The sequence below is a fragment of the Streptomyces sp. NPDC088147 genome, from assembly GCF_044741565.1.
In the GTDB taxonomy this organism is placed as follows: Bacteria; Actinomycetota; Actinomycetes; order Streptomycetales; family Streptomycetaceae; genus Streptomyces.
In genome coordinates this window covers 170388-227384 of sequence record NZ_JBIUSY010000002.1, presented here as the reverse complement: position 1 = coordinate 227384, position 56997 = coordinate 170388, and the positions used below count along the sequence as shown (strand labels likewise).

The 56997-nt window shown below is 72.1% G+C and carries 50 protein-coding genes and 3 tRNA genes (2 of these 53 running past the window's edge); 34 read left to right on the top strand and 19 right to left on the bottom strand.

Annotation, left to right across the window (positions count from 1 at the left end):
* The 3 genes in view from ACIOGX_RS06390 to ACIOGX_RS06380 are tightly spaced (at most 6 nt apart) and all read left to right on the top strand, a layout consistent with a single transcriptional unit that may run on beyond the window.
* Positions 1–551, top strand: partial view of a biotin carboxylase N-terminal domain-containing protein gene (locus tag ACIOGX_RS06390; protein ID WP_401910821.1) — the final stretch only. Its footprint begins 1423 nt before the window's first position; 551 of the gene's 1974 nt are visible here — the last part of the coding sequence; the start codon falls outside the window, past its left edge; it ends in the stop codon at positions 549–551.
* Positions 548–1495 carry a hydroxymethylglutaryl-CoA lyase gene (locus ACIOGX_RS06385; RefSeq protein ID WP_401910818.1) on the top strand — a complete coding sequence of 316 codons (948 nt, stop codon included), beginning with the start codon at positions 548–550 and terminating at the stop codon, positions 1493–1495. The genes ACIOGX_RS06390 and ACIOGX_RS06385 overlap by 4 nt, the downstream gene beginning before the upstream one ends.
* Positions 1496–1501: 6 nt before the next feature.
* Positions 1502–2677, top strand: coding sequence for an acyl-CoA dehydrogenase family protein (locus ACIOGX_RS06380; RefSeq protein ID WP_356508488.1), 1176 nt, complete (start codon positions 1502–1504; stop codon positions 2675–2677).
* Positions 2678–2816: 139 nt separating this feature from the next.
* Here ACIOGX_RS06380 and ACIOGX_RS06375 read toward each other — a convergent pair whose 3' ends face one another.
* Positions 2817–4496, bottom strand: a complete 1680-nt coding sequence (locus tag ACIOGX_RS06375) for a beta-N-acetylhexosaminidase (protein WP_401910816.1) — start codon at positions 4494–4496, stop codon at positions 2817–2819.
* Between the two features lie 129 nt (positions 4497–4625).
* Here ACIOGX_RS06375 and ACIOGX_RS06370 point away from each other — a divergent pair, with 129 nt between their 5' ends.
* The 3 genes from ACIOGX_RS06370 (at position 4626) to glmS (ending at position 7949) form a co-directional block, all read left to right on the top strand.
* Positions 4626–5570, top strand: a complete 945-nt coding sequence (locus ACIOGX_RS06370; RefSeq protein ID WP_401910813.1) for a DUF4429 domain-containing protein — start codon at positions 4626–4628, stop codon at positions 5568–5570.
* Between the two features lie 176 nt (positions 5571–5746).
* On the top strand, positions 5747–6022 hold the full coding sequence (locus ACIOGX_RS06365) for a hypothetical protein (protein WP_356508494.1): 276 nt from the start codon (positions 5747–5749) through the stop codon (positions 6020–6022).
* A 97-nt stretch (positions 6023–6119) separates the two neighbouring features.
* Positions 6120–7949, top strand: a complete 1830-nt coding sequence (gene glmS / locus ACIOGX_RS06360) for a glutamine--fructose-6-phosphate transaminase (isomerizing) (RefSeq protein WP_129771267.1) — start codon at positions 6120–6122, stop codon at positions 7947–7949.
* Between the two features lie 165 nt (positions 7950–8114).
* Here the strand turns inward: glmS and ACIOGX_RS06355 are convergent, their stop codons facing one another.
* Positions 8115–8693: an acetate uptake transporter gene (locus tag ACIOGX_RS06355; protein ID WP_356508496.1), complete on the bottom strand. Its 579-nt coding sequence runs from the start codon at positions 8691–8693 to the stop codon at positions 8115–8117.
* Positions 8694–8931: 238 nt separating this feature from the next.
* Positions 8932–9453, bottom strand: coding sequence for a universal stress protein (locus tag ACIOGX_RS06350; RefSeq protein WP_030354999.1), 522 nt, complete (start codon positions 9451–9453; stop codon positions 8932–8934).
* A 1122-nt stretch (positions 9454–10575) separates the two neighbouring features.
* Between ACIOGX_RS06350 and ACIOGX_RS06345 the strand changes: the two genes are divergently transcribed.
* The 3 genes from ACIOGX_RS06345 (at position 10576) to ACIOGX_RS06335 (ending at position 12613) form a co-directional block, all read left to right on the top strand.
* Positions 10576–11796 carry a GlxA family transcriptional regulator gene (locus ACIOGX_RS06345; protein WP_401910808.1) on the top strand — a complete coding sequence of 407 codons (1221 nt, stop codon included), beginning with the start codon at positions 10576–10578 and terminating at the stop codon, positions 11794–11796.
* A gap of 10 nt (positions 11797–11806) precedes the next feature.
* Positions 11807–12409: an oligoribonuclease gene (orn, locus tag ACIOGX_RS06340; RefSeq protein ID WP_387013524.1), complete on the top strand. Its 603-nt coding sequence runs from the start codon at positions 11807–11809 to the stop codon at positions 12407–12409.
* A 131-nt stretch (positions 12410–12540) separates the two neighbouring features.
* Positions 12541–12613: transfer RNA gene (locus ACIOGX_RS06335), tRNA-His, on the top strand.
* A gap of 71 nt (positions 12614–12684) precedes the next feature.
* Here ACIOGX_RS06335 and ACIOGX_RS06330 read toward each other — a convergent pair.
* Complete coding sequence (locus ACIOGX_RS06330; RefSeq protein WP_401910804.1) at positions 12685–13809, bottom strand: LacI family DNA-binding transcriptional regulator; 1125 nt, start codon at positions 13807–13809, stop codon at positions 12685–12687.
* A 201-nt stretch (positions 13810–14010) separates the two neighbouring features.
* Here ACIOGX_RS06330 and ACIOGX_RS06325 point away from each other — a divergent pair, with 201 nt between their 5' ends.
* The 4 genes from ACIOGX_RS06325 (at position 14011) to ACIOGX_RS06310 (ending at position 18889) form a co-directional block, all read left to right on the top strand.
* Complete coding sequence (locus tag ACIOGX_RS06325; RefSeq protein WP_401910801.1) at positions 14011–15357, top strand: ABC transporter substrate-binding protein; 1347 nt, start codon at positions 14011–14013, stop codon at positions 15355–15357.
* Between the two features lie 3 nt (positions 15358–15360).
* On the top strand, positions 15361–16449 hold the full coding sequence (locus ACIOGX_RS06320; RefSeq protein ID WP_401910798.1) for a carbohydrate ABC transporter permease: 1089 nt from the start codon (positions 15361–15363) through the stop codon (positions 16447–16449).
* A gap of 9 nt (positions 16450–16458) precedes the next feature.
* On the top strand, positions 16459–17346 hold the full coding sequence (locus ACIOGX_RS06315) for a carbohydrate ABC transporter permease (protein ID WP_401910795.1): 888 nt from the start codon (positions 16459–16461) through the stop codon (positions 17344–17346).
* A 109-nt stretch (positions 17347–17455) separates the two neighbouring features.
* Positions 17456–18889 (top strand): glycoside hydrolase family 1 protein, encoded by a 1434-nt coding sequence (locus ACIOGX_RS06310; RefSeq protein WP_401910792.1) that lies wholly within the window; start codon positions 17456–17458, stop codon positions 18887–18889.
* Between the two features lie 228 nt (positions 18890–19117).
* On the opposite strand, the gene ACIOGX_RS06305 is transcribed toward ACIOGX_RS06310, so the two are convergent.
* Together ACIOGX_RS06305 and ACIOGX_RS06300 are read right to left on the bottom strand one after the other, a co-directional pair.
* Entirely contained in the window at positions 19118–20518 is a 1401-nt protein-coding gene (locus ACIOGX_RS06305; protein WP_356508513.1) for a HAMP domain-containing sensor histidine kinase, read from the bottom strand.
* Positions 20515–21330 carry a response regulator transcription factor gene (locus ACIOGX_RS06300; RefSeq protein ID WP_401910789.1) on the bottom strand — a complete coding sequence of 272 codons (816 nt, stop codon included), beginning with the start codon at positions 21328–21330 and terminating at the stop codon, positions 20515–20517. The genes ACIOGX_RS06305 and ACIOGX_RS06300 overlap by 4 nt, the downstream gene beginning before the upstream one ends.
* A 112-nt stretch (positions 21331–21442) precedes the next feature.
* Here ACIOGX_RS06300 and ACIOGX_RS06295 point away from each other — a divergent pair, with 112 nt between their 5' ends.
* On the top strand, positions 21443–22048 hold the full coding sequence (locus ACIOGX_RS06295) for a hypothetical protein (protein WP_401910786.1): 606 nt from the start codon (positions 21443–21445) through the stop codon (positions 22046–22048).
* Between the two features lie 94 nt (positions 22049–22142).
* On the opposite strand, the gene ACIOGX_RS06290 is transcribed toward ACIOGX_RS06295, so the two are convergent.
* Both ACIOGX_RS06290 and ACIOGX_RS06285 read right to left on the bottom strand, forming a co-directional pair.
* Positions 22143–23003, bottom strand: a complete 861-nt coding sequence (locus tag ACIOGX_RS06290) for a spermidine synthase (RefSeq protein WP_401767689.1) — start codon at positions 23001–23003, stop codon at positions 22143–22145.
* A 77-nt stretch (positions 23004–23080) separates the two neighbouring features.
* Complete coding sequence (locus tag ACIOGX_RS06285) at positions 23081–23512, bottom strand: hypothetical protein (protein WP_193564105.1); 432 nt, start codon at positions 23510–23512, stop codon at positions 23081–23083.
* A gap of 265 nt (positions 23513–23777) precedes the next feature.
* Between ACIOGX_RS06285 and ACIOGX_RS06280 the strand changes: the two genes are divergently transcribed.
* Positions 23778–25220: a tetratricopeptide repeat protein gene (locus ACIOGX_RS06280; RefSeq protein ID WP_401910783.1), complete on the top strand. Its 1443-nt coding sequence runs from the start codon at positions 23778–23780 to the stop codon at positions 25218–25220.
* A gap of 53 nt (positions 25221–25273) precedes the next feature.
* On the opposite strand, the gene ACIOGX_RS06275 is transcribed toward ACIOGX_RS06280, so the two are convergent.
* On the bottom strand, positions 25274–25870 hold the full coding sequence (locus ACIOGX_RS06275) for a histidine phosphatase family protein (protein WP_356508522.1): 597 nt from the start codon (positions 25868–25870) through the stop codon (positions 25274–25276).
* A 228-nt stretch (positions 25871–26098) separates the two neighbouring features.
* Here ACIOGX_RS06275 and ACIOGX_RS06270 point away from each other — a divergent pair, with 228 nt between their 5' ends.
* The 7 genes from ACIOGX_RS06270 (at position 26099) to ACIOGX_RS06240 (ending at position 32928) form a co-directional block, all read left to right on the top strand.
* Positions 26099–27133: a phosphatase PAP2 family protein gene (locus ACIOGX_RS06270; RefSeq protein WP_401911990.1), complete on the top strand. Its 1035-nt coding sequence runs from the start codon at positions 26099–26101 to the stop codon at positions 27131–27133.
* Positions 27051–28316 (top strand): hypothetical protein, encoded by a 1266-nt coding sequence (locus tag ACIOGX_RS06265; RefSeq protein WP_401910780.1) that lies wholly within the window; start codon positions 27051–27053, stop codon positions 28314–28316. Before ACIOGX_RS06270 ends, ACIOGX_RS06265 begins: the two co-directional genes overlap by 83 nt.
* On the top strand, positions 28307–30043 hold the full coding sequence (locus ACIOGX_RS06260) for a hypothetical protein (RefSeq protein ID WP_401910778.1): 1737 nt from the start codon (positions 28307–28309) through the stop codon (positions 30041–30043). The genes ACIOGX_RS06265 and ACIOGX_RS06260 overlap by 10 nt, the downstream gene beginning before the upstream one ends.
* 29 nt (positions 30044–30072) lie before the next feature.
* Positions 30073–31428 carry an AAA domain-containing protein gene (locus ACIOGX_RS06255; protein WP_401911987.1) on the top strand — a complete coding sequence of 452 codons (1356 nt, stop codon included), beginning with the start codon at positions 30073–30075 and terminating at the stop codon, positions 31426–31428.
* 156 nt (positions 31429–31584) lie between these two features.
* Complete coding sequence (locus ACIOGX_RS06250) at positions 31585–31932, top strand: hypothetical protein (protein ID WP_356508528.1); 348 nt, start codon at positions 31585–31587, stop codon at positions 31930–31932.
* 147 nt (positions 31933–32079) lie between these two features.
* A complete protein-coding gene (locus ACIOGX_RS06245; RefSeq protein WP_384762827.1) occupies positions 32080–32769 on the top strand; it encodes a hypothetical protein in 690 nt (229 codons plus the stop codon).
* 85 nt (positions 32770–32854) lie between these two features.
* Positions 32855–32928: transfer RNA gene (locus ACIOGX_RS06240), tRNA-Lys, on the top strand.
* 119 nt (positions 32929–33047) lie between these two features.
* Here the strand turns inward: ACIOGX_RS06240 and ACIOGX_RS06235 are convergent.
* Positions 33048–34328 (bottom strand): M6 family metalloprotease domain-containing protein, encoded by a 1281-nt coding sequence (locus tag ACIOGX_RS06235; RefSeq protein WP_401910774.1) that lies wholly within the window; start codon positions 34326–34328, stop codon positions 33048–33050.
* Positions 34329–34657: 329 nt separating this feature from the next.
* Here ACIOGX_RS06235 and ACIOGX_RS06230 point away from each other — a divergent pair, with 329 nt between their 5' ends.
* Together ACIOGX_RS06230 and ACIOGX_RS06225 are read left to right on the top strand one after the other, a co-directional pair.
* Positions 34658–36601, top strand: coding sequence for an EAL domain-containing protein (locus ACIOGX_RS06230; protein WP_356508532.1), 1944 nt, complete (start codon positions 34658–34660; stop codon positions 36599–36601).
* 353 nt (positions 36602–36954) lie between these two features.
* Complete coding sequence (locus tag ACIOGX_RS06225) at positions 36955–38223, top strand: methyltransferase domain-containing protein (RefSeq protein ID WP_401910772.1); 1269 nt, start codon at positions 36955–36957, stop codon at positions 38221–38223.
* A 24-nt stretch (positions 38224–38247) separates the two neighbouring features.
* Here ACIOGX_RS06225 and ACIOGX_RS06220 read toward each other — a convergent pair whose 3' ends face one another.
* From ACIOGX_RS06220 to ACIOGX_RS06210, 3 genes are all read right to left on the bottom strand, one after another.
* A complete protein-coding gene (locus ACIOGX_RS06220; protein WP_356508536.1) occupies positions 38248–39330 on the bottom strand; it encodes an LLM class flavin-dependent oxidoreductase in 1083 nt (360 codons plus the stop codon).
* Positions 39331–39459: 129 nt separating this feature from the next.
* Positions 39460–40194 carry a decarboxylase gene (locus ACIOGX_RS06215; protein ID WP_401910769.1) on the bottom strand — a complete coding sequence of 245 codons (735 nt, stop codon included), beginning with the start codon at positions 40192–40194 and terminating at the stop codon, positions 39460–39462.
* Entirely contained in the window at positions 40191–41093 is a 903-nt protein-coding gene (locus ACIOGX_RS06210; RefSeq protein WP_401910766.1) for a decarboxylase, read from the bottom strand. Before ACIOGX_RS06210 ends, ACIOGX_RS06215 begins: the two co-directional genes overlap by 4 nt.
* 224 nt (positions 41094–41317) lie before the next feature.
* On the opposite strand from ACIOGX_RS06210, the gene ACIOGX_RS06205 reads away from it, so the two are divergent.
* Positions 41318–42268 carry a D-2-hydroxyacid dehydrogenase gene (locus tag ACIOGX_RS06205; protein WP_383966344.1) on the top strand — a complete coding sequence of 317 codons (951 nt, stop codon included), beginning with the start codon at positions 41318–41320 and terminating at the stop codon, positions 42266–42268.
* Positions 42261–43724 carry an amidase gene (locus ACIOGX_RS06200; protein WP_401910762.1) on the top strand — a complete coding sequence of 488 codons (1464 nt, stop codon included), beginning with the start codon at positions 42261–42263 and terminating at the stop codon, positions 43722–43724. Before ACIOGX_RS06205 ends, ACIOGX_RS06200 begins: the two co-directional genes overlap by 8 nt.
* Here the strand turns inward: ACIOGX_RS06200 and ACIOGX_RS06195 are convergent.
* A complete protein-coding gene (locus tag ACIOGX_RS06195; RefSeq protein WP_129769004.1) occupies positions 43705–44202 on the bottom strand; it encodes a DUF3830 family protein in 498 nt (165 codons plus the stop codon). The genes ACIOGX_RS06200 and ACIOGX_RS06195 overlap by 20 nt on opposite strands.
* Before the next feature lie 119 nt (positions 44203–44321).
* Here ACIOGX_RS06195 and ehuB point away from each other — a divergent pair, with 119 nt between their 5' ends.
* From ehuB to ACIOGX_RS06165, 6 genes are all read left to right on the top strand, one after another.
* Positions 44322–45254: an ectoine/hydroxyectoine ABC transporter substrate-binding protein EhuB gene (gene ehuB / locus ACIOGX_RS06190; protein ID WP_129769005.1), complete on the top strand. Its 933-nt coding sequence runs from the start codon at positions 44322–44324 to the stop codon at positions 45252–45254.
* Entirely contained in the window at positions 45251–45925 is a 675-nt protein-coding gene (ehuC, locus tag ACIOGX_RS06185) for an ectoine/hydroxyectoine ABC transporter permease subunit EhuC (protein ID WP_401767706.1), read from the top strand. Before ehuB ends, ehuC begins: the two co-directional genes overlap by 4 nt.
* The gene (gene ehuD / locus ACIOGX_RS06180; protein WP_356508550.1) at positions 45922–46575 is read left to right on the top strand and encodes an ectoine/hydroxyectoine ABC transporter permease subunit EhuD; all 654 of its coding nucleotides are present in this window, start codon (positions 45922–45924) and stop codon (positions 46573–46575) included. The genes ehuC and ehuD overlap by 4 nt, the downstream gene beginning before the upstream one ends.
* Positions 46565–47356 (top strand): ectoine/hydroxyectoine ABC transporter ATP-binding protein EhuA, encoded by a 792-nt coding sequence (ehuA, locus tag ACIOGX_RS06175; protein WP_356508552.1) that lies wholly within the window; start codon positions 46565–46567, stop codon positions 47354–47356. Before ehuD ends, ehuA begins: the two co-directional genes overlap by 11 nt.
* Positions 47357–47522: 166 nt before the next feature.
* Positions 47523–48281 (top strand): IclR family transcriptional regulator C-terminal domain-containing protein, encoded by a 759-nt coding sequence (locus tag ACIOGX_RS06170; RefSeq protein ID WP_356508554.1) that lies wholly within the window; start codon positions 47523–47525, stop codon positions 48279–48281.
* 136 nt (positions 48282–48417) lie between these two features.
* Positions 48418–48491, top strand: a tRNA-Lys gene (locus ACIOGX_RS06165).
* 54 nt (positions 48492–48545) lie between these two features.
* On the opposite strand, the gene ACIOGX_RS06160 is transcribed toward ACIOGX_RS06165, so the two are convergent.
* Positions 48546–49034, bottom strand: coding sequence for a phospholipase (locus ACIOGX_RS06160; protein WP_356508556.1), 489 nt, complete (start codon positions 49032–49034; stop codon positions 48546–48548).
* Between the two features lie 262 nt (positions 49035–49296).
* Positions 49297–50592, bottom strand: coding sequence for a sensor histidine kinase (locus ACIOGX_RS06155; protein WP_401910757.1), 1296 nt, complete (start codon positions 50590–50592; stop codon positions 49297–49299).
* A gap of 132 nt (positions 50593–50724) precedes the next feature.
* Here ACIOGX_RS06155 and ACIOGX_RS06150 point away from each other — a divergent pair, with 132 nt between their 5' ends.
* Positions 50725–51594: an ABC transporter ATP-binding protein gene (locus ACIOGX_RS06150; RefSeq protein WP_401910754.1), complete on the top strand. Its 870-nt coding sequence runs from the start codon at positions 50725–50727 to the stop codon at positions 51592–51594.
* Complete coding sequence (locus ACIOGX_RS06145; RefSeq protein ID WP_401910751.1) at positions 51588–54137, top strand: FtsX-like permease family protein; 2550 nt, start codon at positions 51588–51590, stop codon at positions 54135–54137. Before ACIOGX_RS06150 ends, ACIOGX_RS06145 begins: the two co-directional genes overlap by 7 nt.
* A gap of 145 nt (positions 54138–54282) precedes the next feature.
* Here the strand turns inward: ACIOGX_RS06145 and ACIOGX_RS06140 are convergent, their stop codons facing one another.
* The 3 genes from ACIOGX_RS06140 to ACIOGX_RS06130 all read right to left on the bottom strand — a co-directional run.
* Entirely contained in the window at positions 54283–54870 is a 588-nt protein-coding gene (locus ACIOGX_RS06140) for a lytic polysaccharide monooxygenase (protein ID WP_129769013.1), read from the bottom strand.
* A gap of 155 nt (positions 54871–55025) precedes the next feature.
* A complete protein-coding gene (locus ACIOGX_RS06135; RefSeq protein ID WP_401910748.1) occupies positions 55026–56819 on the bottom strand; it encodes an SPFH domain-containing protein in 1794 nt (597 codons plus the stop codon).
* An 11-nt stretch (positions 56820–56830) separates the two neighbouring features.
* Positions 56831–56997, bottom strand: the 3' end of a protein-coding gene (locus ACIOGX_RS06130) for a peptidoglycan-binding protein (RefSeq protein ID WP_401910746.1). It continues 1249 nt past the right edge of the window; only the last 167 of its 1416 coding nucleotides appear in the window; its start codon lies off the right edge, out of view; it ends in the stop codon at positions 56831–56833.

Genomic DNA, 56997 nt, shown 5'->3' with positions numbered 1-56997 from the left:
CGGGGCTGCTGCCGCCCGCGACCGCGGGATGGGTGGACCCCTTCTCCGTACCGGACGGCTGGCGCCTCGGTGGCGTGCCCCACCCGGTCGGCCATCCCCTGCGAGTAACGGGACTTGAACCCGTGACGGTCGAGGCGCCGCCCGCGGACCGGTCCCGGGTGGAGCCCGGCCGGGTCACGGTCACCGTGGACGGGGTGACCCACACCTTCCACCGCGCGGGCGACTGGCTCGGCAGGGACGGGGACAGCTGGCACGTCCAGGACTTCGACCCCGTGGAGGCCGCCCTGCGCGGGGCCGCCGGGGCGGGCGGTGTGGACGCGCTGACCGCGCCGATGCCCGGGACGGTCACCGTCGTGAAGGTGGCCGTCGGGGACGAGGTGACGGCCGGGCAGAGTCTGCTGGTCGTCGAGGCGATGAAGATGGAGCACGTCATCTCCGCCCCGCACGACGGCACGGTCACCGAGCTGGACGTCACCCCCGGCTCCACCGTCGCCATGGACCAGGTGCTGGCCGTCGTCGCGCCGGCCGGCCCCGCCGAGGAGGAGTCATGACCGAGGGACTGCCCATGGCGGTGCCCGCGCAGGGCCTGCCGCCCCGGGTCCGTATCCACGAGGTGGGCGCGCGCGACGGGCTCCAGAACGAGAAGAGCGTCGTACCGACCGAGGTCAAGGCGGAGTTCATCCACCGCCTCGCCGACGCGGGACTGACCACCATCGAGGCGACCAGCTTCGTCCGCCCCGAGTGGGTGCCCCAACTGGCCGACGCCGAGCTGCTGTTCCCGATGCTCGCCGACCTCGGCGGGGCCCCCGACATCGAGCTTCCCGTGCTCGTGCCGAACGCGCGCGGGCTGGACCGCGCCATGGCGCTGGGCGCCCGCCGTATCGCCGTGTTCGGCAGCGCCACGGAATCCTTCGCCAAGGCCAATCTCAACCGGACGGTCGACGAGTCGCTCGCCATGTTCGAGCCGGTCGTCGCCAGGGCCCGGGAGGACCGTATGGCGGTCCGCGGCTATCTCTCGATGTGCTTCGGCGATCCCTGGGAGGGGCCCGTCCCGGTCCATCAGGTCGTCAGGGTCGCCAAGGCCCTCAGGGACATGGGATGCGACGAGCTGAGCCTCGGCGACACCATCGGCGTCGCCACGCCCGGACATGTGCAGACGCTCCTGGCCGAGCTGAACGAGGAGGGCGTGCCGACCGACGCCCTCGCGGTGCACTTCCACGACACGTACGGCCAGGCGCTCGCCAACACCCTCGCCGCGCTCCAGCACGGAGTGACCACCGTCGACGCCTCCGCGGGCGGCCTCGGCGGCTGCCCGTACGCGAAGAGCGCGACCGGCAATCTCGCCACCGAAGACCTCGTGTGGATGCTCGACGGCCTCGGTATCGAAACCGGCGTCGATCTCGGCCGGCTCGTCGCCACCAGCGACTGGCTGGCCGAACGGCTGGGCCGCCCCAGCCCCTCCCGTACCGTCCGCGCCCTCTCCCACAAGGAGTGACCATCGATGTCCCTGGACCACCGGCTCTCCGCCGAGCACGAAGAACTGCGGCGCACCGTCGAGGAGTTCGCCCGCGAGGTCGTCGCGCCCAAGATCGGCGACTTCTACGAGCGGCACGAATTCCCCTACGAGATCGTCCGTGAGATGGGGCGGATGGGGCTGTTCGGGCTGCCGTTCCCGGAGGAGTACGGCGGCATGGGGGGCGACTATCTCGCGCTCGGTATCGCCCTGGAGGAGCTGGCCCGCGTCGACTCCTCGGTGGCGATCACCCTGGAGGCGGGCGTCTCGCTCGGCGCGATGCCCATCCACCGTTTCGGTACGGAGGAGCAGAAGCGCGCGTGGCTGCCCCGGCTCTGCTCGGGCGAACTGCTCGGCGCGTTCGGCCTGACGGAACCGGACTGCGGTTCGGACGCGGGCGGCACGCGCACCACCGCCGTGCGCGACGGCGACTCATGGGTGATCAACGGCAGCAAGTGCTTCATCACCAACTCCGGTACGGACATCACGGGCCTGGTCACGGTCACGGCCGTCACCGGCCGCAAGGAGGACGGCCGTCCGGAGATCTCCTCGATCATCGTGCCCTCGGGCACCCCCGGGTTCACGGTCGCGGCCCCGTACTCGAAGGTCGGCTGGAACGCGTCGGACACCCGCGAGCTGTCCTTCGCGGACGTCCGCGTCCCGCTGGCCAATCTGCTCGGCGAGGAGGGCCGTGGGTACGCGCAGTTCCTGCGCATCCTCGACGAGGGCAGGATCGCGATCTCCGCGCTGGCGACCGGGCTCGCCCAGGGGTGTGTGGACGAGTCGGTGGCGTACGCGCGCGAGCGGCACGCGTTCGGCCGGCCGATCGGCGCCAACCAGGCCATCCAGTTCAAGATCGCCGACATGGAGATGCGCGCGCACATGGCGCGGATCGGCTGGCGGGACGCGGCCTCCCGGCTGACGCACGGCGAGCCGTTCAAGAAGGAGGCCGCGCTGGCGAAGCTGTACTCGTCGACGGTCGCGGTCGACAACGCCCGTGAGGCCACCCAGATCCACGGCGGATACGGCTTCATGAACGAGTATCCGGTCGCCAGGATGTGGCGGGATTCCAAGATCCTGGAGATCGGTGAGGGGACGAGCGAGGTCCAGCGGATGCTGATCGCGCGGGAGCTGGGCCTGGCCGATCTGAGTCCCACGGGCTGAGGCTCACCGGGCGCCGGGGATGTGGCCGATCCCCCGGCGCCGGCGCCGTTCCGGCTCGACCGGTCCCGCGCGACCGGTCGAGCGGGACCGATCCGGCTCGACCGGTCCGGCTCGACCGGTCCGGCTCGACTGCCCGGCTCTACTGCCCGGCCGGCCAGTTCACCAGCGGCGAGCGGTAGTAGTCGATCCCGAGCGCCGCCATGCGCGGCCCCTGCGCCGCCAGCCGCGCCTTGTACGTGTCCCAGTCGTGCGTGGCGGCCGGCGACCAGCCCAGTTCGGCGACACCGGGCAGCCGCGGGTAGGCCATGGACTCCAGCTGGTCGTTCGTCGCGAGGGTCTCGGTCCAGAGCGGCGCCTCGACACCGAGCACCGCGTCCTCGGACACGCCCGCGCCGGCGAGATAGGTGGCCGGGTCCCAGTCATACGAACGGTCCACCTCCGTGTAACCGGCCCAGGACTGGCCCAGCACGGTGCTCCTGTCGTACTTCATGTCGAGGTACACCCGGTCCGCAGGCGAGAGGATCAGCCGGGTGCCCTTCTTCGTCGCCGCCGCGACCTGCGCGCGCTCGGCGGCGCCCGTGGCGTCGTACCCCCAGTACTGGGCTACGGCCCCTTCCACCGGGGTGGCGCCGGTCAGCTGGTGCCAGCCGACGACAGTCTTCCCGTACTTCCGGACGACGGCCTGGGTCCGCTCCATGAAGGTCACATAGTCCGCGTGGCTGGTGGAGTGGGCCTCGTCGCCGCCGATGTGGAGATACTTCCCGGGCGTGAGGGCGGCCAGCTCGCGGATCACGTCGTCCACGAAGTCGTACGTCACCTCCTTGGGCGCGCACAGCGAGCTGAAGCCGACCGCCGTGCCGGTGTAGAGCGGGGGCGCGACGCCGTCGCAGTTCAGCTCGGCGTACGAGGCGAGGGCGGCGTTGGTGTGGCCCGGCATGTCGATCTCCGGGATCACCTCCAGGTGCCGGGAGGCCGCGTAGCTCACCAGGTCCCGGTACTGGGCCTTGGTGTAGTAGCCGCCGGGGCCGCCGCCGACCTGCGTGGAGCCGCCGTAGGTGGCCAGGCGCGGCCAGGAGTCGATGGCGATCCGCCAGCCCTGGTCGTCGGAGAGGTGCAGATGCAGTTTGTTGATCTTGTAGAGCGCCAACTGATCGATATAGAGCTTGACCTGATCAGGCGTCAGAAAATGCCGTGAGACATCGAGCATCGCGCCCCGGTAGGCGTAGCGCGGGGTGTCGGTGATGGTGCCGCCCGCGACCGTCCAGGGGCCGCGCTGCGGGGTCCGCTTCTCCACGGAGGCGGGCAGCAGCTGCCGCAGGGTCTGGACGCCGTGGAAGAGCCCGGCCGGCTCCTGGGCGGTGATGGTGACGCCGCCGCGGCCGGACTCCAGGCGGTAGCCCTCCTCGCCCAGCCCCAGGGCGTGTTGCGCGAGTGGCGCCCTCTCACGGTCCCGGCCGTCGGAGCCGACGAGCCGCAGCCGGATGCCGTCCCCACCGCGCCGGTCGGTGACGGGCAGCGCGTAACCGGTCGAGGGCCTCAGCAGCCCGGCCAGGTACGAGCCGATCCGGCGGGCCTCACGGGCGTCTTCGTGCGACCGGCCCGCCACCTGGATCCGGCTGCGCGCGGTGAGGGTGTACGCCGTCCCACCCGCTCTGACCTGGGCGGGAGCGGGCACGATCTGATCGAGCGGACGTGCGGCGGGCGCCTGGGCGGGACTCGGAGCACCGCGCTCCGGCGCGGCTCCGATGCTGGAGATACCGGCCGCCACGACGAGCAGCAGCGAACCGAACAGACGGGGAAACGTGCTGTGCTGTCTCACAAGATTGTCCCTTCGACGGGGCGACGGGGTACTCACCTGCGGTGCCGAGCACTCACCATGGGACCCGCACGTCCCACCGGCGGTCAAGGTGTAGACCAATTTCCGCCCACCTGATGGAAGAATCCCCGCATGGCGGAAATCATCCAGAAGGACGGCACATGGACCTTCGACGGGGACACGGTCCGTATCGTGCCCGGCAAGGACAAGGGCGTGAGCCCGCTCCGCAAGGCTCTCGGTGAAGTCACCCTGCCGCTGGGCGCGTTGGCGGGAATCTCCTTCGAGGCCGGGCGCAAGTCGGGGCGGCTGCGGCTGCGCCTGCGGGAGGGCGCGGACCCGCTGCTCCAGATCACCGGCGGCCGGCTGGGCGACAGCTCCGACCCCTATCTGCTGACTGTCGACAAGGACCGCGTGGGGGTCGCCGAGTACTTCGTGGACGAGGTGCGGAACGCCCTGCTGCTCGACCAGGTGGAGCCCGGTCCCGTCGACCGCTATCTGATGCCGGGACCGGCTCTGCCGATCACCGTGAGCGCGGGCGACGCGAGCGTCACCTTCGACGGGGAGCGGATCCGGCTGGAGTGGAACTGGAAGACGGAGGAGTCCAAGTCCTCCGGCGGCCCCCGCACCCTCGCGCTCAGCGAGGTGGAGGCGGTGGAGTGGCTGCCGAGCGCCGGTCTGGAGAACGGCTATCTGCGCTTCCTCACCAGCAGGGCGCCCGTGTCCACCCCGCCGAAGTACGACCCGCAGGCGGTGGATCTGTACGGGTTCAGGAAGGACCCGCTGATGGCCCTGGTCGGTGCGGCGGTGGTGGCCCGGCTGCCGCATCCGCGCGCCGCGTCCGCCGCGCTCACCGCCGCCCCGGCTCCGGCGCCGGGCCTCGTCAAGGCCGCGACGAGCACCACGGACGCGGCGGACACGACGGACGCCGCGGATTCCACGGGCCCGGCGGCGGGGAGCGGTGACGATCATGACGTCCTGCTGCGCCGGCTGCGGGAGCTGGGCGAGCTGCACCAGGCGGGGATCCTCACCGCCGAGGAGTTCAGCACGGCGAAGCAGGCCGTCCTCAAGCGGCTCTGATCCTCACAGCCCCTCGCCTCGGCCTCAAGCCTCTCAGGCCCTTCAGGCCCCTCAGCGCCTAGCCCCTCAGCCTCCGTAACGTCGCCTTCCCTCTTTCGGCCCATGTTTCCCGAGCATCCTGCCCGATTCCGGGCAGGATTCTTGCAAACCCCCTTGATCACCCGCACTATCAACACGTGCTCGAACGCCGCTCGTCGTACGACGACCTCATCGACCATCTGGTCCGCAGCACCGCGCTCCAGCGCGGTGAGGCCGCCCGGGTGGTGCTCGACGTGCTGGCGTACTTCGACGAGACGACCGAGGAGTTCGTCCGCCGCCGCCACCGGGAGATGCAGTCCGGTGGGTCCACGAACGCGGAGATCTTCGAGCGGATCGCGGCCGAGCTGCCGCACCGCGCGGTGGCGCCCCCGGCGCTCTCGCTGCGGCAGCTGCGCCGCATCGTCTACGGCTGACCGTGCGACCCACCGTGACCAGGACAGCGTGACTCGGGGACAGCGGACTCACGACAGCGGACTCACGACAACGTGACCCAGGAGGGACAGAGACTGTATGTGCGGAATCGTCGGATACATCGGAAAGCGTGATGTGGCACCACTGCTGCTGGAGGGCTTGCAGCGGCTGGAGTACCGGGGGTACGACTCGGCCGGGCTGGTCATCACCGGCAAGCCGGGCGCGGGCAAGCCGGCCGCGCTGAAGATGGTCAAGGCCAAGGGGCGGGTCCGCGAGCTGGAAGCCCGCGTACCCAAGCGCTTCTCCGGCACCACCGGCATCGCGCACACCCGCTGGGCCACCCATGGCGCCCCGAGCGACGAGAACGCGCACCCGCACATGGACCTGGAGGGCAAGGTCGCCCTCGTCCACAACGGCATCATCGACAACGCCTCGGAGCTGCGGGTCAAGCTGGAGGCCGACGGCGTCGTGTTCCAGTCCGAGACGGACACCGAGGTGGTGACCCATCTCGTCGCCCGCTCCCAGGCCCCGACTCTGGAGGAGAAGGTCCGCCAGGCGCTCCAGCTCATCGAGGGCACATACGGCATCGCCGTCCTGCACGCCGATTTCCCGGACCGTATCGTCGTCGCCCGCAATGGCTCGCCGGTCGTCCTGGGCATCGGCGAGAAGGAGATGTTCGTCGCCTCCGACGTGGCCGCGCTGGTCTCCCACACCCGCCAGGTCGTGACGCTGGACGACGGCGAGATGGCCACCCTCAAGGCCGACGACTTCCGTACGTACACCACCGAGGGCTCGCGCACCTCGGCGACGCCGACCACCGTGGAGTGGGAGGCCGAGTCGTACGACATGGGCGGCCACGACACCTATATGCACAAGGAGATCTCGGAGCAGGTCGACTCCGTGGACCGGGTGCTGCGCGGCCGGATCGACGACCGGTTCTCCACCGTGCATCTGGGCGGTCTCAATCTGGACGCCCGGGAGGCGCGCGGGGTGCGCCGGATCAAGATCCTCGGCTGTGGCACCTCGTACCACGCCGGCCTCATCGGCGCGCAGCTGATCGAGGAGCTGGCCCGGATCCCGGCGGACGCCGAGCCCGCCTCCGAGTTCCGCTACCGCAATCCGGTCGTGGACCCCGACACGCTCTATGTCGCGGTGTCCCAGTCGGGCGAGACGTACGACGTGCTGGCCGCGGTGCAGGAGCTGAAGCGCAAGGGCGCGCGCGTTCTGGGCGTCGTGAATGTCGTGGGCTCGGCGATCGCCCGGGAGACCGACGGCGGGGTGTATGTGCACGCGGGCCCGGAGGTCTGTGTCGTCTCCACCAAGTGCTTCACCAACACCGTGGTGTCGTTCGCGCTGCTCGCGCTGCATCTGGGCCGGATCCGCGATCTGTCGGTCGCGGACGGCAAGCGGATCATCGACGGGCTGCGCAGGCTGCCCGCCCAGATCGCCGAGATCCTGGCGACGGAGGACGACATCGCCAAGCTGGCGGCGCAGTACGCGCAGGTCAGTTCCATGATGTTCATCGGCAGGGTGCGGGGCTATCCGGTGGCGCTGGAGGCCTCGCTGAAGCTGAAGGAGATCTCCTACATCCACGCCGAGGCGTACCCGGCCTCGGAGCTGAAGCACGGCCCGCTCGCCCTCATCGAGCCCGCGCTGCCGACCGTCGCGATCGTCCCCGACGACGATCTGCTGGAGAAGAACCGGGCGGCGCTGGAGGAGATCAAGGCGCGCAGCGGACCGATCCTGGCGGTGGCGCACCAGCCGCAGGAGAAGGCCGACCACACCATCGTCGTACCGAAGAACGAGACGGAACTGGACGCGATCCTGCTAGGCATCCCGCTCCAACTGCTCGCGTATCACACGGCTCTGGCGCTGGGCCGGGACATCGACAAGCCCCGCAACCTCGCGAAGTCGGTGACGGTCGAGTAGCGGCCCGCCCTCTCCCACAGGGCGCCGTACGGCGAGAGCGTCCCCGGCGCGTGCCACCCATCGCGCCGGGGACGCTCCCCGAAGGGACCGGCGCCAGGACCTGTCGGCGGATCTTCACGGATCAGCCGTACAGGCCCTTGCCCTTGGCGCCGGCCCGCGGCTGCCTCAGCCGGTGGCCGTCACTCCTCGGCCGGCAGCACGACGGCGCGGCAGGGCGGTCGGCCACTTGGCGAGCGCGGCCGTCGCCGCGTACCAGGAGGCGAGGCCCGCCACGACGGCGAACCAGCCGCCGACCTTGACGAGGCCCGTACTGTCGGCGAACTGGCCCACGGCGAGCAACAGCAGCCCGGCGCAGAACAGTCCGTACGCGCTCTGCACCAGCGGCCCCGCGCCCGCGCCGCCGACGGCGAGGCTGAACGCCAGCAGCGCCCAGAGGACGAGGAAGAGGCCCGCGGCGTCCGCGGAGACCTGATGGCCGACTCCCATGCCCCAGGTGAACCAGAATGCGCCGAGGCCCGCGAAGGCCGTGCCGGTGAACGAGTCGCCCGCCCGGAATTCGAGCAGTCCGGCGAGGAAGAGGGCGATGCCGCCGACATAGAGCGCGAGCGGGACGGCGGCGACCGCCGTCACTCCGTCGACGACGCCGGTGTGGCCGATTCCGAAGGCGAGCAGGGTGAGGCCCAGGGCGAGATGGCCCAGAACCCAGGTCGAAGTAGCGCTTCCCGCAGAGACGGCGTTGTCCACGGCGGGCTCCCTTCACGATGTGCGTGGTGCTGTGTCCCAGCGGCCGATATGTACCCTTCACCGGCGCGCAATCCACCTCTACCTGTGAGTAGATTCACACTGCGGGCAAGGGAGTTGACACAACGTCAGCGCGGAGTTGACGTCAACACGGCTGACGTACAAGGCGGGTTGCGCGCCGGAAAGTTTGCGAGTGGAGACGGTCGCGCGCGGGGACAGCCACGCGAGGGGGCACGAGGGGTTACGGGATCACCACGACGGGCCGCTGCGCTCGCCGCGCCAGCCGTCCCGCCACCGAACCGAAGATCCGCCCGACGATGCCGTGCGTGGACCCGACGACGATCGCGTCGGCGGAGTACTCCTGGCCGACCTCTTCGAGTTCATGGCAGATGTCGCCGCCGCGCTCGACCAGGATCCACGGCACCTCGGCGAGATAGTCCGCGCAGGCCAGTTCGAGGCCGAGCACTTCGGTGCGGTGGTCCGGCACGTCCACGAACACAGGGGGCTCACAGCCCGCCCAGACCGTGGTGGGCAGCCGGTTGGCGACATGGACGATGATCAGGCCCGAGCCCAGCCGTCTGGCCATGCCGATGGCATACGCGAGGGCCCGCTCACTCGACATCGAGCCGTCGAAGCCGACGACGACTCCGTGCCGGAAGGCGGGATCGCAGGAAGCGCGCGTCTGTTCCGCCGCTTGCAGGTCCGACAGTGGGTCGGCTACCTGCTCGCGGTCTGCGGGTTCGGGGATTTCGTGACCGGCCATGAGTGTCTCGGCGAAAGAGGTCCTCTTGAGAAGGATCAACAAGTGGCGTGTCGGGGGGAGCTGTGTCCGGGAATCATCTTCCCAACCCCATACCCCAAAGGGTACGGCGGCACTCCTCTCCTGCCCAGAGACCGGCGCCCCACACGCGGCGTTCCAGGGAGCATGCACGAGGGCGTCCCGGATGGCAATGCCGGATGGTCTCTACAGCTGTCCCGGCGCGGCCCCGCGGTGACCGGACGACTCCGCTCCTCGTTGGCCGTCGGCCATGTCCCCGGCCCCCGTGGAGCCCCGTACCCGCCTCATCCACCGCTCGGGCCCCCGCCGCCACCGCGGGGCCCGCACGCCACGGAGCGCGCTCCGGGGCGCATCATGGGGCGCACCGCGCGGTGCCGCGCCGGGCGGCGGCGGTCCCCGCCGTGTCCGCCCGACGGTCGGCCGCGGTGCCGGTGGACGACGGGCCCGCCGGGCGGCGCTCGGCCGCGGGCCGGTCCCGGTGGTCCGCGCGGCGTACGGCGCCTTCTCCGGCGGTACGGCGGCGGCCGTGCCCGGTCCCGTCGCGGTGACCGCGGTACGCCGGCCACCGCCGCGGCGGTCCGGACGCGCCGCCGCGCCGCGGCACGCGGAGGACGCCAGGACGTACGTTACGTACGCAACGTCCGGAAGCCGTCGCTCCCGAGGCTCCCGAGGGGCGCATCGGGGCTCGCGCGTACGCGAAGGGTGTGCGCCGGGATACTGAGTGCATCACACCGACGCACCCATCACTTTTCAGCCAACTTCGCATGTGAGTAGAACCCTTGGTGAAATGGCCTGCCAACCCCCTTGCCACCAGGGAAGAAAGGACCGCAGCGGTCCTTGGCACCCTACGGGGATGGGCCATGCACGCGAGGCCCACTTCCACTCTCGGCTTCCGAGTGGAACGCTTCGTGATCGAATGCTTCGCGCCAAGTTGCCTTGTCGACATAGCGCCGGTTGGAGAACTTGTCACGCCGGCACCACGGGACACAGTAGATTCGATCATGAGTATCGAAGGCTGGGGACCCGTGCAAAACCGAGGGGAATCGTGCAGGAGCGAAAGGCCCGACAAGAACGGGGAGACGCGAACACCGAGGGGGGCTTAGCACCATGAGCCAGGACTCCACTACCGCACCGGAGTCAGCACGTAAACTTTCCGGAAGACGTCGCCGGGAAGTCGTCGCTGTGCTGCTCTTCAGCGGTGGCCCCATCTTCGAGAGCTCCATCCCGCTCTCCGTGTTCGGAATCGACCGCCAGGACGCCGGGGTTCCCCGCTATCGCCTGCTCGTCTGCGGCGGGGAGGACGGGCCGCTGCGCACCACCGGCGGCCTCGAACTCACCGCGCCGTACGGGCTGGAGGCGATCAGCAGGGCGGGCACGGTGGTCGTACCGGCCTGGCGGTCGATCACGTCACCGCCACCGCCGGAGGCACTGGACGCGTTGCGCCGTGCCCATGAAGAGGGCGCGCGGATCGTCGGTCTGTGCACCGGCGCGTTCGTGCTCGCCGCGGCCGGTCTGCTGGACGGCCGGCCGGCCACCACGCACTGGATGTACGCACCGACGCTCGCCAAGCGTTATCCGTCCGTCCATGTGGATCCGAGAGAGCTGTTCGTCGATGACGGCGATGTGCTCACCTCCGCGGGGACAGCGGCCGGAATCGACCTGTGCCTGCACATAGTCCGGACGGATCACGGCGCGGAGGCGGCGGGCGCGCTCGCCCGCAGACTGGTCGTGCCACCACGGCGCAGCGGCGGCCAGGAGCGCTATCTGGACAGGTCTTTACCAGAGGAGATCGGCTCCGACCCGCTCGCCGAGGTCGTGGCCTGGGCGCTGGAGCATCTGCACGAGCAGTTCGACGTGGAGACGCTCGCGGCCCGCGCGTACATGAGCCGCCGTACGTTCGACCGGCGGTTCCGCTCGCTCACCGGAAGCGCGCCGCTCCAGTGGCTGATCACCCAGCGGGTGCTCCAGGCACAGCGGCTGCTGGAGACCTCCGACTACTCGGTCGACGAGGTCGCGGGCCGCTGCGGCTTCCGCTCTCCGGTGGCACTGCGCGGCCACTTCCGGCGCCAGCTGGGCTCCTCCCCGGCGGCCTACCGGTCCGCCTACCGGGCCCGCAGGCCGCAGGGCGAGTCCATGCCCCACGGGGTCATGGAGTCGGTGGTCCCCGCCCAGGCGTCCGCGCACTCCAGGCGGGCGGCGGCAGCCGCCAGTACGCCCGGCCAGGCGTCGGCGTCGGCGACGGTGACGGACCACGGCAGAACAGGTTCCGACATGTACGCGACAGGTCCGGGCCGTCCGAGTCTGCCCGGCCAGCGGAGCGCCCCGTAGGGTAAGGCGCATGAACGATCGAATGGTGTGGATCGACTGCGAGATGACCGGGCTCTCGCTGACGGACGACGCACTCATCGAGGTGGCCGCGCTGGTCACCGACTCGGAGCTGAACGTGCTCGGCGAAGGGGTGGACATCGTGATCCGCCCGCCGGACTCGGCGCTGGAGACCATGCCCGAGGTGGTGCGGCAGATGCACACCGCCTCGGGCCTCCTCGACGAGCTGGCGGGCGGGACCACGCTCGCCGCCGCCGAGGAGCAGGTCCTCGCGTACGTGCGCAAGCACGTGAAGGAGCCCGGCAAGGCCCCGCTGTGCGGAAACACGGTCGGCACCGACCGGGGCTTCCTGCTCCGCGACATGCCGACACTGGAGGGCTACCTCCACTACCGCATCGTCGATGTCTCCTCGATCAAGGAGCTGGCCCGCCGCTGGTACCCGCGGGCCTACTTCAACAGCCCGGAGAAGAGCGGCAACCACCGCGCGCTGGCGGACATCCGCGAGTCCATCGCGGAGCTGCGCTACTACCGCGAGGCGGTCTTCGTACCGCAGCCGGGCCCGGACTCGGACACGGCCAAGCAGATCGCCGCGAAGCACGTACTGCCCGGGGCCTGACCACCCCCGGGCCGGCGCCCCGCCCCGGCCCCTGACCGGCCCCCGGTCACGGCCCCCGAATCCGGGCGCGAGCACCCTCGCGGACCCTGTACACTTTTTCTCGGCCGGTAGGGAACGAAGACCGGCCCTTGGTGGGTATAGCTCAGCTGGTAGAGCACCTGGTTGTGGTCCAGGATGTCGCGGGTTCAAGTCCCGTTACTCACCCTCATCGATCAAGGCCCGGCCTGCGCAAGCAGGCCGGGCCTTTTTCATGCCGCCCGGACGGCGGTACCCCCTCAGGACGAGTCCCGCACCACCAGTTCCGTCGGCAGCACCAGTTGCTGCGGGCCTTCCCCGGGCCCCGCCTCCACGGACGCCCCCGGCGTGCGCCTCGCGATCTCCGAGAGGACCACCCGCGCCATCGCCCGGCCCATCTCCTCGATCGGCTGGCGGACGCTCGTCAGCGGCGGGTCCATGTGGCGCGCTATCGCCGAGTCGTCGAAGCCGACCAGCGCCACGTCCTCCGGTATGCGCCGGCCCGCCGCGCGGAGGGTCTGGCGGGCGCCGGCCGCCATGACGTCGGAGGCAGCGAAGACCGCGTCCAGGGCCGGGCGGCGGGCCAGCAGTTCGCGCATCGCCCGCCGGCCGCCCTCCTCCGTGAAGTCGGCCACGGCGATCAGCGACTCGTCCGGCGCCCGGCCGGCCTCGGCGAGGGCCCGGCGGTAGCCGTCCAGGCGGCAGGCCGCGCCGTAGACCTCCAGGCGTCCGGTGATCGTCGCGATCGTACGGCGGCCCCGGGAGAGCAGATGCGTCACCGCCGTACGGGCGCCCCCGGCGTTGTCGGAGTCGACCGAGGGCAGCGGCTCGGCCGCCGAGCGGCGCCCGCTGACGACCGTCGGGATGCCGGTCCCGGCCAGCAGGTCCGGCAGCGGGTCGTCCGCGCGGACCGAGACCAGCAGCACCCCGTCGGCCCGGTGCGCGGCCAGGTACTGCGCCAGCCTGCGGCGCTCGCGCGCGCCGCCCGCGAAGGTGAGCAGCAGCTGCATCCCGGTCTCGGCCAGCGCCTCGCCCACCCCGCTGACGATGTCCGAGAAGTACGGCTCGGCGAAGAACCGCGCCTCCGGCTCGGGCACCACCAGGGCGATCGCGTCGGCGCGGTTCGCGGCGAGCGCGCGGGCGGCGCGGTTCGGTACGTACCCCAGCTCGGTGATCGCCGCCTCCACCGCGGCCCTGGTCGGCGCGCTGACCCGCGGCGAGCCGTTGATCACCCGGGAGACCGTGCCCCGCCCGACCCCGGCGCGCGCGGCCACCTCTTCGAGCGTGGGCGGCCTCACGCCGCGCGTACGAGCCGTACGGACCGTACGGGCCTCCGTCCGGGACGTACGCGCGGCATCCGCCTCACGGGCCGTACGAGCTGTCATCTCCGCCTCCCCAATGAATCCGCCCCGAGTCCAGCCCGGTCCCTTGACACCCCTACGGGGACCCGCGACGCTTCAACACATCACACATGGGAGCGCTCCCACCGTACCCGACCCATATATGCCCCGCACGCTCCCCGACCACGCCCGGACGGACGGCCCGCGGGGCCGGGGGCCGGCACGTCGGTGCACTAGGAGGACGTCATGCGTACACGTACTCGCTCGTCCCGGGTGGTCGTCCTCGCGGCCGTCGCCGCGCTCGGCGCCGGGCTCCTGGCCGGCTGCGCCCAGGACAGCGAAGGCCCCGCCGGTGCCACGAGCGGCGGCGGCGGGAACGGCGGCGGAGACGGCGGCAAGGGGAAGACCACGCTCACGGTGGGCGTCTTCGGAGCCTTCGGCCTGAAGGAGGCCGGGCTCTACGACCAGTACATGAAGCTCCACCCCGACATCGTCATCAGACAGACGTCCATCGAGCGCAACGAGAACTACTACCCCCAGCTGCTCACCCACCTCGGCAGCGGCAGCGGACTCGCCGACATCCAGGCCGTCGAGGTGAACAACATCGCCGAGATCACCGCCACCCAGGCCGGCAAACTCGTGGACCTCGGAAAGACCGGCGGCGTACGGCAGGACAGCTTCCTGCCGTGGAAGTGGTCGCAGGCCACCGACAAGGCCGGCCGGACCATAGGGCTCGGCACCGACATCGGGCCCGAGGGCATCTGCTACCGCAAGGATCTCTTCGCCGCGGCGGGACTCCCCACCGACCGCGCGTCCGTCGGCGCGCTGTGGGCGGGCGACTGGCGGAAGTACCTGGACGCCGGGAAGAGGTTCAAGGCCAAGGCGCCCAGGGGAACGGCCTTCGTCGACTCGGCGAGCGGTGTCATGGCCGCCATCACCGGCAGCGAGGCGAACCGGTTCTACGACAAGGACGGCAAGGTCATCTACAAGACCAACCCGGCCGTACGGAACGCCTGGGACATCGCCGCGGAGTTCGCCGGGGCCGGACTGACCGCCAGACTCCAGCAGTTCACCCCGGCCTGGGACCAGGGATACGCCAACGCCGGCTTCGCCACCGTCTCCTGCCCCGCCTGGATGCTCGGCTACATCCAGGACAAGTCCGGCGCCGCGGGCAAGGGCAAGTGGGATGTGGCCGCCGCGCCGAAGCCCAGTAACTGGGGCGGCTCCTTCCTGGTGGTGCCCGAGGCGGGCAAGCACAAGAAGGAGGCCGCAGGACTCGTCGCCTGGCTGACCGCGCCGGAGCAGCAGGCCACGTTCTTCGCGAAGCGCGGCAGCTTCCCCAGCTCCCGGGCGGCGTACGCGCTGCCCGCCGTGTCCGGCGCCAGGCACGAGTACTTCGGCAACGCCCCCATCGGGGAGATCTTCTCCGCCGCCGCCCAGGGCGTACCGGTCCAGATCGTCGGCCCGAAGGACCTGATCATCGCGCAGAACCTGGCCGATGTCGGCATGCTCCAGGTCGACCAGAAGGGCACCTCCTCCAAGGACGGCTGGAACGCGGCCGTCAAGGCGATCGACAACGCACTGGATCAGTGACCGATGGCCAGTAGTGACGCGACAGCCGTCCCGGAGGCGGGCGTCGGGGACACAGCGGGTGTCGGGAACACAGCGGGCGTCGGGGACACGACTGCCGCCGGGGACACGGCGTCCACCGGGCCGCGGGAGCGGGCGGGGCGGCTGCCGGGGCGGCCGGGCGAGGAGCGGGACGACCGGCGCCGGGAGCGGCGCAGCCGCTGGTACCGCCGCGACGTGCGGTGGAGCCCGTACGCCTTCATCGCCCCGTTCTTCGTCTTCTTCCTGGCCTTCGGCCTCTTCCCGCTCCTCTACACCGGCTGGGCCTCGCTCCACCGGGTGGAGCTGACCGCGCCCACCGACATGGAGTGGGTGGGGCTGCGGAACTTCTCCCGGCTGCTGAGCGACGCGTTCTTCTGGAACGCGCTGAAGAACACCGTCACCATCGGGGTGCTCTCGACCGTTCCGCAGTTGCTCATCGCGCTGGGCATCGCGCATCTGCTCAACTACCGGCTGCGCGGCTCGATGTTCTTCCGGGTCGCGGTGCTCACTCCGTACGCCACCTCGGTCGCCGCCGCGACGCTCGTCTTCGTCCTCCTCTTCGGCCGCGACTACGGAATGATCAACTGGGTGCTGGGGCTGGCCGGTATCGACCCGGTCGACTGGCAGAACGGCAGCTGGACCTCACAGCTCGCGGTCTCCACGATCGTCATCTGGCGCTGGACCGGCTACAACGCGCTGATCTATCTGGCGGCGATGCAGGCGATCCCGGACGATCTGTACGAGTCGGCGGCGCTGGACGGGGCCTCGCGAGGGCAGCAGTTCCTCCATGTGACCGTCCCTTCGCTGCGGCCGACGATCCTGTTCACATGCGTGGTCTCGACGATCGGCGCGACCCAGCTGTTCGGTGAGCCGCTGCTGTACAACGGCGGCGCGGGCGCCACGGGCGGGGCGGATCACCAGTTCCAGACGCTCGGGCTCTATCTGTACGAGCAGGGCTGGGTGAATCTGCATCTCGGCCGGGCCTCGGCGATCGCCTGGGCGATGTTCCTGATCCTGCTGATCATCGGCGCGGTGAACTGGATCATCGCCCGCCGTCTCCGCGAGAGCGCGTAGGGGAGAGAGATGGCGACGATGTCGCGGACCGGCGGTACGACCCGGACCTCCGGCGGGAACAGGAAGGGCGCGGGACGGCAGCTGCACGGCGGTCGGCTCACCCACGCCGTACTGATCCTCTTCACCGCCGGCTCGCTCTTCCCCCTGGTGTGGACGGCGGTCGCGGCCTCCCGCAACAACACCCGGCTCGCCCAGACCCCGCCGCCCTTCTGGTTCGGCGGGAATCTCTTCAAGAACCTCGAAATCGCCTGGACCGACGCCAATATGGGCACGGCCCTGATCAATACGACGGTCGTCGCCGGGGCGATCGCGGCGGGCACGGTGCTCTTCTCCACCCTCGCCGGTTTCGCCTTCGCCAAGCTGCGTTTCCGGTTCAAGAACCTGCTTCTGCTGCTGGTGATCGGCACGATGATGGTGCCGCCGCAGCTCAGCGTCGTACCGCTGTACATGCTGATCGCCGAGTTGTCCTGGACCGATCAGCTCCAGTCCGTCATTCTGCCCACCCTGGTCAGCGCGTTCGGTGTGTTCTTCATGCGGCAGTACCTGACCGGGGCGCTGCCCACCGAGCTGATCGAGGCGGCCCGGGTGGACGGCGCGAGCAGCTGGCGGGTGGTGTGGCATGTGGTCTTCCCGGCCGCGCGGCCCGCGATGGCCGTGCTCGGGATGCTGACCTTCGTGATGGCCTGGAACGACTTCTTCTGGCCCATCATCGCGCTGACCCAGAACGGCAGCCCCACCGTGCAGGTGGCGCTGACCGGGCTCGGCCGCGGCTACATCCCCGACCAGTCGGTGATCATGGCCGGCGCGCTGCTGGGGACACTGCCGCTGCTGCTCGCCTTCGTGATCTTCGGCAGACATATCGTCGGCGGCATCATGCAGGGCGCGGTCAAGGGCTGACGTCCGTACGGCCGGGCGCCGGAGGCCGTACGGACGGTCCCGGTGCCACCCGGCACCCCCTCTCGCACCACCACAACCCCCATTTCCTACGGTCAACGGGAGCCGCATCATGTCCGACACCTTTCCGCCCGGGTTCCTGTGGGGCACCGCCACGGCCGCCTACCAGATCGAGGGCGCGGCACGGGAGAACGGCCGTACGCCCTCCATCTGGGACACCTTCAGCCATACGCCCGGCAAGGTCGAGAGGGGAGACACCGGCGACATCGCCGTCGACCACTTCCACCGCAGGGCCGAGGACGTCCGGATGATGGCGGACCTCGGCGTGAACGCGTACCGCTTCTCCGTCTCCTGGCCGCGCGTCCAGCCCACCGGCCGCGGCCCGGCCATCCAGCGCGGGCTCGACTTCTACCGCGGTCTGGTCGACGATCTGCTCGCCCATGGCATCGAACCCGTACTGACGCTCTACCACTGGGACCTGCCCCAGGAGTTGGAGGCCGCGGGCGGCTGGCCCGAGCGCGAGACGGCGTACCGCTTCGCGGAGTACGCGCGGGCCGTCGCCGAGGCGCTCGGCGACCGGGTGACGCGCTGGACGACCCTCAACGAGCCCTGGTGCAGCGCCTTCCTGGGGTACGGGTCCGGCGTGCACGCCCCCGGCCGTACGGACCCGGTGGCCGCCCTGCGCGCCGCACACCATCTCAACCTCGGCCATGGACTCGCGACCCAGGCGCTGCGCTCCGTGCTCCCGGCGGGCGGTCAGGTCTCGGTGAGCCTCAACCCGGCGGCCGTCAGGGCCCGTACGCAGTCGCCCGGGGACCTGGACGCGCGACGCCGGATCGACGCGCTGGCGAACCGGGTCTTCACCGGCCCGATGCTGACCGGCGCGTATCCGGAGGACCTCCTCGCGGACACCGCGCGGCTGACCGACTGGGCGTTCGTCCGCGCCGGCGACGCGGCCGTGAGCAGGCAGCCGCTGGACTCGCTGGGCATCAACTACTACCAGCCCGCGGTGGTCTCCGCCGCGCCCGGACAGGAGGCCGCGGGCCGGGACCCCGGCCGCCAGGACCGGCAGGACGGCCACGGCGCGAGCGAGCACTCCCCCTGGCCGGGCGCCGAATCCGTCGCCTTCCACCAGCCGCCCGGCGAACTGACCGAGATGGGCTGGTCGGTGGATCCGAGCGGACTGTACGACCTGCTGCTGCGCTACACGCGCGAGGCACCGGGACTGCCCCTGATGGTCACCGAGAACGGCGCGGCGTACCCCGACAAGCCGGACGCGGACGGCGCGGTCCACGACCCGGACCGGATCCGCTATCTGCACGGCCATCTGTCGGCGGTGCAGCGCGCGATCGCCGACGGGGCGGATGTGCGCGGGTACTTCCTCTGGTCGCTGATGGACAACTTCGAGTGGGCGTACGGCTACGGCAAGCGCTTCGGCGCGGTCCATGTGGACTACGAGACCCAGCGCCGGACGCCGAAGTCGAGTGCGCGCTGGTATGCCCGGCTGGCGGGCACGGGGGTGCTGCCGGAGGTGCCCATCGGGTGACGCCGGTCGCGGGGGGGGGTGCGCGCCCCGGCCGGGTGGGGGGTTACGTACCGGCCGGAGCGCGCGGTCCGGGGGGACGGGCTGCCCGGGGGGGGGACGGGCTGCCTGGGAGGGGGACGGGCGGAGACGCTGATGCCCGTACGTTAGCCGCCCCGATCCGGACGAACGGCCCGTTCCGGGCGGGCCCCGCGGTCCTTAGGGCGCGCTTAAGGAACGCATCGGAAGCCGTTAAAGGTCCGGGCCGAGGCCGCCGCGGCGCCCGCGCCGCCGCAGCCGGTGGCCCCGGCGCGGCGCGTCCGCCGCGCGCCATCCGTCGAGGCCGATCCAGATCCGTACCTCGGTACCGCCGAGCACCGAGCGTCCGATCCGTACGTCGCCGCCCGTCGACTCGGCCACCCTGCGCACGATGTCCAGGCCCAGCCCGGTCGAGCCCTCCCGGCCGCCGCTGTTGCCCCGGGCGAGGGCGGCCTTCGGGTCGGCGATGCCGGAGCCCGCGTCCGAGACGAGGACGATCACGGCGTCCTCCCCGTTGTGCACGTCGACGGCGAAGGCCGTGCCCTCCGGGGTGTGGCGGAAGACGTTGCCGAGCAACGCGTCGAGGGCGGCGGCCAGTTCGGCGCGGACGACCGGTATGCGTACGGGACGGCCGATGCCCGCGACCCGTGCCGTACGGCCCTCGTCCTCCGCCAGCGCCGACCAGAAGTCCATCCGCTCCCTGACGACTTCCGAGACGTCGCACCCGCCGGCCGGACCCGCCGCCACCGTCTGCGGCTTGGCCTCACGGGCGGTACGGATGATCGTGTCGACCTCCCGTTCCAGCTGCGCGACCGCGGCCCTGGTCTGGTCGGCGGCCGGTCCCTCGCCCAGGGACGCGGCGTTGAGGCGCAGCACGGTGAGCGGGGTGCGCAGCCGGTGCGAGAGATCGGCCGCGAGTTCCCGCTCGTTGGCGAGGAGCCCGACGACCTGGTCGGCCATGGAGTTGAAGGCGATCGCGGCGGACCGCAGCTCGGCGGGGCCCTCCTCCGGGACGCGCGCGCCGAGTTTTCCCTCGCCCAGCGCGTGCGCGGCGCCCGCGAGCCGCTGGGCGGGCTCGACCATCCGCACGCCGAGCCGGTCGGCGACGGCGACGGATCCGACGATCAGCGCGATTCCCACTCCGGCGAGCACCAGCCAGGCGGTGGTGACGCCCTTGGAGACCTCGTTCTGGGGGACGAAGATCTCGACGATCGCGATCTGGCCGGAGCTGATGGCGGTCGGCTGAAGCAGTACGGATCCGCCCGCGACCTCGGCCATCGCCGCGCGGGGGATCCGCTGGACGGTCCACAGATCCTTCTCGGCGGCCCGTCCGCGCCCGATGTCCAGGCGACCGGACTCCGGCCCCGCGGCGGCCGGGACATGCACGGCCATCCGGCCGCCGGCACCGGCGTTGGTGGAGGCGATGGCCCGTTCCAGCTGCTCGCGGTCGGTGGTGATGGAGAGGGTGGGGGCGATGGCGGCGGCCTGGCGCTCGGCGTTGGAGAACGCGCGGTCCCTGGCCATCTCCTTGATGACCAGTCCGAGCGGGACGGCGAAGGCCACGACGACCATGACCGTCACGGCCACGGCCACCTTGACCAGGGCCCATCTCATACGGGCGGCTCCGCGAGGGGCGGGAGCGGCCCGGGGAGGGGCGACTCCCGTACGGGCGGGCCGGATACGAACCCCTCAGGGACGGGCGGGGCGGGTGAGACGGGAGGGGCAGGCGGAACGGGCGGGGCGGGTGGCTCCAGTTTCACCCCGACGCCCCGCAGCGTGTGCAGATAGCGCGGCCTGGCCGCGGTCTCGCCGAGTTTCCGCCGCAGCCAGGAGAGATGGACGTCGATGGTCTGGTCGTCGCCGTACGACTGCTGCCACACCTCCGCGAGCAGTTCCTTGCGCGCCACGACCACCCCCGGGCGCCCGGCGAGGAACGTCAGCAGGTCGAACTCCCGCCGGGTCAGATCCAGCCGGGCCCCGTCCAACTCGGCCTGGCGGCGCAGCGGATCGATGGAGAGCCCGCCGACCCGGATGACGCGCGGCGGCGTGGCCTCGCCGGTGGTGGCGCGCGAACGGCGCAGTACGGCCGCCATCCTGGCCGCCAGATGCTCCACCGAGAACGGCTTGGTGAGGTAGTCGTCGGCGCCGTCGTTGAGCAGCCGTACGATCTCCGCCTCGTCGTCCCGCGCGGTGGCGATGATCACCGGTACGTCGGTGATGCCGCGCAGCATCTTCAGCGCCTCCGCGCCGTCCAGATCGGGCAGACCGAGGTCGAGAATGACCACGTCGAACGGGAAATGGGCCACCTCGCGCAGCGCCTCCAGAGCCGTACCGACGCTCCGCACGGTGTGGGAGGCCTCGGTCAAGTGCCTGATGAGAGCGGAGCGTACGAACTGGTCGTCCTCGACCACGAGCACACTGGGCATGGGCGGCACCGTACGCCATCCGCGGGGTGCGGGAGGGCCGGTCTCCGGGGTCGGCCGTGACGGGTGTCCCTTCCCGGCGCTCACGGGACAGCCGTGGTACGGGTGGTGCAGTATGGCCCCGATGCGCATGGGACTCGTACACACCCTGGCGTGGTCGCTCGCCACGGGCGCGGCGGTCACGCTGTCGTGGTGGGGCGTCCACTCGGTCATGGCGGGGACGGCGTACGACCCGCCGCGCGCGCTCCCGCTGCCGGTGGACAGCGCGACGGAACCGGGCGCGAGCCCCGTCGCCTCGTCCACCTGGCGTCCCCCGAGCCCGTCCGCGAAGCCGCCCTCCTCGCCCGCGGCACCGAGCGGCGGCGAACGGCCCTCATCGCGTCCGCCGGCCGAGGAGACGAAGGACCCGGGCGGGACAACGGGCGGGAGCACACACGGGAACGGGGACGGGGGCGAGGGCGCGGGGTCGGGCTCGGAGTCCGACCCGCCCGGCGCCTCCGGCGAGGTGAAGGGCTATACGGTCGACGGCGGCCGGGTCGTCTTCGACATCGGGAGCGCCTCGGCCGAACTGGTCTCGGCGACGCCGGACAGCGGCTGGCAGATGCAGGTGTGGACACAACCGACCTGGATCCGGGTGACGTTCACCCGGGACGGCCGGGAGGTCTCGGTGTTCTGCACCTGGAACGGCCATCCGCCGATGGTGCAGTTCGACGACCGCTGAGCGAACGAGCCGTACGAGTTGTACGCCCCCCCCCGCACGCACGTGCCGTACACGCCAAACGCCCGAGCGGCCCGAACTCCCCGAACTCCCTGGGCTAGGTGAACGCGTCGGCCGGAGGCGGCGGCGACGCCTTGGCACTCGCGTCGGTCACCACGGCCGCGCCGCCGGTGAAGTCGGCCAGCGCCCGGCCGTGCTCCACCCGTCCCGGATGCGGATCGCTCGCGACCCGGCGGGTCAGCTCGGCGACGGGCAGCTCACGGTCCGAGGCGAGCAGTACGGCGTTCCCGAAGCGGCGGCCCCGGAACACCGCCGGATCGGCGGCGAGCGCGAGCCGCCCGAAGACGGAGGCGGCGGTGGCGATCTGGCCGCGCAGATGCGCCAGCGGCGGACCGTCCGCGAGATTGGCCGCGTAATGACCGTCCGGGCTCAGGGCCCGGCGTACGTCGCCCAGGAACTCGGCGCTGGTCAGATGCGCGGGGGTACGGGCGCCGTCGAACACATCCGCGATCACCAGATCCGCCCAGCCGTCCGGCACTTTCGCGAGCCCGGCCCGCGCGTCGGCGGTGCGGACGCGGATACGGGCGTTCGGGTCCAGCGGCAGCCGCTCGCGTACGAAGTGGACGAGGGGACCGTCCACTTCGACGATCTGCTGGGTGGAGCGGGGGCGGGTGGCGGCGAGGTAACGGGCGAGGGTGAACGCCCCGCCACCGAGATGCACGACACGCAACGGCCGGCCCGCGGGCGCCACGAGATCGACGGCATGGCCGAGCCTGCGCTGATACGCGAAGGAGAGACGGGTGGGGTCGTCGAGGTCGACATGGGACTGCGGGGCCCCGTCGATCAGCAACGACCAGGCCCGCGCCCGCTCCCGGTCGGGCACCAGCTCGGCGCGACCGCCGTCCACATCCTCGGCCAGGACCGCCACGGAGGGCGCCCGGCGCCTGTTCTTTGCCACGCCTTCTATTTTGCGGGCTCGGTTCGCCTCCGGCTCACCCGCACCGGAAAGCCCCCGGCCGGCGGGGACGCGCCCGGCTATCTACATCGGTCGGCGGCCTCAAGGAGCCGCGCCGCCTCGCCCAGCGCCTCCCTCAGCAGCGCCGGATCCGTGACCGGGCCCGTCGTATCGGGGTGGAGCAGCCAGGCCGAGCCGATGATCGGGGGTTCGGCGGGGATACGGAAACCGCGGCCGTTCGTCTGCGTACAGGCGCTGCCCGGCATGTCCCAGCCCGCGGCCGTACCCGGCGGGACCAGAAAGCCCAGGGTGTCGCACGGGCCGTCGTGGAGCACGGGCCCCACCTTGGGAGAGGCGCCCCCACGGCGCAGGATGTCCACCGCCTCGAAGCCCTGCCGGGCCGGCACCGTCACCAGGTCACAGGGCTCCCCGGCGTCGTCCCCGGGACGCGCGCCGCACTCCTGGCCGGGCACGCGCCGAGCAGTCGTCCGCGAGCCACCACTGGTGTCCATACCGACCTCCACATTGAGCGTCTCCCACGCGGTTCAACGCGGAGCGGCGTCAACGGCTACGGCGGCGCACCGCCGAAAAAGATGGCAGTTCATGGCAGATCATGGGCGAGAAATCCGGTTTGTGGTCAAACTCTATGTGTCACGACCGTCACAGTCGGTACGTTCTGCCCGTCGGAACAACCGGAGTTGGGCACCGCGCCACATCACACCGCACGCTCCGGGTGACCCGCGGGCACCAACGGCTGTACCAGGAGAGGGCTCGGCCATGGCGTTGTCTCGGGCAGTTCCCAACCTCGCCTTCCGCCGGCTGCGCGGGCGGCGCTCGCCGGGGGAGTTCGCCGCCGCCGTACGCAGGGCCGCGCGGGAGATCGGTGAACAAGTCGCCTGTGACGCACGGTATATCGGACGGGTGGAGGCAGGCGAGATCCGCTGCCCCAACTACGCGTACGAACGGGTCTTCCTGCACATGTTCCCCGGGCTGAGCCTGAAGGACCTGGGCTTCTGTCCGCGCGAGCACGTACGCGGCAGAGCGGCGCGGGCCACGGCGCCCACGGCGCCCGCCATGAACAGAGCGGATAGAGCGGACAGAACCGGCAGAGCCGACAGGGTGGACACCGGCGGCGGCCGGAGCCACACCAGCGATACGGGCAAGAGCGGCGACGCCAGCGAGGAGAGCGACGTGCTGCGTCGCGCGTTCATGACGAGCGGTCCCGTCACGGCCGTCACGGTGGTGGCCGCCTCCCTCGGTCTCGGCGGTACGGCCGCCGCGGCCGTACCCCCGCCGCGGCGGACGGCGCGGCCGGCCTGCGACGCCGAGGTGCTCGCCGTCGAGGCGGCCGTGCGGCGGATCCGGCTGCTGGACGACCGGCACGGCGCCGACGGGATCTACCGGCAGGCGGCCCAGCCGCTGCGCGCCGCCCACGCGCTGCTCGACTCGGGCATGCCCGCCCGCCAGTCCGTCGCGGACCGGCTCTACGCGGGCGCCGGCGAGCTGTCGATCTCGGTGGGCTGGCTCGCCCATGACTCCGGCCGCTTCGACGACGCGCGCTCGCACTACGCGGAGGCGCTGGCGACGGCGCGGATGGCGAACGATCCCGGGGTGGAGGCGCACGCCTTCGCCAACACCTCGTTCCTGGCGAAGGATTCGGGCCGGTACCGGGAAGCGGTACGCACCGCGCAGGCGGGCCGGCGCGCCGCCAGGCATCTCGCCTCGCCGCGGCTGCTGTCGCTGCTCTCGCTGCGCGAGGCGGCCGGCTGGGCCAAGCTGGGCGACCGTACGAACTGTGAGCGGTCGCTGTCCCGGGCCCATGGCCTCTTCGACCGGGGCCCCTCGGACGCCGACCCCGAGTGGATGTCCTTCTTCGGCGAGCCGGAGCTGGAGTCACAGGAGGCGCTGTGTCACGCGGCGTTGGGCGACTGGTCGCGCGCGGCGCGGCACGCCCACCGGGCGACGGCGCTCCAGGATCCGCACTTCGCCCGCAATCTGGCGCTCTACCGGGTGGAGCTGGCCACGGACCTGGCCCGCGCCGGGGCGCCGGACGAGGCGGCGGCGGCCGGCCATCAGGTGCTGGACGCGCTGGATGCCGTCCAGTCGTCCCGTATCCATACGCGACTGGCGGCCACGGCGCGGGTCCTGCTGCCGCAGCGGCGGCTGCCGGAGGTGGGCGCCTTCCTGGACCGCCACGCCTCGACGAACGTACGGGCCTGAGGACCGGCGCCGGAAGGCCCGGGGTGCGAGGCCCCGGCCCCCGAGCCCCCCCGTCAGCGCGTGAGATGCGCCGTGTCGTTCCAGACCTGGATCGCCGGCAGGTCGTACGCCCAGCTCAGCACCGACACCGAGGTCGGGTCGAGCCGGATCCGCGCGGCGAACGAGATGTCCTCGCCCAGCCAGCGCGCGCCGATCGCGCGCAGGATGTGGCCATGGGCGAAGACCAGGACGTCACGGTCCGCCGAGCGCGCCCAGGAGACGACCTCGTCGGCGCGGGCGGAGACCTGCTCCAGGGTCTCGCCGTCCGGGACTCCGTCGCGCCAGATGAACCAGTCGGGCCGGTCCGCCTTTATCTGCGCCGGGGTCATGCCCTCGTACGCGCCGTAGTCGAACTCCATCAGCGCGTCCCACTCCTCGGCCCGGTCGCCGAACCCGGCCAGCGCGCAGGTCTCGGCGGCGCGCGCCAGCGGGCTGGTGCGTATCTCCACACCGGGCAGCCCCGACCACGGCGCCTGATGGAGCCGTTCGCCCAGCAGCTTGGCGCCGCGCCGGCCCTCGTCGAGCAACGGGATGTCCGTCCTGCCCGTGTGTTGGCCGGACAGCGACCACGCCGTCTGACCGTGCCGGGCGAGCAGGATGCGCGGTGCCATGAAGGTGCTCCCTGGGGTTCACAACTGGTGCCGTTCCATCATCGCGCACCTGAACGGAAGGCGATCTCCAGGGGCAACCTCCCGGAAGATCACCGCGTCCCTCTCCCCGTCAGGGGATGTTGTCGAACATTCTTCCGGAGGCACACCCGGCCGAGGGGCTCAATCTCGTACACCGTACGGTTGAACATCGGCCGACAGCTGCATGAAAATACGATGGAGATCGTCCGAATGCCGTACAGCGCCAGCGCGCCGCAGAGCCCTGGGACGACACATCCTCGCCCACGGCCTCGCTGGTGGACCGAGCTGACGCTGCTCGTCCTGGTCTACGCGGCGTACTCACTGGGCCGGCTGCTCGCACGGGGCGACGTCTCGACCGCCGTCGACCACGGACTGGCGATCCTGCGGGTGGAGAAGGCGCTCCTCCTCAACGCCGAGCATCCGCTCAACCGGCTCTTCACCAGCACCCCGGCCCTCGGCATACCCGCCGACTTCGCCTACGCCTCGCTGCACTACCTCGTCACCCCGGCCGTCCTCGTCTGGCTCTTCCGCCGCCGCCCGGCCCGTTACCGGGCCGCCCGTACCTGGCTGATGCTCTCCACCGTCATCGGCCTGGCCGGCTTCACCCTCCTGCCCACCTGCCCGCCCCGGCTGCTGGCGGCCGGACACGGCTTCGTCGACACCATGGCGCAGTACAGCTCGTACGGCTGGTGGGGCGACGAGGCGAGCGCGCCGCGCGGTCTCGGCGCGATGACCAACCAGTACGCGGCGATGCCGAGCCTGCATGTCGGCTGGGCCGTGTGGTGCGGGGTGCTGCTGTGGCGGCACGCCCGTACCCCGCTGGTGAAGTGGGTGGGCGCCGGCTATCCGCTGGTCATCACCGTGGTGGTGATGGGGACCGCGAACCACTACTTCCTGGACGCGGTCGCGGGCGCGGCGGTGATGGGCCTCGGGGCGCTGCTGACCCGGCCGGCGCTGCGCGCGGCCGAGCGCGTACGGGCCGCGGCGCGCACACGCTCCGGACGGTCGCCGGCGCCGGCCGACAGGTCCCCTGCCGCCGTCGCGCCGCCGTCCCCCGCCGCCTCCCCCGTGTCCTCCTCCGCCGCCTCGTCACCCCGTACGCCGTCCCCTGCCTCACCCCGTAACGGCCCGGTTGTCAGCGGCGGATGCGAGACTTCCGCGGGTGAGCGATTCCCTGGGCAGCGGACCCGCACCGGCACCACCGGCACCACCTCCGCAGACGACACTCCGGCGACGGCTCGCTGAGCTGCGCGGCCCCGCCGTCGCGCCGCATCCGCTCGACGCCCGCGCCCTGGCGGCCCTCGCGGCCAACCCCGGCTGCCGGCGGCGCGCCCTGCTGGACGGCGCCGGGGTCGACAAGGCGGCGCTCGCGTCGGCGCTCGGCTCGCCCGCCCCGTTCGGCCAGTCGCAGTTCGCGTTCATGCGCGGCAACGCCTTCGAGGCCAAGGTCAAGGCCGACGGCGGTACGGAGCTGATGCGGCTGCTGTCCGAACGGCTCGGCGGCCAGTCACCCCCGCCCGCCCCCGGTGAGGTCCTCGTCCCCGATCTGTCGGCGGCCGGTCCCGAGGGGCGCACGGCCCGTACGGCGCTGGCGCTGCGCGAGGCCACGGAGGCGCGGGCGTGGGCGCTGCTCGACCATCCGCTGCTGGCTCTTGAGGTGGCGGGCTCCCCCGCGTATCTGGAGCCGGACGCGGTGGTGGTGCGTCCGGACGGCCGGTGGACGGTCGTGGAGATCAAGTCCTTCCCGATGATCGACGGTGCGGCGGACGCGGCGAAGGTGGGCGCGGCGGCGCGGCAGGCCGCGGTGTACGTCCTGGCGCTGGAGCGGGTCGCCCTGCACACGGCGGGCGCGGAGGTGGCGGACCGCGTGCTGCTGGTCTGCCCCAAGGACTTCTCCAACCTGCCGGCCGCGTCGGTCGTGGACGTACGCAAGCAGCTGTCGGTGACGCGCCGTCAGCTGGCGAGGCTGACCAGGATCGAGGACATCGCGGCCGGGCTGCCCGAGGGCACCACCTTCGATCTGGACCACTGCTCGGGCGAGGAGCTGACGGCCGCGGTCGAATCGGTCTCGGCGGCCTACGCGCCCGAATGCCTGTCCGCGTGCGAGCTGGCCTTCCACTGCCGCCACCGGGCCCGCGAGGAGGGCGCGGTGGAGGCCCTGGGCCGTGGCGTACGGGGCGAGCTGGGCGGTCTGACCACGGTCGGCGCGGTGCTGGCCGCGGCGCACGGCGGGGCGGGCGACCCGGCGGACCCGACGGTCCTCGCGCTGCGCAGGGCCGCCGCGCTGCGGGCGGAGGCACTGGCGGCGGCCGGGACTTCCCCTGAGGCATCGGCCGCCGGGGGCGAAGGAGAGGCCGCCGGGCCGGTCGCCGGGCCGGTCGCCGGGCCGGTCGCCGGGTCCGCGGGTGAGGCGGTCACATGTCGCTGATCAATACGCTCGCCCGGCTGGAGGCCGTCGAGAGCGGACGCGCCCGGCCGCTGGCCACCGTCCGGCACCGCCGGATCTCGGACGAGCCGCTGGTGCTCGTGCCGCTCACCACCGCGGGCGAGGCCGGTGCCCCGCTGGGCGCGCTGGTCGGGACGGACCGGGACGCGCCCCGGCTGCTGACCGTCGCGCAGCCACGCGACCGCGATCTGCGGTTCGCGTTCCTCGGCGAGCTGGCCGAGGCCGTGCTGCCGTATCTCGACGGGTACGCCGATGTGATCGAGCCCGCCGAGCGCAGCGAGACGGACCCGGAGACCGGCAAGCGGGTCAAGGTCGAGGCCGAGCTGTGCGTGGACGCGCCGCAGCTGATCGTGCCGAGCCGGCCGGGCATCGACTTCGTACGGCTGCTGGGGCGGTCGATGCGATTCCGGCGTACGGCCGAGGACGACCCGGACACGCCGTATCCCGCGCCGCCGCGCGTGCCGCTGCTCGGCCGCTGGCTGACGCACTACGGCGAGCGCGCCCGGGTGCCGGGGTCCTCGCTGCTGCTCGCGGCGACCGATCTGCTGAACCGCCACTGGGCGACCGGGCAGTCCAGCCTGGAGGACCAGCATCTCGGCGCGCTGCTCGCCTGGATCGATCCGCCCGAGGGCGCCTCGGGCGCCGAGGCGGCGCTCCGGGCCGAGCTGGACCGGGACCGCGGCGGACAGCTGTGCTGCCCCCCGGCGGGGCCCGCCACCGACCCGGCGTTCGACAACAGGCTGCTGGCGCCCGCCATCGAGGGATACGACCGGGCCCGCCAGGCGCTCGCGGCGGCCGAGGACGGGCCGGGCGCGGAGGAGCAGCTGGCCCGGCTGACCGCGGCGGAGCGGGAGATCCGCGAGCTGCTGGCGGGCGTCATGCGGCCGACCTGGGACGCGGTGTGGCGCGGTCTCGACCTGCTGCGCGCGCTGCCCGCGGGGGCGCGCGTCACCGATCGCTGGACGCGCGACCGCTGGTCGTTCACCGGCCATCGCGACCGGGTGCGCGCCGGGGAGCCGCCGCAGCCGCGGCGGGACGACGCGGTGACGGCGGCGCGGAAGCTCGCCTCGCGCGAGACGGCGCAGACGCAGCTGGAGGCCCAGGAGGCGCTGGACGATCCGCTGGTGTTCGCGGGGCGCAGGCTGTCGGGCGAGGCGTTCCTGAGCGAGGTGACGGAGGTGGTGATGGCGTACAGCGAGAGCAAACGGCCGAGTCCGCGCCCGCTGGTGACCGTCCGCACCGACGACCGGCCGCATCTGGAGGCGGGTACGAAGGTGTTCCGCTCGCTGGACGGCAAACCGCAGTCGGCGGAGTGCGTACGGTCGTCCGCCGACGGGGCGGACGGGACCGACGAGACGGATGGGACGGACGGGACCGACAGCGCCGAGGGTGTGCTGGTGCTGCGGCTGACCGACCGTATGGGCCGCGGCAAGGAGCCCGCTCCCGGCTCCGTGCCGGAGAAGGGCGACCGGATCGCCTGGACGCTCTTCGAGCACGACCAGCGCGGTGGCCCGAAACTGCCGGACGCGGAGGAGACCCCGTGGACGCACGGCGGGCCGCCGGGTGCGGAGGACGCGCCCCCGGCCCAGACCGAGACCGAGACCGAGACCGAGACCCAGACCGAGACCCAAGCCCAGGCCCACGCCCAGGCCGGGACCGGGCCGACGGCCGAGGCTCCGGACCCGGTCACCGAGGAGGACTTCCTGTGACGGACACCGCCGCGTCGGAAACCACCGCCATGCCGGGCCCCGGCCGTCCCGGCCACGCGCCCTTCGATCCGGGCGCCGCCGCCGCGCGTGCCACCCACGCGATCCTGCGCGACACGCTGCACGGCACCCACCGCGGCGTGGTCGTCGACTCACCGCCCGGCGCGGGCAAGTCGACGCTCGTCGTACGGGCCGCCCGCGAACTGGCCGCCGCCGGGCGGCCGTTGATGGTCGTCGCGCAGACCAACGCGCAGGTGGACGACCTGGTCGCGCGGCTCGCCGAGAAGGATCCCGAGCTGCCGGTCGGCCGGCTGCACAGCAATGACCCCGACCCGTACGACAAGGCCCTGGACGCGCTGCCGAACGTCCGCAAGTCCGCGAAGGCGGCGGATCTGGCGGGGCTCGACGTCGTGATCTCGACCGCGGCGAAGTGGGCGCATGTGCAGGGGGTCGAGCCCTGGCGGCACGCCATCGTGGACGAGGCGTACCAGATGCGCTCGGACGCGCTGCTCGCCGTCGCCGGGCTCTTCGAACGCGCGCTGTTCGTCGGCGACCCCGGCCAGCTCGACCCGTTCAGCGTAGTGGGCGCCGACCAGTGGGCGGGGCTGTCGTACGACCCGTCCGCGAGCGCGGTCTCCACGCTCCTCGCGCACAATCCCGAGCTGCCCCAGCACCGGCTGCCCGTGTCCTGGCGGCTGCCCGCGTCCGCGGCGCCGCTGGTGTCGGACGCGTTCTATCCGTACACGCCGTTCCGCAGCGGTACGGGCCACGGCGACCGGAGGCTCGCGTTCGGGGTGCCGTCCGACGGCTCGGGTCCCGACCGGGTGCTCGACGAGGCGGCCGAGTCCGGCTGGGGCCTGCTGGAGCTGCCCGCCCGGCGTACGCCCCGTACGGACCCGGAGGCGGTACGGGCCGTGGCGCTGGTCGTGCGCAGGGTGCTGGACCGCGGCTGCGCGGCCACCAGCGAGCGCTCCCCCGACGCGGTGCCGGTGACGGCCGACCGGATCGCGGTCGGCACCGCCCACCGCGACCAGGCGGCGGCGGTCCGCGCGGCCCTCGCGGAGCTGGGGGTGAGCGGGGTCGCGGTGGACACCGCGAACCGGCTCCAGGGCCGTGAGTTCGATGTCACGGTGGTGCTCCACCCGCTCTCCGGGCGGCCGGACGCCACCGCGTTCCATCTGGAGACGGGCCGGCTGTGCGTGCTCGCGTCCCGGCACCGGCACGCGTGTGTCGTGGTGTGCCGCGCGGGCGTGGCGGAGCTGCTGGACGAGCACCCCTCGACGGAGCCGGTGCGGCTGGGGGTGACGGTGAAGTTCCCGGACGGCTGGGAGGCGAACCACTCGGTTCTGGCCAAGCTCGCGGAGCACCGGGTGAGCTGGCGGCCCTGAGAGAGCGCACGATGGGAGGGCCTGTCCTCGACATGGCGCCGTCCGCCCGTCCCCGGGCAGGCGGGACTTCGCGGACAGGCCCGAGGCCCCCTTGCGCCGGGCGGGACAATGGACGGTGGCCGAAAGGCCCCACACGCACGAGCAGGAGGAGAACCGATGGCGGATCCCGAGCGGAGCGAGCGGCGACTGCGGCCGGCACCACTGCTCTTCGAGCCCTCGGAGGCGGTCGCCGACCCCGAGCACTTCTTCGACCTCGAATCCATCGACGACCCCGCCGACCTGCTGGCCAGAGCGACGGAGCTGACTCTCGCGTTCCGGGCGGCGACGGACCGGGCCGTCGAGTTCCAGGCGATCGCCGCCGCGCAGCTCGCCGATCCCCGCCGCTTCGACCGGCTGACGACGGCGGACATCGCGCTGCGCGCGCAGTGGACCGAGGACTACGCGAAGAAGATGGTCGAGTTCGGCCGGGACCTGCTGCGCGGCGAGGGCCTGGCGAGCCAGTGAGGCCGACGGGACGGCACGGCACTGGCGGGTCTGCGTGTCACCCATGTGGCATATGCGTGGCGCAGGTTACGCCTCCCCGCGCCGCCCTGTCCCGTCTTTCGCGAACTCTCGGGAACGGGTCCATTACTCCCGGTAGATCTGACTGTCATGAGCGCATGGCTACGAGATGAATCCCCGCTGACTCCCGGCATGAGCGACGACGAGCGCCGCACCGACATCTTCGGCCTTCTCCGTGACGAGGGCGGCCCCCAGACCGCGCGGGTCACCCAGGCCGGCGCGGAGTGGCTCGCCTCCGCCGGACCGTACCCCCGCTCCACGCTCTCCCTCTGGACCGCCCGTCCGACCGCGCCCGCGGTGCTGCCCTGCGGCTCCGCCTTCGACGTGGTGAACGCCCCCGCGTTCTTCGGCCGGCGCATGCTGGACCGGCTGTGGGCGGACGGCCCCGGTTCCGGGCCGGTCGCCGCGTACCGCGGCCGTACGCTCCTCTTCGCCGCGCCGGGCACCGCCCAGCGGCTGCCGTCCCTGCTCTCCTGGGAGGAGTGGGGCGGCTCGGGCGGCGGTGAGCCGGAGACGGCGCCGCCGCCGCTGCTCTGCCACGGCACCGGTGACGCGGTGACCGTCCCGCCGCTGTCGCCGGGCCCCGCGTCGGGGCCGCGCTGGATGGTCGCCCCCGACACCCGCCACCCCTGGCTGCCCGGACCCGATGTGCTGCTCTGGGCCTGCGTACGGGCGGCCCGCGACCAGGCGGCGGCCGGGCCGGGCTCCGTACCGCGCCCCAGGACGGCGCGGGAACCGTCGTCGGCGGCGGCTGCCCGACTGCCCCGGTCACGCTCCTGACCATGGGAAACACCTGCTGAAGGGGCCTGTCTGTATCGATTTTTCTTCGCGCCGATCCGGGTGCTAAGGTCTACGACGTCAGCAGGCGCCGCTAGCTCAGTTGGTTAGAGCAGCTGACTCTTAATCAGCGGGTCCGGGGTTCGAGTCCCTGGCGGCGCACAGACACGGAGGAGCCCCTCGCGCGAGCGAGGGGCTCCTCCGTTTTCCGCGGACAAGTCTCCGCCCACAAGGCGCGAGGCGTTGAGGCGCGAGGCTCCAGGGCTTCAGGCCCCGGGGCTTCAGGACGTGACCTCCGGGGTGATCTTGACGGTCCAGGCTCCCGTGGGGGTACGGTCCGCCACCTCCACCCGCGTCCGCTCCTGCTCCACCGTGAAGGTCTCGCCGACCCCCAGCGGCGCGTCCGCCAGCGGCGGATAGACCGACCGGTCCCAGCAGCCCTCGCCGCCCGGATGGGTGTCCACCACCTCGACCGGGCCACCGCCCGACGCCGTCTCGCCGCGTACCCGGTAGATCAGCACCCCCTCGGTGCAGGTGTGCATATCATTCCCGGTCGCCGCGCGCGCCTCGATGGCCAGCGCGGTGTTCCGGCCGGTCCTGACGACCGCGAGCCGGGTCCCGGCGCTCCCGCCGGGGGTGGGCGCCGCCGCGATCGGCTCCAGGGTGAGCAGGCTCGTGCCCGTGGGCGGTACGCACCGCACCTGCCGCTGGTCCAGCCAGCCGAGCTTCCACTTGTGCCAGCCGAAGAGATCCGGCGCCATCCCGAACTGGCTTCCCATCACATCCCAGTCACCGACGTAGGTGTCCCAGTCGCCCCTGCCGTCCGTGGGCCGGTGGTACAGGTCCGCCAGATCGAAGACATGCCCGGTCTCGTGGGCCAGCACGTTGCGGTCCGGCGGGTGCCGTTCGAAGACGGTGACGATACGCCGGATGTCCGTGCCGTCCGCCCGCATCGGCCGGTCGAAGTTGACCACCTTCGTGGCATCGGAGTCGACACCGGGCGCGTCCGGATCGGCGACCAGATACACGACGTCGTAGCGCGAGAAGTCGACCGCCGGATCGGCCGCGGCCAGCGCGTCCCGCAGATAGGCCGTGCGCCGGGCGGGCTCCCAGTCGCGCCGTATCCCGTAGTCGGTGGACGCGTGCGGCATGCGGAACCACTGGAGCCGCGGGTGGGCGCGGAGCGCGAACTTGCCGTACGACGCCTGCTCGTAGAAGCGGCTGGTGGCCGGGAAGTGGTCGGCGGCCAGTTCGGCGGGGTCGGCCAGCGGCGCCGAGTCGGGAAAGGAGAGAAAGATCATGACCGCGTCGAGGACGCGGTCCGGGCGCGGATAGGAGGCGTTCCAGGTGTCGAGGCCGAGGGAGTGATGGGCGCCGGTACGCGGCAGGGCGCAGGGCCCCTCGGGGGCCGAGGCCCCGGCGGGCCCGGCGATCAGCGATGTGGCGGCGAGCGCCACGAGGGAGGTCACGGCGGCCGCGGTCCTGCGCAGGCGGGGCCGTTCCACTCCCCCGGGTGGCTGCGGACGCTCCACATCGACCTCCGGCTCCGGATTGGGGGGCACCACTCCCCACCCTGGGTCGGTTTGTACGACTATGCCCTGTTCCGCTGCACCACATGGGTGAGAGGCCTTGTGATCACTGCGTCGACAACCCGACACCCCGGCGCATCACGGAAAGTCACAAGCGATCACGGCGGGCTCTTCCGGTGCCACAGACGTGCAGAAACGATCGCGCGGTGGCACGCCGGCGGGATTCCGCGGGCTCTTCGATGTCCAGGAGCTGGAACGGCCGCCCGGCCTGCCTCTATGATCGGCACACTTTCCCTGGCAGACCGTCCCGACCACTCTGTACGACACGTCTGTACGACACGACTGCACCGCGGGAGCGAGCCGTGAGCGGAACCTCCGAAGGGCCGCGTCCAGCGGTGGTCGCGGCGGCGGGCATCGGACGGCCACCCGTCACGGAGCGTCATACCTTCGGCAGAACAGCCACCGAGCCGTCGGACGGGCGTGACGCGCACACACCGGGCGGCCCACGCGCACCACGCGGTGTCCTCACGCCGGGCGACGCACAGGACTTCCGCGGCGCCTTCCGGGCCGCCGAACTCGCCATGGCCGTGCTGGACCACGAGGGCTCGGTCGTCAGCGCCAACGACGCGCTCGCCGTGCTCCTCGACACCGAACCCGCCGCGCTCACCGGCCGGGCCGCGGCCGATCTCGTCGACCTCGCCTCCGACAGCCGCACCTGGGACGCCTATCGCGCGGTGCTGGAGCGCCGGCGCGCCCGCTTCCGCTGCACCCGCCGGCTCAAGCACCCCGACGGACGGACCCTCTGGACCGAGGTCACCGTCGTCCCCGTACCGGAGGGACGCGGGGCCCTGCTGTCGATCGCGGACATCAGCGACCGGCGCGAGCTCCAGGCGCGGCTGCGCCATCTCCAGATGCACGACCCGGTGACCCGGCTGCCCAACCGCACCCTGTTCTTCGAGAGGCTCGCCTCCGCGCTGGAGGCCTCGACATACGACGGCGTGACGTACGGCGTGTCCCCGGCCTATCTGGACCGCCGGCCGTACGGCGATGGCAGAACAGGGCGGATCGGGCTGTGCTATCTCGATCTCGACGGCTTCAAGGCCGTCAACGACACCCTCGGCCACCGCACCGGCGACCGGCTGCTCGCGGCCGTGGCGACCCGGCTCACCGAGTGCGCCGACCACGACGGTTACACGCGCAGCGGCGGCCATCTGGTCGCCCGGCTGGGCGGGGACGAGTTCGCGATCCTCGTCGAGGACTCCACCGGTACGGAACAACTCGCCGATCTGGCGCGCTCCGTACTCACCGCGCTCCAGCGCCCCTTCGACCTGGCCGGGCAGCGGCTCTCGGTCTCGGCGTCGATCGGGGTCGTGGAGCGGGTCGCCGAGGGCACCACCCCGACCGGTCTGATGCAGGCCGCCGACACCACGCTGTACTGGGCGAAGGCGGACGGCAAGGCCCGCTGGACCCTCTTCGACCCGGAGCGCAACGCCCATCGGATGACCCGGCAGGCGCTCACCTCGACGCTGCGGCCGGCCGTGGAGCGCGAGGAGTTCGTGCTCCAGTACCAGCCGCTGGTGGGGATGGCCGACGGGGTCGTACGGGGGGTGGAGGCGCTGGTGCGCTGGAACCACCCGCAGTTCGGGACTCTGGCGCCGAATCGGTTCATCGGGATCGCCGAGGAGGACGGCTCGATCGTGCAGCTCGGCCGCTGGGTGCTGCGTACGGCGTGCCGCCAGGCGAGACGGTGGCAGCTGGACCACCCGCACACCCGGCCGCTCTTCGTCAGCGTCAATGTCGCCGTGCGCCAGGTCTGGGACTCCGATCTGGTCGCGGACGTGGCGGAGATCCTCGCGGAGACCGGTCTCGCGCCGCAACTGCTGCAACTGGAGCTGACGGAGTCGGCGGTGATGGGCTCGGCGGGCCGGCCCCTCCAGGCGCTCCAGGCCCTGAGCGACATGGGCGTACGGATCGCGATCGACGACTTCGGGACGGGGTACTCGAACCTCGCGTATCTCAGCCGGCTGCCCGTCTCGGTCCTCAAGCTGGACGGCTCGTTCGTCCGCGGTTTCCGCTACGACGAGGGCGTCCACCCGAGCCCGGCCGACGAGACGATCGTGGAGGCCCTGATCCAGCTCGCGCACCGGCTGGGCCTGACGGTCACCGCGGAGTGTGTGGAGACCTCCGGCCAGGCGGCGCGGCTCCAGCGGATCGGCTGTGACACGGGGCAGGGCTGGCTCTTCTCCCGTCCGGTGGCGCCGGAACGGATCGCGGAGATGGTCGCGGTCAGCCCGAGAGGCGTCTGACGGCCGTTCCCGTCCCGTCCGGGAGGTGGCACGCCGCATGCCCGATGCCCGTATCCGAACAGATGGGCCCCTGACTGGCGGGGACTCGCCATTCGTCCGGGCGGCCTTGCCGGTGATCGGGACGCTGGGTGATCGTGGAAGGGCGTCCCGGCGTCTGTCCCGCCGGGACGCTGGACCATGGCGGCGGAGCAGACTGGGGCGCGAGGCATGAGCTGGGGAACGGTCAGGACCGGCGGCGGGGCCGAGGGCGAACGCGCGGGGGGCGAGGATCCGGGGATCCGCCGGACGGGCCCCGGGTCGCCGGCGGACACGGCTCAGCCCGGCCCTGGGCCGAAGCACGGCAAGTAGACGCGGTGACGGACGCCGGGCCATCTGCGTTCCGTACGGGTGCAGCCGAGCGGGCCGCCATGCGAGGGCTGCTCGACGGGCTGCGCGGCGCCCTGGCCGGGCCGCTCGCGCCGGAGTGGGAGCGTGCCTTCTGGGCGGTTCCGCGGCACCGGTTCCTGCCGGAAAGAGTCTGGGTCGATGACGATCTGACGGCCTGTACCCGTGGCGCGGCACCCGACCACTGGCTCCGCGCCGCGTACGCGAACGGCCCGGTGGTGACGGCGGTCGACGACGGGATCGGTGACGGGGGCGACGACACGATCGGAGGTTGGCTCGACGAGGAGACCGACGACGTCCGGGACCCGGGCGACGGCGGGCGCCGGGTCTCGTCCTCGGCATCGGCCCCGTCGATCGTCTTCCGAATGCTGCGCCTGCTGGCGGTGGAGGACGGTCACCGTGTGCTGGAGATCGGCACCGGTACCGGCTGGAACGCCGGGCTGATGGCGCATCGGCTGGGCAGCGAGCGTGTGACCACGGTCGAGCTGGATCCCCGGCTCAGCGCGCAGGCCGCCCGCCGCCTCCGGGGTGCCGGCCTGGAGCCCCGGATCATCACCGGGGACGGCGCGGCGGGGTACGCGCCCGGAGCGCCGTACGACCGGGTCGTCGCCACCTGCTCCGTACGGCGGGTGCCGGGCGCCTGGCTGGAGCAGACCCGGCCGGGCGGGGTGATCCTGACGCCCTGGGAATCGCCTTGGTTCCGCTTCGGGCTGCTGCGGCTCACCGTACGGGACGACGGCAGCGCGTCCGGCCGGTTCTCCCCGCACGCCGCCTTCGGTCTCATCCGCAACCAGCGCACGGACCTGCGGATCTACCGCGATGTCGTGGAGGACGACCAGATACCGGAGCGGTCCGCCACGCAGCTGTGCCCCTGGGCGGTGGCGGGTGACGACCCGGCCGCGCGCTTCGCCATCGGTCTGCGGCTCCCGGACGTCTGGCGCGCCTGGCACGACAACCCGGATGTGCACGGCGTGGCGTCCCGGCTCTGGCTCGCCACCACCGACACCACGTCCTGGGCGGCCGTCGACTGGGACAGCCGGACGGACAAGCGGCTCACGGTCTGGCAGTACGGCCGCCGCAGGCTGTGGGACGAGGTGGAGGCGACGTACCGGTGGTGGCTCCGGGCCGGCAGTCCCGGCCCGGAGCGCTTCGGCCTGACCGTCACCCCTGACGGCCGGCAGACACCGTGGCTCCACACCCCGGCGGGGGTCCTCACGACCGGGCCGGACGGTGGCTAGGGCCCGGACCGTGTCCGTGGGGCGTCAGGCCGGCAGGCCGTACGCGTCCGCGATCAGCCCGTAGCTGCGCAGCCGCTCCTCGCCGCTGTGCGCGTGGGAGGTGATCATCAGCTCGTCGGCGCCCGTGCGCTTCTGCAGGTCGTTGAGGCCGTCGCGGACCGCGTCCGGAGTGCCGTGCACGATATTGACGAGCCAGTTGTCCACGAACTCCTGCTCCATCGGGCTGAACCGGTACGCCTCGGCCTCCTCCGGCGTCGGGACGAGCCCCGGCCGGCCGGTGCGCAGCTGGACCATGGAGAGCGCGCCGGACAGCACCTGACGGCGGGCCTCGCGCTCGCTGCCGGAGGCCAGGGCCGAGACGCCGATCAGCGCGTACGGGGCGTCGAGGACCGCGGAGGGGCGGAACGACTCCCGGTAGAGATCGAGCGCCGGGATGGTGTTCTGCGCCGAGAAGTGGTGGGCGAAGGCGAACGGCAGCCCCAGCACCCCGGCCAGCCGGGCGCTGAAGCCGGAGGAGCCGAGCAGCCAGACCGGCGGCCGGCCCGCGGGGCCCTGGACCGGGCCCGGTACCGCGTGGATACGGGAGTACGGGTGGCCGTCGGGGAAGTCGTCGTCCAGGAACCGGGTCAGCTCGGCCAGTTGCTGCGGGAAGTCGTCGGCGCCCTCGTTCAGCCGGTCGGAGCGACGCAGCGCGGCGGCCGTCGCCCCGTCGGTGCCGGGCGCGCGGCCCAGGCCCAGATCGACCCGGCCCGGCGCGAGCGCCTCGACCGTGCCGAACTGCTCGGCGATCACCAGCGGGGCGTGGTTGGGCAGCATCACACCGCCCGAGCCGAGCCGGATGCGCTCGGTGTGGGCGGCGAGATGGGCGAGGATCACGGCCGGGGACGACGAGGCCACACCCGGCATGGAGTGATGTTCGGCGACCCAGTGCCGGTGGTATCCCCTGCGCTCGGCGAGCTTCGCGAGCGCGACGCTCGTCCGCAGAGACTCGGAGGCGGTGGAGCCCTTGCCCACCGTGACCAGGTCCAGTACCGAGAGGGGTACGGGCGCGGTGCCGTGCGCCGTTCCCCTGATGCCGTCCGTCGTGCCTCGGCTCGCGTCGTCCACCGGTCAGACCCTCCTGCGTATCGAATGCGTACAGGAGGGGTACAACAGGAGGGTCTCTCCGTTTATTCCCGGGCCGGGCGCCGGATTATTCCCGCGCGCACGCGGGCGTGGACGCCCGCGCCCGCGCCGTCAGCTCCGGGCCTCGAACTCCCGGCCTTCGAACAGCCTCCCCAGCCGGGGTCCCCAGGCCCTGCGCCCCGCGAGCCGCAGCCCTTCCCAGACCGTCACCTGGTTCGCGGTGAGGACGGGCTTGCCGAGGATCTCCTCCAGCTCCGGCAGATACGCGATCGTGTGCAGGGCCGTGTCCGGGAGCAGGACGACCTCCGCGTCCGGATGGTCGCCCGCGCGGGCCAGTTCGAGGACCTGCTCCTGCTCCCAGGTGCCGACCTCGGCCGCGGTGATGATGCCGCTGGCCCGGTCGGAGACGACCTCGATCCCGGCCGCCTTGAGGAAGGCGGCGAAGTACGCGGTGACATCCGCCGGGTAGGTGGCGGCCACGGCGACCCGCCGGACGTCCAGCGCGCGTACGGCGTGGGCGAAGGCAAACGAGGTGCTCGACGCCGGCAGCCCGGCGGCGGCAGCGAGGGCGCGCGTCTGCTCATGGGCGCCCTCCCACCCGTAGATGAAGCTTCCGCTGGTGCAGGCCCAGACGACGGACTCGGCGCCGGCGAGGCGCAGCTCCTCCACCCCCGCGGCGAGCCGTTCGTCCGCCCCCATCCGGAGCAGCGCGTCGACGCGGTGGGCGTCCTCGCCGATATCGGTGTGGACCACGGGCAGCCTGATGTCACTACCGAACATCATTTCGATGCGGGGGTAGTCGTCCTCGGCCGAATGCCCGGGGTAGAGGAGTCCGACGGTGGTCATGTCCATCCTTCCGTATCTTCCGGCAGCGGCTCCGCCGGCAGGGCGGCCTGCCCCGGCGGGGCCACCCCGACCGGGCCGACCGGCCCGATCGGCGCCGCGGGCGAGACGGGCGCGACCGGCGGCAGAGGCTCCACCGGTGGCATCGCCGGCACCGCGTGCGCCGACGGCCGATCGAGCAGCAGTCCCTGGTACGGACCGACGGCGTGTGCTCCGAGCCTGCGCAGTGCCGCCCACATCGTCACCTGGTTGGCGGACAGGACGGGCATTCTCAGCTCGGCCTCCAGCTGCGGAATCGCGTCGTACGTCGGCAGATTCGTACAGCTGATGAAGAGCGCGTCGGCCGCCCCGACGACGGCCTGCCGCGCCATGTCCACGACCGACCGGTACGGCACCTTCCAGATGTGCCGGGTCAGCCCCAGAAAAGCGCGACCCGTCACAGTTACCCCGACCTCGCCCAGATAGTCCTCCAGCGACTGGGTGACCGACTCCGTATAGGGCGTGACCAGCGCGATACGGCCGACACCCAGCTCCTCCAGCGCCTCGACCAAGGCTCCGGACGTCGTGAGCGAGGGCACCTCGCCGGCGCGGTTCATCGCCTCGCACATGGCACGCTCGCCGGCCGCGCCGCCGACGAAACTGCCGGAGGTGCAGGCATAGGCGATGACCTCGGGTTCCGAGGCTCCGAGCGCTCTGACCGCCTCGCCGAGGGTCTCGTGCTCGCTGACCAGCCGCGCCAGGTCGAGGGAGACCTCGACCGGCACGTACGGCGTACGTGTCACGCGCAGGGAAATATCGTCGGGCACCCACCGCCACAGTTCACGGTCGAGTGCGAAATCGAAGGGAGCGACCACGCCGACACCACGCTGCGGCTCTGGACCACCCAGAAAGGAGACTTCCACGACGTGCCCCCTTATCAGGCTCTTGTTTGACGACGGTAGGAGCCAAGTGCGAGCGTGGTCAATCCGCCCATCTCAGACGTTGCACGGAATTTTCCCGAGGGAAATCCCGAGGGAACCCCGCCCGGCCCGATCATCGGCAGACTCCCCCCTGGTAGACGGCAGATTTCCGTCCGGCACCCGGCGGACCCGCCGACGGTCCGGCCCCGGCAGAAGGGCTGCTCCTCATGACAGCACCCACCCTCCTCGTCCTGGAGGCGGACCCTCCGCCACGGCTGGGCCGGCTCACCGGGAAGGCACGGATCCACTCCGTCGACGAAGCCGGTCTCGCCGCCGAACTCCCGCGCGCGGACGCCCTGCTGGTCTGGGACTTCACCTCCGACGCGGTACGGAACGCCTGGCCGGGCGAGGGGCCGCGGCCCGGCTGGGTGCACACCGCGAGCGCCGGGGTGGACCGGCTGCTCTGCCCCGAGCTGATCGCCTCCGACACGGTCGTGACCAATGCCCGGGGCATCTTCGAGGCGCCGATCGCCGAGTACGTGGCGGGGCTGGTGCTCGCCATGGCGAAGGATCTCCCCGGGACCCTGGAGCTCCAGCGCCAGCGCCGCTGGCGCCATCGCGAGGGCCTTCAGGTCGCGGGCAGCCGGGCGGTCGTGATCGGCGCGGGCCCGATCGGCCGGGCCGTGGCCGGGACGCTGCGGGCGCTGGGCGTGACGGTGGCCGTCACCGGCCGTACGGCGCGCCCCGGCGTGCACGCCGCCGACCAGCTGGACCGGCTGCTGATCCGGGCCGACTGGGTGATCTCCGCGGCGCCGCTCACGGACGCCACACGCGGCATGTTCGACGCACGGCTCTTCGGCCTGATGCAGCCCTCCGCCCGGTTCATCAATGTGGGCCGCGGTCAGCTCGTGGTGGAGGACGATCTCGTCGCGGCGGTGTCCAAGCGGTGGATCGCGGGCGCGGCGCTCGATGTCTTCGCGCACGAGCCGCTGGACACGGGCAGCAGGCTCTGGGACGTCCCCGGCCTGATCATCTCCCCGCACATGAGCGGGGACACGGTCGGCTGGCGCGACCGGCTGGGCGAACAGTTCGTGGATCTGTATGAACTTTGGGCCGCCGGAAAGCCTCTGCCGAACGTGGTGGACAAGAAACGTGGGTACGTCCCCATGCATGACTGATCACACGAGCGACCCCACCCGCCTCACCGACCTCACCGCACGGCAGCTCCTGGCCGGCTACGAGAGGGGCGACTTCTCGCCGCTCGACGCGACCCGTGCCGTACTGGACCGGATCGAGGTGGTGCAGCCACTGGTCAACGCCTTCGTACGGGTGGACGCCGACGCCGCGCTCGCGCAGGCGGAGGCGTCCACCGCCCGGTGGAGCGCGCGGGAACCGCGGGGGCTGCTCGACGGGGTGCCGGTCTCGGTGAAGGACATCTTCCTCCAGCGCGGCAGCCCCACCCTCCGCGGCTCCAGGACCGTACGGACCCAGGGCGCCTGGGACGAGGACGCGCCGGCGGTGGCGCGGCTGCGGGAACACGGCGCGGTCCTCGTCGGCAAGACCACCACCCCGGAGTTCGGCTGGAAGGGCGTCACGGACTCACCGCTGAGCGGGGTGACCCGTAATCCGTACGACCCGTCCCGGACGTCGGGCGGGTCCAGCGGCGGCAGCGCGGCGGCGGTGGCGCTGGGCGCGGCCCCGCTCTCCATCGGGACGGACGGCGGCGGCTCGGTCCGTATCCCGGCCTCCTTCTGCGGGATCTTCGGGTTCAAACCGACGTACGGCCGGGTGCCGCTCTATCCGTCCAGCCCGTTCGGCACGCTCGCGCACGCCGGGCCGATGACCCGGGACGCGGCGGACGCCGCCCTGCTGATGGATGTGATCAGCGGCGCCGACTGGCGGGACTGGTCGCAGCTCGCCCCGGCGCCGGGCCTCTCCGCCGCGCTGACGGACGGCGCGGCGGGCGGGGCGGGCGGGGGCGGCGTCAAGGGGCTGCGGATCGCGTACTCCCCGACCTTCGGCAACCAGGTCGCGGTGCGTCCCGAGGTGGCCTCGGCCGTCCGGCGCGCGGTGGGCCGGCTCGCCGAGCTGGGGGCGTACATCGAGGAGGCCGATCCGGATGTCACGGATCCGGTGGAGGCCTTCCACACCCTGTGGTTCAGCGGCGCGGCCCGGCTGGTGGAGCCGTTCGGCGCGGAGCAGCGCGAGCTGCTCGATCCGGGGCTGCGGGAGATCGTCGCGGCCGGTGAGCGCTACAGCGCGCTGGACTATCTGGCCGCGGTCGACGCGCGGATGGAGCTGGGCCGGCGGTTCGGCCGGTTCCACGAGTCGTACGACCTGCTGGTCACGCCCACGCTGCCGATCACCGCGTTCGAGGCGGGCCGGGAGACGCCGCGGGGCTCGGGCCAGCGGCGCTGGACGGCCTGGACGCCGTTCACGTACCCGTTCAACCTGACGCAGCAGCCCGCCGCGAGCGTGCCGTGCGGGGTGGACGGGGACGGGCTGCCGATCGGCGTGCAGCTGGTCGCCGGGCGCCACGCGGACGCGCTGGTGCTGCGCGCCGCGCACGCGCTGTACGAGTCGGGCGCGGCGCCCGGCCTTCCCGCCCCGGGGGTCACTCCCGCCGGAAGCTGAGCGTCTCGCCGACGGCGCCCGCGCGCCACAGGTCCTGGCAGGCCTCGGCCATCCGGTCGAGGCCGTCCACCACCGTCCCCCAGACGATGCCGGGGATCCAGCCCATGTCCCCGTTGATCAGGAGATTGTTGCGCTCGTAGAAGAGGGCCAGGTCCACGACGGTGCGCCGGCCGCGCACCGCCTTCTCGTCGTAGCCGTACGACGACGTGCCCAGCTCCGTGTCGGAGAAGGTGAAGTAGCACAGGTCCCCGGGGATGGGGGTCACGGTCGGATTCTCCAGCGGTGGTTCCTCGGCGGCGAAGGCCGGAAAGAGCGCGTAGATCTCATTGCGCGCGTACTTCGCGTGATACACGTCCGAGCCCAGCGGCAGCGCCTCCCACACCGCCGCGCAGGTGACCGGAGCCCGGTCGTCCAGGAGTTTCGCGGTGCAGTGCACCCCGCGCTTGTCGAGCGACACAGTTACAAATCGGTCGGCCATGTCCTCATGGTCCTCATCTGATCCACTGAGTCAAGAGCATCCGACCGGGCGCGGGGCGGTCTCAAGATCGGCTCGAAATGATGTGCATAACCCGTATGGAGTCGGGTAGCCGCGCGCCCATGGCTTCACCACCAGAGCACGACAAGGAAAGAACCGCAAAACGGTCCATAGGCCGCCGGTCACCGGGGCGCCGGTCCCTGGGCCGCCGGTCCCTTCTGCTGGGCACGGCGGCGCTGGGCGCCGCGGGGGCACTCGGCGCCGCCGGCTGCAGCAGGATCCCGTCGGGTGACACACTCGCCCGGCTGAAGTCCCAGCGCACGGTGCGACTCGGTATCGCGGGCGAGGCACCGTACGGATTCATCGACGACCAGGGCGAATTCACCGGTGAGGCGGTGGAGCTGGCGAAGGTGATCTTCAAGCGGCTCGGTATCGGCGCGGTGCAGCCCGTGGCCACCGACTTCTCCTCGCTGATACCCGGCCTCAATTCGCAGCAGTTCGATGTCGTCTCGGCCGGGATGTACATCAACAAGGAGCGCTGCGCGCAGGTCATCTTCGCCGATCCCGAGTACCAGATGCTCGACTCGTTCATCGTGCGCAAGGGAAATCCCAAAGGGCTGCACTCGTATCAGGACGTGGTGCGGACGAAGGCGAAGATCGCCACCGGCACCGGCTACGCCGAGATCGACTACGCGATATCCGCCGGGGTCCCGGAGAACGAACTCGTCATTCTCCAGGATCCGGTCGCGGGGCTGAACGCGGTCGAGTCCGGCCGGGTCGACGTATTCGCCGGGACCGCGCTCACCGGCCGCGATGTGGTGAAGAAGAGCACCAGGGCGGAGGCCACGAAGCCGTTCGCGCCGGTCGTGGACGGCAAGAAGAAGATCGACGGCGGCGGGTTCGCCTTCCGCCCCACCGACACCGGTCTCCGGGACGCCTTCAATGTCGAGATCCACAAGATGAAGAAGAGCGGCGAACTGTTCCGCATCCTCAAGCCGTTCGGCTTCACGGAGGCGGAGATGACCACCCTGACCGCAGAGGAGCTGTGCGCATGACAGCCGGCCTCTGGACCCACTGGGTGCTGCCCGGTATCTGGATCACGGTCCAGCTCACCCTGTACAGCGCCGCTCTCGCCGCCGTCGTGGCCTTCACCGTCGGCACCGCCCGTACGCACAGCTCGCGCTTCGTCCGCTTCCTCGCGGGCCTCTACACCGAGATCTTCCGGGGCACCTCGGCGCTGGTGCTGATGTTCTGGCTGTTCTTCGTCATGCCGGGCCTGTTCGGCTGGGCCCTGGTCCCGATGTGGGCCGCCGTGCTCGCGCTGGGGCTGTCGTACGGGGCGTACGGCGCCGAGGTCGTACGCGGCGCGCTGAACTCCGTGGCACCCGCGCAGCGCGAGGCCGGCATCGCCCTGAACTTCACGCCCTGGCAGCGCATGCGGCTGATCCTGCTGCCCCAGGCGATCCCGGAGATGATCCCGCCGTTCAGCAACCTGCTCATCGAGCTGCTGAAGGGCACCGCGCTGGTCTCCCTGCTGGGCGTCGCCGATGTGTCGTTCGCCGCCTATCTGGTGCGGCTGGCCACCCAGGAGAGCGCGCAGATCTACTCGGTGACGCTGGTGATCTATTTCGTGCTCGCGTTCGTCCTCGCCCGTGGAATGCGGGCGCTTGAGCGCAGGACCAAGGCCGGTATCGGCATCACCGCGACACCGGGAGGTGCCCGATGAACAATTGGGACTGGTCCGCCGTCGCGGACTTCATGCCACGCTTCTGGGACGGCCTGCTCCTCACCCTTCAGGTGCTGGTGCTCGGCTCGCTGCTCTCCTTCACGCTCGGTCTGGTCTGGGCGATCGGATTCCGGGCGCCGACGCGTTTCATCCGGTGGCCGGTCAATGTCATCACCGAGTTCATCCGGAACACCCCGCTGCTCGTGCAGCTGTTTTTCTTCTTCTTCGTCCTGCCCGAATGGGGCGTGCAGTTCTCCGGGCTGACCACCGGCACGATCGCGATCGGCCTGCACTATTCGACCTACACCGCCCAGGTGTACCGGGCCGGTATCGACGCGGTGCCGGCCGGGCAGTGGGAGGCGGCCACCGCGCTCAGTCTGCCGCCCGGCCGTACGTGGCTGGTGGTGATCCTGCCGCAGGCGATCCGGCGGATCGTGCCCGCGCTGGGCAACTACGTCATCTCGATGCTGAAGGACACGCCTCTGCTCGCCGGAATCAGTGTGCTGGAAATGCTCCAGCAGTCCCGGCTGGAGAGCGCGACCACCTTCCAGTACACCGAACCGCTGACCGTGGTCGGTGTCGCCTTCATTCTCATCGCCTACCCGGCTTCTCTTCTCATGCGAGCCCTGGAGCGTCGTCTTGTCCGCTGACATATCCACCCCCGAGATCCCCGATCCGAAAGCCACCGGTCCCGCGGACGAGCTGATCCGTTTCGACAACGTCACCAAGCGGTTCGGCAAGAACACCGTGCTGGACAATCTCTGTTTCTCCGTGCGGCCCGGAAAACATGTGACGCTGATCGGCCCGTCCGGGTCGGGGAAGACGACGATCCTGCGGCTGCTGATGACCCTGGTGAAACCGGACGAGGGCGTCATCACCATCAATGGCGACAGACTCTTCCCCGCCGACAGCAAGCATGTCCGTGAAGTGCGCAAGAACATCGGCATGGTCTTCCAGCAGTTCAATCTCTTCCCCAACATGAACGTGCTGCGCAATGTCACCGAGGCCCCGGTCAAGGTGCTGGGGCTGAGCAAGGACGAGGCGGAGGAGCGCGGTCGCGAGCTGCTCGATCTGGTCGGCCTCGGCGACCGCTGCGCGGCGAAGCCGACCCAGCTCTCGGGCGGCCAGCAGCAGCGGGTGGCGATCGCCCGCGCGCTGGCGATGCGGCCGAAGATCCTGCTGCTCGACGAGGTCACCTCGGCCCTCGACCCCGAACTGGTCGCGGGCGTCCTCGACGTGCTCCGGGACATCGCCCGCACCACGGACATCACGATGCTCTGCGTGACCCACGAGATGAACTTCGCCCGGGACATCTCCGACGACGTCCTGATGTTCGACGCCGGAAAGGTCATCGAATCGGGCCCGCCGGAGAAGATCTTCTCCGAGCCGGAGCACGAACGTACGCGCGAGTTCCTGGGCGCGGTGCTCTGACCTCGTATCCCCTCGGGCAAGTATCCCTCTGGCATATGCCAGAGCGATGCGCCCCAGTCCAGGGCGCCGGCCCATCCCCGTCATGTGGGCAACCGCCGCCCCGGCAAAGGCTCTTGACGGCTATCGTGGTGCGTGAGCTTGCGGTCACAACCTGCTGGGGGGAACCGTGGTGCTGAAGCCGGAGCCGACCGCGCCGTTCCATTCGGTGCGGTACGTGCTGCGCGTCCTGGAGGCCGTGTCCAAGTACGGCGGCGGCGTGACCGAGGCCCGGATAGCCCGGGAGAGCGGGCTGCCGGCCGGTCATCTGGCTCCGCTGCTCTCCATGCTGCGGCGCGAGGGGTACGTCGAGCAGGTCACGGACGGCGCGTATGTGATCGGCGAGTCGCTGGCGATGCTCGGCTCCGGCACGGCCCGGCAGCAGGCCCTGGAGGACAGGCTCCAGAGCGCGCTGGACGAGCTGCGCGACTCGGTCGGGGCGGCGGTCTATCTCAGCCGCTACATCGACGGTGAGATCAAGGTCACACAGGTCGCCGACGGCCCGCTGACGCCCGCCGTCAATGAGTACGTGGACTTCCGCGCCACCGCCCACGCCAGCGCGATCGGCAAGTGTCTGCTGACCCAGCTGGACAGGGACGGCCGCCGTGACCATCTGGACCGCCACAAGATCGCCCGGTTCACCTCCCGGACGATCACCAGCGAGCGGCTGCTGTTCTCGCGGCTGGACAGCCAGGCGCCGACGGTGCCGGTGCTCGATCTCCAGGAGTACGCGCTGGGGACCGTCTGCGCCGCCGTTCCGCTGACGGCGGGCTCCACCGTGGGCTGCCTGGCGCTGTCGCTGCCGGTCGAGCACGCCCACCGGCTGAAGGGGGCGGCGGAGGCCCTGAACCGCAGGGCGGCCCCACTGGCCCTCTCGCTGACGATCTAGGTTTTCCGCCCGGTCCGGCCGGTCCGGTCGGTGGCCCAGGCGGTGACCCGCCGGTGGTCCCGGCCCTCGTCTGGCCCTGGTCCTGGCGGTGGTCCTGAGCACCCCGGACCACCGGGTATTATTTTCGAGTCAGCAGGCGCCGCTAGCTCAGTTGGTTAGAGCAGCTGACTCTTAATCAGCGGGTCCGGGGTTCGAGTCCCTGGCGGCGCACAGACAGAGGAAGGCCCCTCGCGGAAGCGGGGGGCCTTCTCTCGTTCAAGATCCTCAGACGACGGACCGCGAGCCGTCCACCATCGGGCTCACGCCGAAGATGCTGACCGCCTGGTAGTAGGTCCACGCCAGACCGTCGCAGGACGTCTTCGTGGCGCCGGAGTATCCCGAGCACACCCGCTTCAGGTCCGCGTAGAACGCGGAGTCCAGCCGGGCCTTGTTCGCCTCGAACTGACCGGCCGCCTTGTAGTTGCGGTACCCGAAGTCATGGCGGGAACAGGCGGTCTGGAACGGGAAGCCGAAGGGGTTGTCCGGCGAGGACGAGCAGTAGTCCGTGGACCAGTCGAAACCGTAGGCGGACCACGCGCCCTGGTTCCCTCGGGCCGAGACCCAGGAGTTGTAGCTGGCGGCGGACTCCTGCGTCCAGCCGCTGAGGACCTGCGGCTTGTCGGCCGGGGCGGCGACGGCCTGAGACGCCGTCACCAGCGATGCGGCGAGGGCGAGTACGGCTGAGGCGAGGGGAAGTGCCAGGCGTCTGCGCATGAAGGTGATCCTCCGGGCGAGGTATGGGGGGACATGGGGGGAAGACGCTCCACGCCCGGGTGGGCACGGAGCGTCCACAGACTGAGCGGCGCGGCTGTCGCATGGGTCTACGCGCGATGACCGACGCGGGAATGGTCCCCCAAATCGCGGCGTCGGCAAACCCCTTGGACAGCGAACTCCCGTCGGGTGGCGTCCAGTTGACACTTCCGTCCCCAGTTGACCGATCTGCGCCCGGCCGCCGGGGCGGCCGAAGGCGCCCGGTCTACCCGTCAACTCCCCGGTCCGCGCACGGGATCTCGACCCGCAGGACGGTCGGGCCGCCGGCCGGGCTGGACAGCGAGAGCCTGCCGTCCAGTACGGAGACGCGGTCGGCCAGCCCGGTCAGCCCGCTTCCCGCGCCCGCGCGGGCGCCGCCGTCGCCGTCGTCCGCTATCTCCAGTACCAGCCGCCCGTCGCCGTACCGGCCGGAGACGGTGACGCGGCGCGCCCCGCTGTGTCTGCCCGCGTTGGCCAGCGCCTCGCACACCACGAAGTACGCGGTGGCCTCCACCGCGTCGGAGAACCGCGGGACCCGTTCGATCCCCACGTCCACCGGCAGCGCCGAGCGGTCCGCCACATCCGCGACGGCCGCCGCGAGTCCGTAGTCGGTGAGGACCTTGGGGTGGATGCCCCGGATGAGTTCGCGCAGCTCCGCCAGCGCCTCACCGGCCTCGCGGTGCGCCGCGTCGATACGGTCGGCGACGGGGCCCGGCGGCGCGTCGAGCCGGGCCAGACCCAGCGTCATGGTCAGCGCGACCAGCCGCTGCTGGGCGCCGTCGTGCAGATCCCGTTCGATCCGGCGGCGCTCCGCCTCGAAGGCGTCCACCAACCGCACCCGGGAGCGGCTCAGTTCGGTGACCCGCCGGCCCAGCGCGGTCTCCCGGGGCGCGATCAGGATCCGGGTCAGTTCGGCGCGGGCGCCCGCCAGCACGCCCAGCGCGTAGCAGCAGACCGCGAGGAAGAGCAGGCCGAGCACGGCGAACGCGCACGCCATGGGCCAGGAGGTGACCGTCCACACCTTGACGACCTTCACCTCCTCGCCGTCCCCCACGGTGGCCAGCAGGACCGGTGTGGCGACCATGGCGAGCGGGAGCAGCAGACAGAGCGTGACGGCGATCGCGTCGAGCGGCCAGAGCACCAGCGCGAAGAGCGCCGCGTACGCCAGTTCCCGCCAGGTGGCACGCTCCTGGAAGCGGGTCCGCAGCCAGGGCCACAGCCCCGGTTCGGCGGGACGCCGGTGCGGATCGGCGGCGGGCCGCTCGTCGATCAGCCGTGTCCTGAACCGCTCGAACCGGGCCACCGGCAGTCCGCCGAGCGCCGAGACGGCGAGGAGCGGCAGCCCGACGAGTACGAGGGAGAGCACCGCGCCGACGGCGATGACGGCCACCGCCACCACCAGGACGGCGGCCCCGGCCGGTACGCCGCTGAGCAGATACGCCGCCGCGCGCCAGGGCCAGGGCGAGAGCGGGAAGTCCGGCCGGGCCAGGGCCTGCCACACGGTGCGGGAACGGGAGCGCATGGGAGGACGGTAGAAGGCGAACCGGAGGACGGGCCATCCACGCAGGCGGAGTGTCCGGGGTAGTGCCTGCCCTACCCCGGGACTAGGCCCTGCACTGGTGTGCCGGGCGGCGCGCGGCGGTGGACTGGACGCATGACCCACGACGCATTCCGCGACCGGCACGACGCCCGGCACCGCGACCGGCACGGCCACACGCAGAACGACGCGCATGGCCTCGCGCGGGACCACGTGCATGGCCTCGCCCAGGACCACGTGCATGGCGACGCCCACGGCGACGCGATTCAGCTGCGCTCCGTACGGAGGATCCATGGATCGGGGGACGGCGCCGTCGCCGCCCTCGACGACGTCTCCCTCTCCTTCCCCCGTGCCACGTTCACCGCCGTGATGGGCCCCTCCGGTTCCGGGAAGTCGACCCTGCTCCAGTGCGCGGCCGGTCTCGACCGGCCCACCTCGGGGTCGGTGTCCATCGGCGGGACCGAACTGACGGAGCTGACCGAGAGAGAGCTGACCCTGCTGCGCCGCGACCGTGTCGGCTTCGTCTTCCAGTCCTTCAATCTGCTGCCCGCGCTGACGGCCGAGCAGAATGTGGCGCTGCCGCTGCGGCTCGCCGGGCGCGCGACCTCGCGGGCGCGGGTGCGGGACGTACTGGACCGGGTCGGTCTGGCCGACCGCGCGAAACACCGGCCCAGCGAGCTGTCGGGCGGCCAGCAGCAGCGGGTCGCGCTCGCCCGCGCCCTGATCACCCGCCCCGAGGTGCTGTTCGCCGACGAGCCGACCGGAGCGCTGGACTCACGGACCGGCCGCGAGGTGCTGGCCATGCTGCGCTCCCTGGTGGACCGGGAGGGCTCCACGATCGTGATGGTCACCCATGACCCGGTCGCCGCCTCGTACGCCGACCGCGTCGTCTTCCTGGTCGACGGGCGGGTCGGCGGCGCGCTGACGGCGCCGGCCGCCGAGGAGATCGCGGCCCGGATGACCGCGCTGGAGGCCGTGCCGTGCTGAGCGTCGCCCTGCGTACGCTGCGCAGCCGCTGGACCACCTTCGTCGGCAGTTTCATCGCACTCTCGCTGGGGGTCGGGCTGATCGCCACCATGGGACTCGCCCTGGCCGCGAGCCTGGACGCGCCCGAGCGCCGCCCCGAGCGGTTCGCGAAGGCGCCGGTCGTGGTGAAGGGCGCCGACACCCTGCGCGTACCGACCCGGATCGGCGACCGGGTCGCGAAGCTGGCCAGTCCGCGTCCCGTACCGCCGTCCCTGGCACGGGAGTTGGCCGCGCTGGGCCGTACCGTCGAGGACCGTACGTTCGCGGTACGGGCCCAGGGCGGCCCGGCCGGGCTGGTGGGGCACCCCTGGTCCACGGCCGCCTTCGCCCCGTACCGCCTCGACGCGGGCCGGGCGCCGAGGGCGGCGGACGAGGCCGTGGCCACGGGCGACTGGACCGCGCCGGGCCGGCGGGTGCGTACCGACCGGGGGACGGTGACGATCGTCGGCACGGTCCGGGATCTGGGCTTCGAGCAGGCGCTGTTCTACCCGGACGACCGCGCGGCCCGGCTCTCCCCGGAGGTGGACCATCTGGTGGTGGACGCCGATCCACGTGCGGTACGGCAGAAGGTGGCGGGTGCGGCGGACGACGCCGCGGGCTCGGCCGACGCGGCGGGCACTGCGGCCGTACGGGTGCTCACGGGCGCCGACAGGAAGGACGCGGACGCCGATCCGGACCGTGACAGTGAGGCGCTGATCGCGGTGAACGCCATGCTCGGCACGGCGGCGGGGGTCACCGGGTTCGTCTCGGTCTTCGTGGTCGCGTCGACGTTCGCCTTCGCGGTGGCGCAGCGGCGCCGGGAGTTCGGGCTGCTGCGCACGGCGGGCGCCACCCCCGGCCAGATCCGGCGCATGGTCCTCGCGGAGGCGATGGTGGTGGGTGTGGTGGCCTCGGCGGCGGGCTGCGCGCTGGGCGCGCGGGGAGCGCCCCGGCTGGCGGCGTGGCTGGTGGACGACGGGCTCGCACCGCGCTGGTTCGCCATCGGGACGGACACCTGGCCGTACCAACTGGCCTTCTGGACCGGGCTGTCCGTGGCACTCGCGGGCGCGGTGGCGGCGTCCCTGCGGGCCGGGAGGACAGGCCCGGTGGAGGCGCTGCGTGACGCGGCGGTGGACACCGGGACCATGACCCGGGGCCGGTGGTTCTTCGGCGCCGGGCTGCTGCTGGTGGGGATCGGGCTGCCGGTCCACGCCCTGCTGACCGAGCCGGGCGGGCTGCTGGGCCGTAAGTCGTACACGAGCGGGCCGATGCCGCTGATCGTCGCGTGCGCGCTGCTCGCGCCGGTCCTGGTGCCTCCGCTCGCCCGGCTGCTCGCCTGGCTGCCCGCCCGGCTGCCGGGCGCGACCGGCCTGCTGGTACGGGAGAACGCGGCGGCCGGGGTCCGGCGCACCGCGGCCGTCGCCGCGCCCGTCCTGGTGACGGTGGCGCTGACGGGCTCGCTGCTCGGGGCCACCGCGACGATCGACGGGGCGCGGGCCGCCGAGATCCGGCAGCGGACCACGGCGGATTTCGTGATCTCCGCGCCGGGCGGCTCGGGCACGGCCGAGGAAGGCCGGGGAGGGGCGGGCGGACCGGGCGCGGCGGGACCGGGCTTCGACGCCGCGACGGTGGAGCGCGTACGGCGGGTCCCGGGCACCGTGGTCTCCCCCACCGCCGCGAGCGCCGTCCACGTACTGGAGGACGGCGTCGCGCTCATCCGGTCCGACGCCCGCGCGGCCGATCCGGCGGCGCTCGCCGCGACGGCCCGACTGCCGCTCGCCGCGGGCCGGGTGACCGATCTGGACGACCGCTCGATCATCGTCACCGAGGAGTGGGAGCGGCATACGGTCGGCGAGTCCGTGGACATCTGGCGGGCGGACGGTACGCGGACCTCGCTGCGCGTCGCCGCCGTCATGCGCATCGGGACCGGCGGCAACGGGGTGTACGTGACGCCGCGCAACGCGCCGGGCGCGCCCGTCGACCGGATCGATGTGAGCCTCGCGGAGGGGGCCGACGCGAGCGCCGTGGCGGCCGGTCTGCGTACGGCGGCCGGACGCTCGGGCGGACAGGTGTTCACCAAGGACGCGTGGGTGGCGGCCAGTTACCCGGAGACCGATGGCCGAACGCGGACGGGGTTCCTGCTGGTCCTGGGCATCGCGCTGCTCTACACCGGGATCTCCCTGGCGAACACCCTGGTCATGGCGGGTTCCGACCGGGTGCGGGAGCTGGCCGCGCTCCGGCTGGCGGGCGCCACCGCGCCCCAGGTGCTACGGCTCGTCGCGGCGGAGGCGCTGCTGGTCGTGGCGGTCGGAGCGGTGCTCGGCACGCTGGTGGCCGGGGTCGGTCTGGCCGGCTTGTGGGGCGCGCTGGGCGTCCTCCACGCGGGGTCCCCGCTCGTACTGCCGTGGGGCGCGCTCGGTGCGGCGGCCGGCGCGTGCGCGGTGCTCGCCGCGGTCTCGGCGGTGGTCCCGGCCGCGCTCTCCCTGCGTGTACGGCCGGTGGAGTTCGCGGGCACGCGTGAGTGACACGGGCCGCGGTGAAGGCCAGGGGAACCGTCCGGCTCGGGGAGCCACTCGTCCGGGGAGGCCACTCGCCTCGGGGAGCGCGGACCGCACGGCGGCGGACCGGGAAGAACCACGCCCCCCGAGGTTCCTACTGTGGAGACCTATCTCAGAACTGGACGTCGGAGCAGGCGTAGAACGCGTTCCCCGTGTCAGCGATGGTCCAGACGGCCACGATCAGGTGCCGGCCCGACTTCGACGGCAGCGTGCCCGAGTGCGAGAGCGTCGCGGGCGGCTGCTGGTTGTTGTACGGCACCGTCAGGAACGGCTGGGAGTCGAGGGCCGCCCGGGTGACCGGTGCGTTCGAGTTCCATCCGTTCTTGGTGATGTAGTACTTGAAGTCGGTCGTGGCGTGCCGGGCGGTGAACTGCCAGCGGAAGTTGTAGCTCTGGCCGCCCGATACCTTGGTGGTGGGCCAGGCACCGCCGCGCGGGTCGTCGAGCTGCGCGAACTGGCCGAGACCGCCGGAGCAGATCTTGCCGTCGGCGGGACCGCCGGCCGGGAAGCCCTTGGGCCCCTCGACGCTCTGCGGCTCCCACTGGATGTTGCCGCAGTTGCTCACGGTGCCGTTGGCACAGAGCTTCTGACGGCTGATCGGTGAGTCGGTGTAGCCGTGGCTGCTGGCACTGCCGGTGGCGAGCAGAGATACGCCCGCGACCGCGAGGCCGACCACGGCCGCGCCTATCTTCTTTCGCATGCTTCGCTCCAGAGAACGTGGGGAGTTCGGTGAGCCGTGCTGCGCGCGTGCAGGTGAGCGTTTATGCGGTCTAGACCAAGTCCTAGAGTATGGACAGAACTTGACCGTGTCCATAACAAGTACGAACAAGGTCCAGACCAATCACCGCCGTACGGTCACCATTTCTCCGCGGCTCCCTGACGACCCGTGTAGAACGCGACGGTGAGGTCCTTGACCAACGCCTTGCGCTCGTAGTCGTCCAGCTCCACCAGTCCCCGCGAGGTGAGCCGGTTCACCGTGTCGTCCACCGCGTCGACCACCGACGTCAGCACGGTGTCCCGGTGCCTGGCGTCGATCGCCGCGATCCGGCTGCGCTGCATCGCCGTCGCGATCTCCGGCGCGTACTCGATCCGGGTCGGCTGCGCCGAGAAGACCTCGACGCCGACCGGCCGGCACTCCGCCGACAGCATTCTGGTCAGCGCGTCGCCGACGGCCTCCGCGTCGCGCAGCGTCGGCGCCTCGTCGTGGAACGCGTCGGCCGGCAGCTGCGAGAGGACCCGCGCCATCGCGGCCTCCACCTGCTCGCGCAGATACTCCTCGTGGTCCTTGACGCCGAGCGCCGCGCGTACGGTGTCCCGCACCCGCCAGACCACCAGCACGACGACCCGCAGCGCGGTGCCGTTCGAGTCGACCGCGGGCACCGGCTCGCTGCGCCAGTGCCGCAGCCGTACGTCCACCCCGCGGCGGAGCAGGAGCGGGCTCACCCACAGCAGTCCCGTACGGCGCACGCTGCCCCGGTAGTCGCCGAAGAGCGTCAGCACCCACGCCTGGCCGACCCGGCCCCGGCCGAGCCCGCCGAAGGCGAAGAGCGTGACCGTCACCCCCAGCACGAGCAGGGCCCACTGACCGAGTCCGATGCCGTGGTACGCGCGCCAGGGCAGCCCGAGCACCCTGGACACCCCGTCCGGTACGGCTCCGGTCGACCACACCACCGCCGCGCAGCCCACGAGCGTCACGCATCCGACGAGGGCGGCGGCCCAGCCGGGCAGCACCGGCCCCGGCCGCTCGGTGAGCTTGGGATCCACGGGCGGCGCGGCGCGCGTCGGCGCGGCCGGCATGGGCGCGGGCCCCGGCACCCGGCGGACCCGGGGCTGCTCCCCGGTCCCCCACCGGCGTCCGACGACGGTGGGCCTGACGGGCTGTCCCACGGGACGTCCCGCGGGGTGTCCGGCGGGGTGTCCGGCGGTTTCGAGCGCGTCGGCCTCGTCGCGGAAGAGCAGATGGACGGGGATCTCCTGGGTGCTCTCGCCCACGATGAGCGGGCTCCACCGGGGAACACCCGCGGTGCGTACGAACGGAGCGGCCCCCGCGCCGGGCGCCGGGGCACCGAAGGCGGCGAGGACCGGGCGGTCCGCGTGCGGGTCGTCCCCGACGGGACCGGCGGGAGCGGGACCGATGCGAGCGGGACCGGCATGGACGGGATCGCCCTGGACAGGACCGCCGTGGACAGGACCGCCGTGGACGGGTTCGCCCTTCCCGAAGAGCACCGGCTCCGGGTGGCGTCCGCCCTCACTTCCGTCGTCGCGTCCGTCGTCGCGTCCGCCGTCGTCGGGAGCCGGCCCGTCCCTGCGCGTCGCGCCCTCCGGTACCAGCTCCGCCGTGTCCTCGTCCGCCGGATCGACCGTCGGCTCGACCGTGGGCTCGGGGGCCCGGTCCGGCACCCGCTCGGACTCGCACGCGAACTGAGGCTCGGACCGGGGCTCGGACTGCGGCTGGGAATCGGGTCCGGAACCGGGACCGGGTCCGGATCTGGGATCGGGCCGGTCCCGGCTCTCGTTTCGGCTCTCGTTCCGGCTCTCGTTCTGAGGCTCGGGCTCGGGGGTCAGCTCCACCGGGGGCGGTGTGCGCCGTACCGTGAACACGCCCCTCAGCTCGTCCTCGTCGCCATTCGGCCGCCACGTGGTCGTCATCCTTGCCTCCGTCATGCGAAGAGTCGCCGCCAGGTTTCCGGACCGGGGTAGCCGTTGGCCGCGCTGCCGCTCCAGCCCTGAGCGCGCTGGAACGCCTCGGTGTTCCGCCGGTCGGCCTCGGTCCAGACCCGGCCGGGACCCGAGGTGTAGTGCTTGCCGAAGCCCTTCTTCACCAGTT

Bases quoted from the DNA above. Each gene is read 5' to 3' on its own strand.
- ACIOGX_RS06385 (WP_401910818.1), top strand. From the start codon at position 548: ATGACCGAGGGACTGCCCATGGCGGTGCCCGCGCAGGGCCTGCCGCCC.
- ACIOGX_RS06380 (WP_356508488.1), top strand. From the start codon at position 1,502: ATGTCCCTGGACCACCGGCTCTCCGCCGAGCACGAAGAACTGCGGCGC.
- ACIOGX_RS06370 (WP_401910813.1), top strand. From the start codon at position 4,626: ATGGCGGAAATCATCCAGAAGGACGGCACATGGACCTTCGACGGGGAC.
- glmS (WP_129771267.1), top strand. From the start codon at position 6,120: ATGTGCGGAATCGTCGGATACATCGGAAAGCGTGATGTGGCACCACTG.
- ACIOGX_RS06350 (WP_030354999.1), bottom strand. From the start codon at position 9,453: ATGGCCGGTCACGAAATCCCCGAACCCGCAGACCGCGAGCAGGTAGCC.
- ACIOGX_RS06345 (WP_401910808.1), top strand. From the start codon at position 10,576: ATGAGCCAGGACTCCACTACCGCACCGGAGTCAGCACGTAAACTTTCC.
- orn (WP_387013524.1), top strand. From the start codon at position 11,807: ATGAACGATCGAATGGTGTGGATCGACTGCGAGATGACCGGGCTCTCG.
- ACIOGX_RS06330 (WP_401910804.1), bottom strand. From the start codon at position 13,809: ATGACAGCTCGTACGGCCCGTGAGGCGGATGCCGCGCGTACGTCCCGG.
- ACIOGX_RS06325 (WP_401910801.1), top strand. From the start codon at position 14,011: ATGCGTACACGTACTCGCTCGTCCCGGGTGGTCGTCCTCGCGGCCGTC.
- ACIOGX_RS06320 (WP_401910798.1), top strand. From the start codon at position 15,361: ATGGCCAGTAGTGACGCGACAGCCGTCCCGGAGGCGGGCGTCGGGGAC.
- ACIOGX_RS06315 (WP_401910795.1), top strand. From the start codon at position 16,459: ATGGCGACGATGTCGCGGACCGGCGGTACGACCCGGACCTCCGGCGGG.
- ACIOGX_RS06310 (WP_401910792.1), top strand. From the start codon at position 17,456: ATGTCCGACACCTTTCCGCCCGGGTTCCTGTGGGGCACCGCCACGGCC.
- ACIOGX_RS06305 (WP_356508513.1), bottom strand. From the start codon at position 20,518: ATGAGATGGGCCCTGGTCAAGGTGGCCGTGGCCGTGACGGTCATGGTC.
- ACIOGX_RS06300 (WP_401910789.1), bottom strand. From the start codon at position 21,330: ATGCCCAGTGTGCTCGTGGTCGAGGACGACCAGTTCGTACGCTCCGCT.
- ACIOGX_RS06295 (WP_401910786.1), top strand. From the start codon at position 21,443: ATGGCCCCGATGCGCATGGGACTCGTACACACCCTGGCGTGGTCGCTC.
- ACIOGX_RS06285 (WP_193564105.1), bottom strand. From the start codon at position 23,512: ATGGACACCAGTGGTGGCTCGCGGACGACTGCTCGGCGCGTGCCCGGC.
- ACIOGX_RS06280 (WP_401910783.1), top strand. From the start codon at position 23,778: ATGGCGTTGTCTCGGGCAGTTCCCAACCTCGCCTTCCGCCGGCTGCGC.
- ACIOGX_RS06275 (WP_356508522.1), bottom strand. From the start codon at position 25,870: ATGGCACCGCGCATCCTGCTCGCCCGGCACGGTCAGACGGCGTGGTCG.
- ACIOGX_RS06270 (WP_401911990.1), top strand. From the start codon at position 26,099: ATGCCGTACAGCGCCAGCGCGCCGCAGAGCCCTGGGACGACACATCCT.
- ACIOGX_RS06260 (WP_401910778.1), top strand. From the start codon at position 28,307: ATGTCGCTGATCAATACGCTCGCCCGGCTGGAGGCCGTCGAGAGCGGA.
- ACIOGX_RS06255 (WP_401911987.1), top strand. From the start codon at position 30,073: ATGCCGGGCCCCGGCCGTCCCGGCCACGCGCCCTTCGATCCGGGCGCC.
- ACIOGX_RS06250 (WP_356508528.1), top strand. From the start codon at position 31,585: ATGGCGGATCCCGAGCGGAGCGAGCGGCGACTGCGGCCGGCACCACTG.
- ACIOGX_RS06245 (WP_384762827.1), top strand. From the start codon at position 32,080: ATGAGCGCATGGCTACGAGATGAATCCCCGCTGACTCCCGGCATGAGC.
- ACIOGX_RS06215 (WP_401910769.1), bottom strand. From the start codon at position 40,194: ATGACCACCGTCGGACTCCTCTACCCCGGGCATTCGGCCGAGGACGAC.
- ACIOGX_RS06205 (WP_383966344.1), top strand. From the start codon at position 41,318: ATGACAGCACCCACCCTCCTCGTCCTGGAGGCGGACCCTCCGCCACGG.
- ACIOGX_RS06200 (WP_401910762.1), top strand. From the start codon at position 42,261: ATGACTGATCACACGAGCGACCCCACCCGCCTCACCGACCTCACCGCA.
- ACIOGX_RS06195 (WP_129769004.1), bottom strand. From the start codon at position 44,202: ATGGCCGACCGATTTGTAACTGTGTCGCTCGACAAGCGCGGGGTGCAC.
- ehuB (WP_129769005.1), top strand. From the start codon at position 44,322: ATGGCTTCACCACCAGAGCACGACAAGGAAAGAACCGCAAAACGGTCC.
- ehuC (WP_401767706.1), top strand. From the start codon at position 45,251: ATGACAGCCGGCCTCTGGACCCACTGGGTGCTGCCCGGTATCTGGATC.
- ehuD (WP_356508550.1), top strand. From the start codon at position 45,922: ATGAACAATTGGGACTGGTCCGCCGTCGCGGACTTCATGCCACGCTTC.
- ACIOGX_RS06160 (WP_356508556.1), bottom strand. From the start codon at position 49,034: ATGCGCAGACGCCTGGCACTTCCCCTCGCCTCAGCCGTACTCGCCCTC.
- ACIOGX_RS06155 (WP_401910757.1), bottom strand. From the start codon at position 50,592: ATGCGCTCCCGTTCCCGCACCGTGTGGCAGGCCCTGGCCCGGCCGGAC.
- ACIOGX_RS06150 (WP_401910754.1), top strand. From the start codon at position 50,725: ATGACCCACGACGCATTCCGCGACCGGCACGACGCCCGGCACCGCGAC.
- ACIOGX_RS06140 (WP_129769013.1), bottom strand. From the start codon at position 54,870: ATGCGAAAGAAGATAGGCGCGGCCGTGGTCGGCCTCGCGGTCGCGGGC.
- ACIOGX_RS06135 (WP_401910748.1), bottom strand. From the start codon at position 56,819: ATGACGACCACGTGGCGGCCGAATGGCGACGAGGACGAGCTGAGGGGC.